The 44,218-nt window shown below is 51.8% G+C and carries 44 protein-coding genes; 16 read left to right on the top strand and 28 right to left on the bottom strand.

The features are described from left to right. Positions 1 to 297: 297 nt before the first annotated feature. A complete protein-coding gene (gmhB, locus tag R5268_RS12810; RefSeq protein WP_182106548.1) occupies positions 298 to 879 on the bottom strand; it encodes a D-glycero-beta-D-manno-heptose 1,7-bisphosphate 7-phosphatase in 582 nt (193 codons plus the stop codon). Positions 880 to 1,049: 170 nt separating this feature from the next. Here gmhB and metN point away from each other — a divergent pair, with 170 nt between their 5' ends. The 6 genes from metN (at position 1,050) to proS (ending at position 6,737) form a co-directional block, all read left to right on the top strand. Then, positions 1,050 to 2,084, top strand: a complete 1,035-nt coding sequence (metN, locus tag R5268_RS12805; RefSeq protein WP_046892800.1) for a methionine ABC transporter ATP-binding protein MetN — start codon at positions 1,050 to 1,052, stop codon at positions 2,082 to 2,084. Beyond that, a complete protein-coding gene (locus R5268_RS12800) occupies positions 2,077 to 2,730 on the top strand; it encodes a methionine ABC transporter permease MetI (RefSeq protein ID WP_025153737.1) in 654 nt (217 codons plus the stop codon). Before metN ends, R5268_RS12800 begins: the two co-directional genes overlap by 8 nt. Before the next feature lie 59 nt (positions 2,731 to 2,789). Continuing rightward, on the top strand, positions 2,790 to 3,605 hold the full coding sequence (locus R5268_RS12795) for a MetQ/NlpA family lipoprotein (RefSeq protein WP_046892799.1): 816 nt from the start codon (positions 2,790 to 2,792) through the stop codon (positions 3,603 to 3,605). A gap of 180 nt (positions 3,606 to 3,785) precedes the next feature. After that, positions 3,786 to 4,196, top strand: coding sequence for an Rcs stress response system protein RcsF (gene rcsF / locus R5268_RS12790; RefSeq protein WP_052926363.1), 411 nt, complete (start codon positions 3,786 to 3,788; stop codon positions 4,194 to 4,196). Continuing rightward, a complete protein-coding gene (gene tsaA / locus R5268_RS12785) occupies positions 4,189 to 4,896 on the top strand; it encodes a tRNA (N6-threonylcarbamoyladenosine(37)-N6)-methyltransferase TrmO (RefSeq protein WP_182106544.1) in 708 nt (235 codons plus the stop codon). The genes rcsF and tsaA overlap by 8 nt, the downstream gene beginning before the upstream one ends. Positions 4,897 to 5,015: 119 nt before the next feature. Next, positions 5,016 to 6,737, top strand: coding sequence for a proline--tRNA ligase (gene proS / locus R5268_RS12780; RefSeq protein ID WP_317419405.1), 1,722 nt, complete (start codon positions 5,016 to 5,018; stop codon positions 6,735 to 6,737). Between the two features lie 73 nt (positions 6,738 to 6,810). Here the strand turns inward: proS and nlpE are convergent, their stop codons facing one another. Continuing rightward, positions 6,811 to 7,470 (bottom strand): envelope stress response activation lipoprotein NlpE, encoded by a 660-nt coding sequence (nlpE, locus tag R5268_RS12775; protein WP_046892806.1) that lies wholly within the window; start codon positions 7,468 to 7,470, stop codon positions 6,811 to 6,813. A 268-nt stretch (positions 7,471 to 7,738) separates the two neighbouring features. Between nlpE and rof the strand changes: the two genes are divergently transcribed. Continuing rightward, positions 7,739 to 8,005, top strand: a complete 267-nt coding sequence (gene rof, locus R5268_RS12770; protein WP_046892795.1) for a Rho-binding antiterminator — start codon at positions 7,739 to 7,741, stop codon at positions 8,003 to 8,005. Here the strand turns inward: rof and tilS are convergent. The 19 genes from tilS to R5268_RS12675 all read right to left on the bottom strand — a co-directional run bounded on the left by tilS (position 7,983) and on the right by R5268_RS12675 (position 29,109). Continuing rightward, positions 7,983 to 9,368, bottom strand: a complete 1,386-nt coding sequence (gene tilS / locus R5268_RS12765; protein WP_317419406.1) for a tRNA lysidine(34) synthetase TilS — start codon at positions 9,366 to 9,368, stop codon at positions 7,983 to 7,985. The two genes, rof and tilS, sit on opposite strands and share 23 nt — an antisense overlap. Before the next feature lie 9 nt (positions 9,369 to 9,377). Next, positions 9,378 to 10,337 carry an acetyl-CoA carboxylase carboxyl transferase subunit alpha gene (accA, locus tag R5268_RS12760; RefSeq protein ID WP_182106541.1) on the bottom strand — a complete coding sequence of 320 codons (960 nt, stop codon included), beginning with the start codon at positions 10,335 to 10,337 and terminating at the stop codon, positions 9,378 to 9,380. A 12-nt stretch (positions 10,338 to 10,349) separates the two neighbouring features. Beyond that, positions 10,350 to 13,829: a DNA polymerase III subunit alpha gene (dnaE, locus tag R5268_RS12755; protein WP_182106540.1), complete on the bottom strand. Its 3,480-nt coding sequence runs from the start codon at positions 13,827 to 13,829 to the stop codon at positions 10,350 to 10,352. 10 nt (positions 13,830 to 13,839) lie between these two features. Continuing rightward, a complete protein-coding gene (gene rnhB / locus R5268_RS12750) occupies positions 13,840 to 14,436 on the bottom strand; it encodes a ribonuclease HII (protein WP_054425612.1) in 597 nt (198 codons plus the stop codon). Further along, positions 14,436 to 15,590 (bottom strand): lipid-A-disaccharide synthase, encoded by a 1,155-nt coding sequence (gene lpxB / locus R5268_RS12745; protein WP_317419407.1) that lies wholly within the window; start codon positions 15,588 to 15,590, stop codon positions 14,436 to 14,438. Before lpxB ends, rnhB begins: the two co-directional genes overlap by 1 nt. A 14-nt stretch (positions 15,591 to 15,604) precedes the next feature. After that, a complete protein-coding gene (gene lpxA, locus R5268_RS12740) occupies positions 15,605 to 16,396 on the bottom strand; it encodes an acyl-ACP--UDP-N-acetylglucosamine O-acyltransferase (protein ID WP_046892790.1) in 792 nt (263 codons plus the stop codon). 3 nt (positions 16,397 to 16,399) lie between these two features. Further along, complete coding sequence (fabZ, locus tag R5268_RS12735) at positions 16,400 to 16,852, bottom strand: 3-hydroxyacyl-ACP dehydratase FabZ (protein WP_004237234.1); 453 nt, start codon at positions 16,850 to 16,852, stop codon at positions 16,400 to 16,402. Between the two features lie 103 nt (positions 16,853 to 16,955). Further along, complete coding sequence (lpxD, locus tag R5268_RS12730; RefSeq protein WP_182106538.1) at positions 16,956 to 17,984, bottom strand: UDP-3-O-(3-hydroxymyristoyl)glucosamine N-acyltransferase; 1,029 nt, start codon at positions 17,982 to 17,984, stop codon at positions 16,956 to 16,958. 3 nt (positions 17,985 to 17,987) lie between these two features. Further along, positions 17,988 to 18,488 (bottom strand): OmpH family outer membrane protein, encoded by a 501-nt coding sequence (locus R5268_RS12725; protein ID WP_107680631.1) that lies wholly within the window; start codon positions 18,486 to 18,488, stop codon positions 17,988 to 17,990. A 110-nt stretch (positions 18,489 to 18,598) separates the two neighbouring features. Further along, positions 18,599 to 20,995 (bottom strand): outer membrane protein assembly factor BamA, encoded by a 2,397-nt coding sequence (bamA, locus tag R5268_RS12720; RefSeq protein WP_107680632.1) that lies wholly within the window; start codon positions 20,993 to 20,995, stop codon positions 18,599 to 18,601. A 41-nt stretch (positions 20,996 to 21,036) separates the two neighbouring features. Further along, the gene (gene rseP / locus R5268_RS12715) at positions 21,037 to 22,392 is read right to left on the bottom strand and encodes a sigma E protease regulator RseP (protein ID WP_080947971.1); all 1,356 of its coding nucleotides are present in this window, start codon (positions 22,390 to 22,392) and stop codon (positions 21,037 to 21,039) included. Between the two features lie 26 nt (positions 22,393 to 22,418). Further along, on the bottom strand, positions 22,419 to 23,276 hold the full coding sequence (gene cdsA, locus R5268_RS12710; protein WP_230061372.1) for a phosphatidate cytidylyltransferase: 858 nt from the start codon (positions 23,274 to 23,276) through the stop codon (positions 22,419 to 22,421). Beyond that, the gene (gene uppS / locus R5268_RS12705) at positions 23,269 to 23,982 is read right to left on the bottom strand and encodes a polyprenyl diphosphate synthase (protein ID WP_230061373.1); all 714 of its coding nucleotides are present in this window, start codon (positions 23,980 to 23,982) and stop codon (positions 23,269 to 23,271) included. Before uppS ends, cdsA begins: the two co-directional genes overlap by 8 nt. A 265-nt stretch (positions 23,983 to 24,247) precedes the next feature. After that, positions 24,248 to 25,444 (bottom strand): 1-deoxy-D-xylulose-5-phosphate reductoisomerase, encoded by a 1,197-nt coding sequence (ispC, locus tag R5268_RS12700; RefSeq protein WP_317419409.1) that lies wholly within the window; start codon positions 25,442 to 25,444, stop codon positions 24,248 to 24,250. A 155-nt stretch (positions 25,445 to 25,599) separates the two neighbouring features. Beyond that, complete coding sequence (gene frr, locus R5268_RS12695) at positions 25,600 to 26,157, bottom strand: ribosome recycling factor (protein WP_107680636.1); 558 nt, start codon at positions 26,155 to 26,157, stop codon at positions 25,600 to 25,602. 117 nt (positions 26,158 to 26,274) lie between these two features. After that, positions 26,275 to 27,003 (bottom strand): UMP kinase, encoded by a 729-nt coding sequence (gene pyrH, locus R5268_RS12690; RefSeq protein WP_107680637.1) that lies wholly within the window; start codon positions 27,001 to 27,003, stop codon positions 26,275 to 26,277. Positions 27,004 to 27,123: 120 nt separating this feature from the next. Continuing rightward, positions 27,124 to 27,975 carry a translation elongation factor Ts gene (gene tsf, locus R5268_RS12685; RefSeq protein WP_046892783.1) on the bottom strand — a complete coding sequence of 284 codons (852 nt, stop codon included), beginning with the start codon at positions 27,973 to 27,975 and terminating at the stop codon, positions 27,124 to 27,126. A gap of 140 nt (positions 27,976 to 28,115) precedes the next feature. Continuing rightward, positions 28,116 to 28,835 (bottom strand): 30S ribosomal protein S2, encoded by a 720-nt coding sequence (gene rpsB, locus R5268_RS12680; protein ID WP_107680638.1) that lies wholly within the window; start codon positions 28,833 to 28,835, stop codon positions 28,116 to 28,118. A gap of 133 nt (positions 28,836 to 28,968) precedes the next feature. Further along, entirely contained in the window at positions 28,969 to 29,109 is a 141-nt protein-coding gene (locus R5268_RS12675; protein WP_166707002.1) for a hypothetical protein, read from the bottom strand. An 88-nt stretch (positions 29,110 to 29,197) separates the two neighbouring features. Between R5268_RS12675 and map the strand changes: the two genes are divergently transcribed. The 5 genes from map to R5268_RS12650 all read left to right on the top strand — a co-directional run bounded on the left by map (position 29,198) and on the right by R5268_RS12650 (position 34,882). Next, positions 29,198 to 29,995: a type I methionyl aminopeptidase gene (gene map / locus R5268_RS12670; RefSeq protein ID WP_054425207.1), complete on the top strand. Its 798-nt coding sequence runs from the start codon at positions 29,198 to 29,200 to the stop codon at positions 29,993 to 29,995. A 76-nt stretch (positions 29,996 to 30,071) separates the two neighbouring features. Then, positions 30,072 to 30,788, top strand: a complete 717-nt coding sequence (locus R5268_RS12665; RefSeq protein WP_317419410.1) for a hypothetical protein — start codon at positions 30,072 to 30,074, stop codon at positions 30,786 to 30,788. Between the two features lie 84 nt (positions 30,789 to 30,872). Continuing rightward, the gene (glnD, locus tag R5268_RS12660; protein ID WP_317419411.1) at positions 30,873 to 33,527 is read left to right on the top strand and encodes a bifunctional uridylyltransferase/uridylyl-removing protein GlnD; all 2,655 of its coding nucleotides are present in this window, start codon (positions 30,873 to 30,875) and stop codon (positions 33,525 to 33,527) included. Between the two features lie 37 nt (positions 33,528 to 33,564). Then, on the top strand, positions 33,565 to 34,389 hold the full coding sequence (dapD, locus tag R5268_RS12655) for a 2,3,4,5-tetrahydropyridine-2,6-dicarboxylate N-succinyltransferase (RefSeq protein ID WP_004242209.1): 825 nt from the start codon (positions 33,565 to 33,567) through the stop codon (positions 34,387 to 34,389). A 106-nt stretch (positions 34,390 to 34,495) separates the two neighbouring features. After that, positions 34,496 to 34,882 carry a DUF3461 family protein gene (locus tag R5268_RS12650; RefSeq protein WP_004237217.1) on the top strand — a complete coding sequence of 129 codons (387 nt, stop codon included), beginning with the start codon at positions 34,496 to 34,498 and terminating at the stop codon, positions 34,880 to 34,882. A 55-nt stretch (positions 34,883 to 34,937) separates the two neighbouring features. Here the strand turns inward: R5268_RS12650 and R5268_RS12645 are convergent, their stop codons facing one another. From R5268_RS12645 to syd, 4 genes are all read right to left on the bottom strand, one after another. Next, positions 34,938 to 35,387, bottom strand: coding sequence for a flavodoxin (locus R5268_RS12645; RefSeq protein ID WP_046892779.1), 450 nt, complete (start codon positions 35,385 to 35,387; stop codon positions 34,938 to 34,940). 41 nt (positions 35,388 to 35,428) lie between these two features. After that, positions 35,429 to 36,202 (bottom strand): tRNA pseudouridine(65) synthase TruC, encoded by a 774-nt coding sequence (gene truC, locus R5268_RS12640; RefSeq protein WP_107680642.1) that lies wholly within the window; start codon positions 36,200 to 36,202, stop codon positions 35,429 to 35,431. Continuing rightward, positions 36,199 to 36,522 (bottom strand): YqcC family protein, encoded by a 324-nt coding sequence (locus tag R5268_RS12635; protein WP_107680643.1) that lies wholly within the window; start codon positions 36,520 to 36,522, stop codon positions 36,199 to 36,201. The genes truC and R5268_RS12635 overlap by 4 nt, the downstream gene beginning before the upstream one ends. 413 nt (positions 36,523 to 36,935) lie before the next feature. Further along, on the bottom strand, positions 36,936 to 37,487 hold the full coding sequence (gene syd / locus R5268_RS12630; RefSeq protein WP_317419412.1) for a SecY-interacting protein: 552 nt from the start codon (positions 37,485 to 37,487) through the stop codon (positions 36,936 to 36,938). A 108-nt stretch (positions 37,488 to 37,595) separates the two neighbouring features. Here syd and queF point away from each other — a divergent pair, with 108 nt between their 5' ends. From queF to R5268_RS12610, 4 genes are read left to right on the top strand one after another with little or no spacing between them, the layout of a single operon-like run. Beyond that, positions 37,596 to 38,447, top strand: coding sequence for an NADPH-dependent 7-cyano-7-deazaguanine reductase QueF (gene queF, locus R5268_RS12625; RefSeq protein ID WP_052926350.1), 852 nt, complete (start codon positions 37,596 to 37,598; stop codon positions 38,445 to 38,447). A gap of 60 nt (positions 38,448 to 38,507) precedes the next feature. Beyond that, on the top strand, positions 38,508 to 39,875 hold the full coding sequence (gene ppnN / locus R5268_RS12620; RefSeq protein WP_046894178.1) for a nucleotide 5'-monophosphate nucleosidase PpnN: 1,368 nt from the start codon (positions 38,508 to 38,510) through the stop codon (positions 39,873 to 39,875). A 56-nt stretch (positions 39,876 to 39,931) separates the two neighbouring features. After that, positions 39,932 to 40,696 (top strand): flap endonuclease Xni, encoded by a 765-nt coding sequence (gene xni / locus R5268_RS12615; RefSeq protein ID WP_218455023.1) that lies wholly within the window; start codon positions 39,932 to 39,934, stop codon positions 40,694 to 40,696. 20 nt (positions 40,697 to 40,716) lie between these two features. Further along, a complete protein-coding gene (locus R5268_RS12610) occupies positions 40,717 to 41,412 on the top strand; it encodes a DUF3592 domain-containing protein (RefSeq protein ID WP_218455022.1) in 696 nt (231 codons plus the stop codon). Between the two features lie 64 nt (positions 41,413 to 41,476). Here the strand turns inward: R5268_RS12610 and rlmM are convergent, their stop codons facing one another. Genes rlmM through R5268_RS12595 form a run of 3 tightly spaced genes read right to left on the bottom strand, consistent with a single transcriptional unit; the run spans position 41,477 to position 43,915 of the window. Further along, positions 41,477 to 42,574: a 23S rRNA (cytidine(2498)-2'-O)-methyltransferase RlmM gene (gene rlmM / locus R5268_RS12605; protein WP_107680647.1), complete on the bottom strand. Its 1,098-nt coding sequence runs from the start codon at positions 42,572 to 42,574 to the stop codon at positions 41,477 to 41,479. Next, the gene (locus tag R5268_RS12600) at positions 42,567 to 42,962 is read right to left on the bottom strand and encodes a DUF423 domain-containing protein (RefSeq protein ID WP_107680648.1); all 396 of its coding nucleotides are present in this window, start codon (positions 42,960 to 42,962) and stop codon (positions 42,567 to 42,569) included. Before R5268_RS12600 ends, rlmM begins: the two co-directional genes overlap by 8 nt. A 26-nt stretch (positions 42,963 to 42,988) precedes the next feature. Then, positions 42,989 to 43,915 (bottom strand): transcriptional regulator GcvA, encoded by a 927-nt coding sequence (locus tag R5268_RS12595; RefSeq protein WP_004242201.1) that lies wholly within the window; start codon positions 43,913 to 43,915, stop codon positions 42,989 to 42,991. Between the last annotated feature and the right edge of the window lie 303 nt (positions 43,916 to 44,218).

Here is a 44,218-nt window from a genome sequence, read left to right as displayed (position 1 = left end):
AAAAATATATTTTTTGTGATATGTCCTGCGAGTGCCCACACAGATTGTCTGATAAATTGTTAAAGAGCAGTTGCAACATTCGCTGCCGTTGCCGGTCTTCTGCGTTGTTGCGAGGCTGCGTATACTACGCTTTCCTCATTCGGTGTCAAGTATTTATTTCAGACTTTTCACCTTGTTATCTCAGCGGACTCAGCGTCCTGTGCCGTGACAACGGATGCGAATTATAGGGAGTTTTCATCTGACCGCAAGGGTTAATTTCAATTTTTTTTCCGTTCGCAGATAAAACACCCAATCAGGTTATTTTTTAGGTGATTTTGCGCTTTTTTGTACGGGTTTCAGCAGTGCAGGCAAATCCGCAATACTGTTAATCACAATATCTGCCGCCGCTTCAGCGTCTTCTGTTACCGGTTTGCCGGTGCGTACCAATACGGTTGTACCCACTTCAGCTGCACGTCCGGCCAGCATATCGTCAAGTTTATCTCCTACCATATAAGAGTTACCCATATCGATCTTCAGGTGTTTCTGCGCATCCAGCAGCATACCCGGTGCCGGTTTGCGGCAGTTACATACCTGACGAAACTCTTCAACAGTGCCTTCAGGATGATGAGGACAATAATAGATACCATCCAGATCAACGCCGCGATCTGCCAGAGACCAGTCCATCCACTCGGTCAGATGCATAAACTGATCTTCGGTAAACATACCGCGGGCGATACCTGACTGATTTGTGACTATGATTAAGGCATAGCCCATCTGTTTGATGGCCTGCATTGCTTCTATCGCGTTTTCGATAAACTGAAAATCATCAATCTCGTGGAGATAGCCGGTGTCTGCGTTAATAGTGCCGTCTCTGTCCAGAAATACTGCGGGGATACCCATGGTTACACTCTTAGTCCGTCATCAATAATGTATTTAGTATCGCTTATTTGATGAGGAATGAGAATGCGGCCTGATAACTAAATCCTGTTGACTTAGCCGTCCAGACATCTTAACATCCGAAAATCATCTGGTGAACAACCAGTTTCACGTAACAAGGTAATAATAATTACATGATAAAGCTGACGAATATAAATAAGGTTTTTCAGCAGGGTCATCGCGAAATACAGGCACTTTCTGATATTAACCTGCACGTCCCGCAAGGGCAGATTTACGGTGTGATCGGTGCTTCCGGCGCCGGAAAAAGTACACTTATCCGCTGTGTGAACATGCTGGAACGGCCGACATCCGGACAAGTACTCGTCGGCGACCGTGATCTCACTAAGATGAACGATAAAGAGTTAACCCGTGCCCGTCGCGGCATCGGTATGATTTTTCAGCATTTTAATCTGTTATCTTCCCGCACCGTGTTCGGGAATATCGCTCTGCCGCTGGAACTTGATCGCGTCCCGGCAGCAGAAATTGAAAAACGGGTTGTGAAACTGCTTGATCTGGTCGGCCTGACCGACAAGCGGGATGCTTACCCGGCGAATCTGTCCGGTGGTCAGAAGCAGCGTGTTGCCATCGCCCGTGCGCTGGCAAACGAACCTGAGGTTCTGTTGTGTGATGAAGCCACCAGCGCACTGGACCCGGCAACCACCCGTTCGATTCTGGAGCTGCTGAAAGATATCAACCGCCGGCTGGAGTTAACTATCCTGCTGATCACCCATGAAATGGATGTGGTAAAACGCATTTGTGACCAGGTGGCGGTTATCAGCGGCGGACAGCTGATTGAACAGAATACAGTGAGTGAAGTGTTCTCTCATCCGAAAACCCCGGTGGCGCAGGCATTTATTGAGTCTACCCTGCACCTGGATGTACCGGAAGATTACCTGGCACGGCTTAAACCGGAACCGGCGGAAGGACTGGGGCCACTGCTGAAACTGGAGTTTGGTGGTCAGTCCGTTGATGCGCCGCTGATCTCGATTGCATCACGCAAGTTCAATATTGATATCAGCATACTGAGCTCTCAGATGGATTATGCTGGCGGTGTGAAATTTGGTGTCATGCTGGCAGAGCTGGACGGCAACAGCCCGCAGGATGTTGAAGCGGCCATTGATTTTCTGAAAGAACACCACGTAAAAACAGAGGTTCTCGGTTATGTCTGAAGGAATGATTTTACTGTTAGTTAAAGGCATCTGGGAAACCCTGGTCATGACATTTGCATCCGGTTTCCTGGGATTTTTAATCGGCCTGCCGGTGGGGGTACTGTTATATATCACCCGTTCGGGTCAGATTGCAGATAATAAAAGCCTGTACCGGATACTGTCCGTACTGGTCAATATTTTCCGTGCGATCCCGTTCATTATCTTACTGGTATGGATGATTCCGTTTACCCGGTTAGTTGTCGGTACATCTATCGGGTTACAAGCGGCGATTGTTCCTCTGACTGTCGGTGCGGCACCGTTTATTGCCCGCATGGTGGAAAACGCCCTGCTGGAGATACCGTCAGGTCTGATCGAAGCATCCCGCTCAATGGGTGCCACACCACTGCAGATTGTCAGCAAGATCCTGCTGCCGGAAGCGTTACCGGGACTGATCAACGCGGCGACCATTACGCTGATCACACTCGTGGGTTACTCTGCGATGGGTGGTGCAGTTGGTGCCGGCGGGTTAGGTCAGATTGGTTATCAGTATGGTTATGTCGGATATAACGCTGTTGTTATGAATACGGTATTGGCATTGCTGGTTGTTTTGGTCTTTATTATTCAGGTATGTGGTGATCGCCTGGTTAAAGCGGTAACCCACAAGTAAAACACTCTCCGCGCCGCACTGACTGCGAACGCGTATTACACAGAACGAGGAAAGAAAAGATGGCTTTTAAATTAAAATCGCTTGTCGTTGCCGGGGCTTTGCTGGGTTCATTAGTACTGGCGGGTTGCGGACAGAATGAAAAAGATCCGAAAAGTGTCAAAGTCGGCGTGATTGTCGGTGCTGAACAGCAGGTGGCAGAAGTGGCGAAGAAAGTTGCCAAAGACAAATACGGCCTGAATGTCGAGCTGGTTACTTTCAATGACTACGTCATGCCGAATGAAGCGCTCAGCCGCGGTGATATCGACCTGAACGCATTCCAGCATAAGCCGTACCTGGATCAGCAGATTAAAGATCGTAACTATAAGTTAACCACTGTGGGTAATACCTTTGTTTATCCGATTGCCGGTTATTCAAAGAAAATCAAATCACTGGATGAATTACAGGACGGTGCACAAATCGCCCTGCCGAATGACCCGACCAACCTCGGCCGTTCACTGCTGTTATTACAGAAGCAGGGATTGATCAAACTGAAAGAAGGCACCGGCCTGCTGCCGACTGTTCTTGATGTGGTTGAAAACCCGAAAGGTCTGAAACTGATTGAGCTGGAAGCCCCGCAGCTGCCGCGTTCACTGGATGATAATAAGATCGACCTGGCCGTGATCAACACGACTTACGCCAGCCAGATCAATTTAACCCCGGCTAAAGACGGCTTATTTGTCGAGGATAAAGATTCACCTTACGTCAACATTATTGTCTCCCGTGAAGATAATAAAGACAGCGAAGCTGTGAAACAATTTGTTCAGGCGTATCAGTCAGATGAAGTCTTTAACGAAGCAGATAAAGTCTTCAACGGCGGTGCGGTGAAAGGCTGGTAAAAGACAGGGGATTCAGAATAACCTCTAAATCCTTTTCTCTTTAATCAAAGAATATTACACTGAGGGTGAACAATTGTTCACCCTTTTTGTTTTGCTATGAACATGAAATGCTCTCTTATAAATAATAATACTTCATCTTCTCTTACTTTTCTGTTTTGTACAGCCAGAGGATTTCTTTCCATGCGAGTGCTTATTATCAGCCTGCTTGCTCTTCTTATGGCGGGATGTTCTTTCCGTCAGAGTCATTCTGAGCAGGAACAAGCGCAATATGCCGATATGCGGCTGAAAAAACCGGCCGGTAAAAAAGCCAAATCAACATCCGCAGCATCACGCGTCAAACTCTATACCCGCCCGGAAGAACTGCTGGGTAAACCTTTCCGTGACCTTGGCGTGGTTTTGGGTCAGAATTGCCCGGAAGCGGCAAAATCTGCACAGTCCGGTATTCCGGCAGCCCGGAAGCAAATGCTGTACCGGGCCGGAAAACTGAAAGCAGATGCCGTGTTACTCCATCAGTGTGCCGTGACACCCGCACAGGGTTGTAAGCAACTGACGGTATGTGAAGGTACTGCGATTAAGGTTGATGATGTCTGAGTTTTCATTTTCCCCCGTGGGTTTTATCCGCTCACCGTGGCAGGAAAAATTTGCGATCCCGCGCCAGCCCGGGCTGGTTGAGGACGGAACAGGGGAGTTGCACTTTGTTGCCCCCTATAATCACGCCGATTGCGTGCGCGGACTGGAACAGTTCAGTCACGTGTGGGTTATCTTTGTCTTCCATGATATTCCGGCAGGCAGCTGGCGTCCGCTCGTACGTCCGCCGCGCCTTGGCGGTAATGCCAAAATGGGCGTATTTGCCACCCGCTCCACTTTCCGCCCGAATCCGGTCGGAATGTCGCTGGTTGAACTGAAAAAAATCTGTTACGACGGCGATACCGCCTACCTTTCTCTCGGTAGTCTGGATCTGCTTAACGGCACACCCGTGCTGGATATCAAACCCTATCTGCCTTATGCTGAATCCGTCCCCGGAGCACTGGCCGGTTTTGCTCAGGAAGAGCCCCCGGCGGATATGCCGGTCGTATTCAGTGCTGCCGCACAGCAATTCATAACGGCTCAGGCCGCACAATATCCTGATCTGGCCCGTTTTATCACTCAGGTACTGGCGCAGGACCCGCGCCCGGCGTATAAAAAACAACAGGCTGACGATAAAATCTATGCCGTCCACCTGCTGGATTTAAATGTCCGCTGGCATATCCGTGATGGCGTAACCGAAGTCATCAGTCTGGAAAAACGCTAAAACGCGATTCCCCTCTTTTGGGGCGCGGCAGTCACTGGTAAACTGTCAGGCTTAATTTCACTTCTGCGCAGAATACCTCTGCGATAAGACATGTTTGTCGTTCTAATGGAACCTAAATAATGCGTACTACCCAATATCTGCTCTCTACTCTGAAAGAGACCCCTGCTGACGCCGAAGTGGTCAGTCATCAGCTGATGCTGCGCGCCGGGATGATCCGTAAACTTGCCTCAGGTCTGTACAACTGGATGCCGACCGGTGTCCGCGTATTACGCAAAGTTGAGAAGATCGTGCGTGAAGAGATGGAAAATGCCGGTTCGCTGGAAATTTCCATGCCGGTCGTTCAGCCCGCAGATTTATGGCTGGAGAGCGGACGCTGGGAACAGTACGGTCCGGAGCTGCTCCGTATCACCGATCGCGGCGATCGCCAGTTTGTACTGGGTCCTACGCATGAAGAAGTGGTCACGGATATCATCCGTAACGAAGTGACATCTTATAAACAGCTGCCGCTGAATGTGTTCCAGATCCAGACTAAATTCCGTGATGAAGTTCGTCCGCGTTTTGGCGTGATGCGCTCCCGTGAATTTATCATGAAAGATGCATACTCTTTCCACCTGACTCAGGACTCACTCCAGGAAACGTACGATACGATGTATCAGGCGTACAGTAAGATCTTCAATCGTATCGGGCTGGATTTCCGTGCGGTAATGGCAGATACCGGCTCTATCGGCGGAAGCGCATCCCACGAATTCCAGGTACTGGCGCAGAGCGGCGAAGATGATGTTATTTTCTCCTCTGAGTCAGATTACGCAGCCAATATTGAGCTGGCAGAAGCGGTCTGCAATATCACTGAGCGCCCTGAGCCGCAGAAAGCGATGGAACTGGTTGATACACCAAACGCGAAAACTATCGCAGAGCTGGTTGAACAGTTTAATCTGCCGGTTGAGAAAACCGTCAAAACCCTGATCGTTCACGGCAGCAAAGAGAGCGGCCACAAACTGGTTGCACTGCTGGTGCGCGGCGATCACGAACTCAACGAAGTGAAAGCGGAAAAACACCCGCTGGTTGCCGCTCCGCTGGAATTTGCGACCGAAGAAGAGATCCGTGCAGCCCTGAATGCCGGTCCGGGTTCACTGGGACCGGTTAATCTGCCGCTGCCGGTGGTTGCTGACCGTACCGTTGCCATGATGAGTGATTTCGGTGCCGGTGCAAATATCGACGGCAAACACTATTTCGGTATCAACTGGGAGCGTGATGCCGCTCTGCCGGAAGTCGCTGATATCCGTAATGTGGTCGCCGGTGACCCGAGCCCGGACGGCAAAGGCACACTGATGATCAAACGCGGGATTGAAGTCGGTCATATCTTCCAGCTCGGTAAAAAATATTCCGAAGCACTGAAAGCGACTGTTCAGAATGAAGCCGGTCACAATGAAGTCGTCTTTATGGGTTGTTACGGCATCGGGGTGACCCGTATTGTCGCAGCAGCGATTGAGCAGAACTTCGATGATCGCGGTATTATCTGGCCGGATGCCATTGCTCCGTTCCAGGTTGCTCTGCTGCCGATGAATATGCACAAGTCTTACCGCGTGAAAGAAGTAGCGGAGAAACTCTACGCAGACCTGACCGCTCAGGGTATTGAAGTGATCTTTGATGACCGTAAAGAGCGTCCGGGTGTGATGTTTGCGGATATGGAACTGATGGGTATCCCGCATACTATCGTTATCGGCGATCGTAACCTCGACAGCGGTGTGGTGGAATACAAATACCGCCGCAGCGAAGATAAATCCCTGATCGCACTGGATAACATTGTCAGTGTGCTGAAAGAGAAAATCATTACTGCCTGATTATCAGCGCGGTGAATGCAAAAAGGCTGAACATTTGTTCAGCCTTTTTTATTTCTGCGGGATTCCGGAGAACTTACTGACAACTGCGTGATTTATCCAGTACAGATTTACCGGTCTGAATCAACGCCTGATCAAACTGACCGTCTTCCATGGACGGACGGATGGTGTAATACCCTTCCACTTCCAGATAGACCGGTTTGCCGCCTTCGACACCCAGCTTACCGTAACCCTGCTCTAAACCAATATTACCCGGCACCGAGTAAACCACGCCGGTCTGACAATCTTTAAAGGTTGCCGCATCGGCCATATAGCGGTATTCGCCTTTCAGCTGTAACGGTTTCACCATTTTCAGGGTGTAGTTCATGTCTGATTTCACCGGATTGCCGTCAATATCCAGCATCACCAGCGATTTATCCTGCGGATCATAATAGGCACGCTGCCCGGCGGTATCGGTCAGACGCAGTTTTTCGCCGTCTTTCGCCCAGGTCCCGGTTTCAAAGAAGGTCTGGTTGCCGTCACGGGTTTGCAGATAAGTGCGCTGCATAACATAAGTGCCGTCACCTTCCAGTAAAACGGTCACATCCATGCCGGAGCAATCCGCACACGGAACCACGCCGTTATACGCACGATCAAGAACATGGACTTCCGGTGCCGGTGGCACAACGACTGTCGAACTACAGGCCGTAATGCTGAAAATACCTGCTGCCAATAAGAGTTTTGTTAGATTTTTCATGTATTCCCCCTGAACATCTGATGAGGTAATGTTAGCAAAAGGATTGTCAGTTTTTGTATATTCATACGTTTTCAGACAATTACGCATTTTTATTTTTAAATTGGCAATGATTTTATCCAAAACAGTGATAAACAGTATGTTTTGCTGATAATAAAATGTAATCAGTAATAGCCAATATGATAACTATGATATAGTCTTCCCGGAGCGATGAGGCTATTTGAATAACCATCCGCGGATGATACCGCGAGCGAAAGTATGGTGAGGGAATATGTCTGCAGAAAATGAATATCAACCAATTAATTGTGATGACTATGACAACCTCGAACTGGCCTGCCAGCATCATATGGTACTGGAAGTGACCTTACAGGGGGGCGATGTTCTGACAGGAAAAGCGACCGATTTGGTACTCCGGAAGAAAGTGGAATACCTTGTTGTCACGATTGACAACGAATTGCGGGAGCTTCGTCTGGACGCCATTGTCAGCTTCAGTCATCCCGACCTGGGAACAGTTGTTATTGATCACTCACCGTCCTGAATAACTCTGCAACCCCGTTCGCGGACGGGGTTGTTTTTTCCTGCATAATCATCAGTTCTGCCTCATCCGCTTCCCCCTCTTTCGTCACAAAGACCCCGACCGCCGCAATCAGCGTATCGTTATACCAGAGCAGCGGTGTACGTTCGCGCAGCCAGGGGGCAACACCGGATTCCTGCCACAGCTTTTTGGCGGAGCGCCCGCGATCACGTCCGCTGATATGATAATGCCCCTGCAAACCGAACCGGACAGTCACCTGCTCATCCGGGCGCGGCGGGCGCACCACAGATACCACATCCTGCGGATTGAGCGTTTCCGTCACCCGCAAAATTCCGGCATCATCCGGCAATGGCAAAGCAGAATGAAGATCCCACGGCAGGCAATATGCGGATAACCCCGCAGTTTTCTCCGTCACATACAGTTTGTTCTGATAGCGGCGGATAGTGACCGGTTTCAGACAGTAACCCGGTTCAGCATCCGGCTTTGCCAGTGCCACTTCCTGCCAGAGCAGCGTCAGCTGGTGTTGTGACGGCATCTGCACACCACAGTGTTTCAGCCAGCGGCGCAGTACCGCGTTACGTTTTGCCGTTCCGGCACTGAGCAGCGGGATAAAAGACAGGCCATTATCAGAACCGGTTAACTGCGTGAGTTCCGGTTGCAGAAGCTCATCCAGCAGGGCTTCCTGTTCGCCGCAAAGCGCAGCACTGCGGGATACCACCTGCGCGAAATGCGGCCAGCGGGCATTCAGTTGCGGTAATACCTCATGACGCAGGAAATTGCGGTCATAGCGGATATCCTGATTGCTGTCATCTTCCACCCGGGAAAGGTGATGATACGCCGCATACTGTTCGAGCTGAGCGCGGCTGAAGGTGAGTAACGGGCGGATCAGCAGATTACGGCCAAATGGCATCTGTTCCGGCATGGCGGACAGACCGGCAGGGCCGCTGCCGCGTTTTAAGGCGAGAAAAAAGGTTTCGCTCTGATCGTCCAGATGCTGGGCTGTCACCAGCACCTCATCCGGGGCGATCACATCACGGAATGCCTGATAGCGGGCATCTCTGGCGGCGGCTTCAATCCCTTTTTTACGGGGGTCCACCTGCACGCGGCACACCTGAAACGGAACAGACAGTGTCCCGCAGAATGTCCGGCAGTGCTCCGCCCAGTCATCCGCCAGCGGGTTTAATCCGTGATGAATGTGGACTGCCCGCAGCCGCAGCGCCGGACGCTCAGCAACCTGCCACTGCCGCAGAGCATGCAGCAGGACAACAGAATCAAGCCCGCCGCTCAGCCCCGCCAGTATTGCCTGCTGAGAGGCAAACACACGGCGGAACACGGCAGACAGTGACTCACAAAAGGCAGTATCCACAACCGGTTATCAGCAGTAGCCGTAGCTCATCAGGCGCTCATAGCGGCGATTCACCAGCGACTCGCTGTCCAGTTTATCCAGCTCAGCCAGATCAGACAGGATCTGCGCTTTCAGGGATGCGGCAATCGCTTCATAATCACGGTGCGCGCCGCCCAGCGGCTCAGGGATCACATTGTCGATCAGTTTCAGTTCTTTCAGACGCGGAGCGGTGATCCCCATTGCTTCTGCCGCGATTGGCGCTTTATCCGCGCTTTTCCACAGAATAGAGGCACAGCCTTCCGGTGAAATCACAGAATATGTGCTGTATTGCAGCATATTCACTTTATCGCCGACCGCAATTGCCAGCGCGCCGCCGGAACCGCCTTCCCCGACAACGGTACAAATTGCCGGTACTTTCAGACGGGACATTTCACGCAGGTTACGGGCGATCGCTTCAGACTGACCGCGCTCTTCCGCACCCACGCCCGGATAAGCACCAGGGGTGTCGATAAAGGTGATCACCGGCAGATTAAAGCGTTCGGCCAGTTCCATCAGACGCAGCGCCTTGCGGTAACCTTCCGGTGCCGGCATGCCGAAGTTACGGCGGATCTTTTCTTTGGTTTCACGGCCTTTCTGATGGCCGATAATCATCACCGGACGACCGTCGAGACGGGCAATCCCGCCGACAATCGCTTTGTCATCCGCATATGCGCGGTCGCCTGCCAGTTCCTGAAAATCGGTAAAGATCAGTTTGACGTAATCCAGGGTATACGGGCGACGCGGATGGCGTGCCAGCTGAGCTATCTGCCATGCACCCAGGTCAGCGAAAATCTTACGTGTCAGTTCCAGACTCTTCGCCCGTAAGCGTTCAACTTCTTCGTCAAGATTGATATCGAGTGATTCATCCTGGCGGCTGACCGCGGTCAGCGAATCAATTTTCGCCTCTAACTCGGCAATCGGCTGTTCAAAATCCAGAAAATTAAGACTCATAATGTTCCTATTTTAGTCAAATTCTAATTCTACCTGCTCATTACCCAGCAGAGTCCGCAGATCTGTCAGAAGGGTATCGGTCGGAGTAACCCGCCAGGTGGCACCGAAACGCATCCGCGCTCTGGCATCGTCCTTCTGGTAATAAAGGTGAACCGGTATTGTCCCGGAGCGGTGCGGTTCAAGTGCACCGCGCAACCGGTGCAGCAGTTGTTCGTCAATTTGCCTGTCCGTAAGCGAGATAGCAAGTCCGCGTGCATATTTTTCGCGTGCTTCGCTGATATCCAGCAGTTCCCTGACCACCATTTTAAGCCCGCCGCTGAAATCATCAAAGCTGACCTGCCCGGAGGCAATCAGAATGCGATCCTGTTCAAGCAGGTGCTGATAACGTTCCAGTGCATCGGAAAATAGCATAATTTCCAGCCGGCCGGAACGATCATCGAGAGTGCAGACACCAATCCGGTTTCCCCGTTTGGTGGTAATCACCTTGGAAGCCAGCACCAGACCAACCACCGTGGTCATCTGACCGCGGGGCGTCGGGTTAACATCTTTCAGGCGCAAGCCATGAGTATAGCGCTCAATTTCTTTCAGATAACGGTTTATCGGGTGTCCGGTAAGATACAACCCGAGTGTTTCCCGCTCTCCTTCGAGGATAATTTCTTCCTGCCATTTCGGAATATTGGCATAAGAACGTTCCACCTGTTCCGGCGCCTCCGCCAGTACCCCGAACATATCCGCCTGACCGGTGGCTTCCGCTTTGGCATGCTGATCCGCTGCTTTCAGCGCATCCTCCAGCGAGGACATCAGCGCGGCACGATGCGGGCCCAGCCGGTCAAACGCGCCGGACATAATGAGTTTTTCCATTACGCGGCGGTTCAGTTTTTTGATGTCAGTGCGGGCACACAAATCAAAGATATCCTTGAAATGTCCGTCTTTACGGGCTTCCAGAATAGCTTCGATAGGCCCTTCGCCGACACCTTTAATCGCGCCGATACCATAGACTATCTCACCTTCATCATTGACATGGAAGTGATACAGTCCGCTGTTGATATCCGGCGGCAATACTTTCAGCCCCATCCGCCAGCATTCATCCACCAGCCCGACAACTTTTTCCGTATTATCCATATCCGCTGTCATTACAGCGGCCATAAATTCAGCCGGATAGTGCGCCTTGAGCCACAGTGTCTGATAGGAAACCAGCGCGTAAGCGGCGGAGTGAGATTTGTTAAACCCGTAACCGGCGAATTTTTCCACCAGGTCAAAGATTTTCATGGACAGCTCGGCATCCACGCCGTTTTTCACCGCGCCCTCTTCAAATACCGAGCGCTGTTTTGCCATCTCTTCCGGCTTTTTCTTACCCATCGCACGACGCAGCATATCCGCGCCGCCCAGCGTATAACCCGCCAGCACCTGGGCAATCTGCATCACCTGTTCCTGATACAGAATAATACCGTACGTCGGTTCCAGTACCGGTTGCAGGGACTCATGCTGCCATTCCACATCCGGGTAAGAGATAGCCTCGCGTCCGTGTTTACGGTCGATAAAGTTATCCACCATGCCCGATTGCAGCGGGCCGGGGCGGAACAGTGCCACCAGGGCTATCATATCTTCAAAGCTGTCCGGACGCAGACGTTTGATCAGATCTTTCATGCCGCGGGATTCAAGCTGGAAAACCGCGGTGGTTTCAGAGCGTTGCAGCATATCAAAGCTTTTCTGGTCATCGAGCGGGATAGCCGCGATATCCACCGGCGGCTTACCTTTTTTCTCGTTGCGCGGGTTAATCATCCCCAGCGCCCAGTCGATAATCGTCAGTGTACGCAGACCGAGGAAGTCGAATTTCACCAGACCGGCATATTCCACGTCGTTTTTATCAAACTGAGTGACCGGGTTATTCCCCTCCGGGTCGCAGTAAAGCGGCGCGAAATCCGTAATTTTTGTCGGCGCGATCACCACACCACCAGCGTGTTTACCGGCGTTACGCGTTACCCCTTCCAGGATACGCGCCATGTCGATCAATGCCCTGACTTCTTCATCGGCTTCATACACTTCGCCGAGCTGCGGCTCTGCCGCAAAAGCTTTTTCCAGTGTCATGCCCGGATCAGGCGGCACCAGTTTGGAAATTCTGTCGACAAACCCGTACGGATGCCCCAGTACACGACCGACATCGCGGATCACCGCTTTGGCGGCCATGGTACCGAAAGTAATAATCTGGGAAACCGCATCACGACCGTACATTTCTGCCACGTGATCGATCACGCGGTCACGTTTTTCCATACAGAAGTCGACGTCGAAGTCAGGCATGGAAACACGTTCCGGGTTCAGGAACCGTTCGAACAGGAGGTCGAACTCCAGCGGGTCCAGATCGGTGATTTTCAGGGAGTACGCCACCAGTGAACCGGCACCGGAACCACGTCCCGGGCCTACCGGCACATTGTTATCCTTCGACCACTGGATAAACTCCATCACGATCAGGAAGTAGCCGGGGAAGCCCATCTGGTTGATCACTTTCAGTTCAATATCCAGACGTTCGTCATATTCCGGGCGGCGCTGCGCGCGCACTTCCGGGTCCGGGAACAGGAACGCCAGGCGCTCCTCCAGCCCCTCTTTCGAGCGTTTGACCAGATAATCTTCCGTGCTCATATCCCCGGTCGGGAACTGCGGCAGGAAATACTCGCCGAGACGGATAGTAACGTTACAACGCTTAGCAATTTCGACGCTGTTCTGCAGTGCTTCCGGGATGTCAGCGAACAACTCGCACATCTCGTCCTCACTGCGCAGATATTGCTGAGGGCTGTAGAGCTTCGGGCGTTTCGGGTCCGCTAATGTATAACCGTCATGAATAGCAACGCGGATTTCATGGGCGTCAAAATCTTCACTGCTGATAAAACGGACATCATTGGTCGCCACCACCGGCAGGGATTTCTCTGTTGCCAATTGTACAGCGGCATGCAGATAGCTTTCCTCATCCTGGCGGCCGGTCCGGATAAGCTCCAGATAGAAGCTGTCCGGGAAATGGGTCTGCCAGAATTCCAGCGCCTGATCCACCAGCACGCTGTTACCGCGCAGCAGGAATTTACCGACATCCCCTTTACGTCCGCCGGAGAGAATAATCAGCCCTTCTTTGTGATTAACCAGCCAGTCGCGCTGAATAGTCGGCCCCTGTGCACCGTAGCCATTCTGGTAGGCTTCAGAGATAAGCAGGGTCAGGTTCTGATAACCGGTGTTATTGCGTGCCAGAATCGTAAGCGAAGCCAGTTCGTCACCCAGCAGTTCGCTTTCCATCAGGAAATCCGCGCCGACAATCGGTTTCACCCCGGCGCCGTGCGCACTGCCGTAAAATTTCACCAGCCCGCACAGGTTGGTAAAATCCGTAATCGCCATCGCCGGCATATTCATCGACGCCACTTTTTTGACCAGCGGCCCGGTTTTCGCCAGCCCGTCGATCATGGAATAGTCGCTGTGAATATTAAGATGAATAAAACGCGGTTCCGCCATTACGCCATCCTCACTGACTGATACCGGCCAGCGCACGGCGGACCGGGCCGAAACTGGTTCGGTGATGCTCTGTCACGCCATACTGCGCCAGCATCTCAAGATGCAGCGCCGTCGGGTAACCTTTGTGTTTTGCAAATCCGTACTGCGGAAATAGTTTATCCAGCTCCGCCATTTCGCGATCCCGCGTGACTTTTGCCAGTATCGATGCCGCGCTGATTTCCGGCACCAGTCCGTCACCTTTGATCACCGCCTGAGCAGGAACGCCGAAATCCGGCGCTTTATTACCATCCACCAGCACAAATCCCGGACGCACCGGTAATCCGGCCACCGCCCGCTGCATGGCCAGGAATGTGGCCTGCAGGATATTGATCTGATCAATTTCAGCAGCTTCCGCACGGCCGATACTCCAGTACAGTGCTTTTTCCTGAATTTCAGCAAACAGCCGCTCACGTTTCTTTTCGGTGAGTTTTTTGGAGTCCGCCAGACCTTCAACCGGGTTTTGCGGATCAAGAATAACGGCGGCGGTCACCACCGCGCCGACCAGCGGCCCGCGGCCGACTTCATCGACACCGGCAATCAGTGCCGCGTCAGGATAAACAAAATCCATTAATTACTCGCTATATCTGATACGGCTTGAGCGGCCTGATTATCCGCATCAAGACGGATTTTCTGATGTAATTCCAGGAAGGTTTCTCTGAGTTTATCCACTGCCTCTCCGCCCTGCAACAGCGGCAGCAGTGCATCTGCCAGCAGATCGCTGCGGCACTCATCCTGTAAAAGTTCCGGTACAATTTCGCGTCCGGCCAGCAGGTTAGGCAGCGACACATACGGAGTTTTGACCAGCCGTTTTGCCAGCCAGAACGTAAATGGCTTCATACGGTAGCCCACCACCATCGGGCATTTCGCCAGCATGCACTCCAGTGCCGCCGTACCTGATGCCAGCAGTGCGGCATCTGAGGCAATCATCGCGTCACGGGCACGGCCGTCAAGCAGATGCACATCCAGTTCCGGTGCAATGTCCTGTTTGATAGCTTCAAATTCGGCACGGCGTTTCGCATTCACCAGCGGCACCACAATCTGTAAATCCGGCAGTGATTGCCGCAGCAGTTGCGCGGTTTTCAGGAAATCACCGCTGAGCATCGAGACTTCCGCATGGCGGCTGCCCGGCAGCATTGCCAGACACGGCGCGGACTGATCCAGCCCCAGAGCATCACGGGCTGCGGCTTTATCCGGCTGTAACGGCAGTGCATCTGCCATGGTATGCCCGATAAAACGGCACGGCACATTGTATTTGTCGTAAAACGCTTTTTCGAACGGCAGGAAAGCCAGCACCAGATTGGTCGCTTTGGCAATCTTAAAGACCCGGTTTTGCCGCCACGCCCAGACAGACGGGCTGACATAGTGGATCGTTTTGATCCCGGAAGATTTTAACCGCCCTTCCAGGGTGATATTAAAATCCGGCGCATCAATGCCGACAAAGACATCCGGTTTGAGTTCACGGAAACGCCGGGTGAGATCACGGCGGATAGAGAGCAGGCGCGGCAGGCGGCCAAGCACCTCCACGATACCCATCACCGCCAGTTCTTCCATTTCATACCAGGTTTCACAGCCTTCCGCCTGCATCAGCGGACCGGCAACCCCTATGAAACGAACATCCGGATATTTTTCTTTCAGTGCACGCATTAACCCTGCACCGAGAATGTCACCGGAGGTTTCTCCGGCGACAATACCTATCGTGAGCGGACGAGGTGATACCGACATGGCAGCCCCCGCAATTACGGACGGATGATCCCGCGTTCAGCGGTATCCAGGAAGTCAGCGAACGCTTTTACGTGGACGTTTTCTTTCGCCAGTTCAGCTAACTGTACTTTGGCTTCTGCCAGCGTCAGATTACTGCGGTACAGAACCTTATACGCATTCTGTAACGCACTGATATCATCTTTATCAAAACCACGGCGTTTAAGGCCGATAGCATTGAGTCCGAAAGCGGTCACATGGTTACCCTGCGCGATTAAGAACGGCGGGATATCCTGTGCCACACCGGAACAGCCGCCGACCATTACGTGGGCACCGATACGGCAGAACTGATGAACAGCCGATAAACCACCCAGGATAACATAGTCATCCAGAGTGACATGACCCGCCAGGGTTCCGTTGTTGGCAATGATACAATGGTTGCCGATCACACAGTCGTGAGCAACATGCGCATTGATCATCAGCAGGTTGTCGTTACCGATACGGGTAACGCCGGTGTCCTGCGCGGTGCCGCGATGAATAGTCACACTTTCGCGGATACGGTTACGATCACCGATTTCGACGCGGGTCGGTTCACCATTGTATTTCAGATCCTGGTTTATCTCACCAATCGAGGCAAACTGGAAAATCTGGTTATCACGACCAATTTTGGTATGACCATTAATCACAACATGGGACTTAATTTCAGTCCCCTCACCGATCTCAACATCCGCACCAATACAGCAGAAAGGACCGATGGTGACATTGGCACCAATAACGGCACCGTCTTCGATAATGGAAGACGGGTGAATCCGGGCGGTTTTATCGATCATTTATTACCCCTCACGGCGGCGTGCACACATCATGGTAGCTTCGCAGGCAACTTCTCCGTCAACTTTCGCAACACCCGTGAAACGGGCAACGCCGCGGCGTTCCTTATGGAAAGTCACTTCGAGGATCATCTGGTCTCCCGGCAGTACCGGGCGTTTAAAGCGACAGTCATCGATGGCGGCAAAATAATACAGTTCACCCGGTTCTAATTTACCCAGGCTTTTGAACGCCAGAATGCCGGTGGCCTGAGCCATCGCTTCCAGAATCAGAACACCCGGAAAAATCGGTTTGCCCGGGAAGTGCCCCTGGAAAAACGGCTCGTTAAACGATACGTTTTTCACGGCACGTAAAAATTTACCTTCTTCAAAATCCAGCACGCGATCCACTAACAAAAACGGATACCGGTGCGGAAGAAGCTCTAAAATTTCATCAATTTTGAGAGTATGGTTGTCACTCATCAGAATACTCTTCCTGTCTCTTTGTCATATGTCTTATTAATAACACGGCCTGCTATACCCGTCACGCGGTTAGCAGGCCGCAAAAATACCGCAAAATGCGTTGTTATTTATCGTCGTTATCCAGCTGCCGCTCGACCGCCTTGAGGCGTTTATTCATTTCGCTGATATTCATCACCAGCGCGGCAGTTTTACGCCATGTTTTGTTTGGCTGTAACGGAATACCGGAGGAGTATACACCCGGTTCGGTGATAGGCCGCATTACCATGCCCATGCCTGTCACAACGACGCGATCGCAGATTTCCATATGACCATTAATGACGCTTGCTCCGCCAATCATACAGTTGCGGCCGATTTTCAGGCTCCCGGCCATAATCACGCCACCGGCTACTGCGGTGTTGTCGCCGATTATGACGTTATGGGCAATCTGGCACTGGTTATCAATGATAACACCGTTACCGATCACCGTGTTTTCTAATGCACCACGGTCGATAGTGGTACAGGAGCCGATTTCAACCCGGTCGCCGATAATGACGGAACCCAGCTGAGGGATTTTTACCCACTGACCGCGATCGTTGGCATATCCGAATCCGTCCGCACCGATAACGGTGTTGGAGTGAACCAGGCAGCCTTCACCCATCACAATCCCGTGGTATACAGTGACATTTGCCCAGATACGGGTTTTGGCACCGATTTTGGTATTCTTGCCGACAAACGAACCTGCGCCGATAATGACATCGTCACCCAGAACAACGCCGGATTCAATCACAGCATTCGCACCGACTGATACATTCACCCCGAGTGAGGCTGACGGATCAATCACCGCAGACGGATGGATACTGTCAGCCGGAGCCGGTGTGGTATCCATAATCTGCGCCATGTGCGCATACGCCAGGTACGGATCTTTGACCACAAGGGCCGCAACCTGACAAAACGGTAAATCGTCTTCACGCAATACCACAGCACCCGCCTGACAACCGGCCAGTTTTTCCCGGTAACGGGCATCAGACAGAAAGGTAATTTGCCCGCTGTTTGCTGAATGCATAGGCGCGATACCGGTGATGACGAGATCGCCATCACCGTGTAACGTTGCATTCAACTGCTGAGCGAGATCAGCTAATCGAATGGAAGACATTAATTATTTAACCTGTTTCAGAACATCAGCAGTGATATCAATGCCGGAAACAGAATATGCAACCGCGTTAGCATCGATCACAACATCATATCCGCCTTTTGAAGCAACAGATTTCACTGCATCTTCAACGCGCTTCATGACTTTGTTACGCTCTTCCATCTGACGACGCTGGAAGTCCTGATCAAATGACTGGGCTTTTTTCGCGAAGTCAGCACGTTTGGTATCGAATTCACCGGCCAGTTTCTGACGCTCGCTGTCTTTCATGGACGCGCCGTCTTTCTGGAGTTTCTGAGCACGGGTCTGCAGATCTTTTTCTAAGCTCTGCAGTTCAGTACCACGGCTTTTGAATTCGTTTTCCAGTTGTTTTGCTGCCGCTTCACGGCCCGGCATTTTCTGGACAACTTCACCGATATTGACAACCGCGATCTTGTCAGCAGCCTGAGCAGCACCGGCAGACATCGCTAATACCATACCTACGCTGGCAGCAGTTAATAACTTTTTCACAATAAAACCCCTTAAACACCATTTACTGGTTGGATATTAAACCCAATGGTAAAGATTCCCTTTGCACACTGAGCGTACTGGTTATTACGTATGGTAACCCTGTACCGCAATTACCAGGTCTTACCGATATTAAACTGGAACTGTTCTGTCCGGTCACCCTGGTAGTCTTTGATTGGCTTCGCATAAGAGAAGACCAATGGTCCGAGCGGAGAAATCCACTGGAACGCGACACCGGCGGAGACACGGATGTTCCCTGCTTTACTGTAATCAGGAATACCATACTTCTGCATGAGCTCAGTATTGTCCCAGTTGGTATCCCACACTGTACCGGCATCCATAAAGAGTGATGTGCGGACAGAATTCGTGTATTTTTCGTCGATAAACGGTGTCGGTGTGATCAGTTCCATACTGGCCACCGCCATTGCGTTACCCCCGATAGCATCACGGGACGGGCTGTCATTGCGTAACTTATCGGATGCTCCGTCATAATAGACCGCTTTCGGACCGATAGTATTGGAACGGAAGCCGCGGACAGTACCGGAACCACCTGCATAGAAGTTCTCATAGAACGGCAGTTCTTTGCCGCCGAGACCATCACCGAAGCCTAAACGACCGCGACCCATCACAACCCAGCTGCCGTTTTCATCAATCGGGTAATAACCGGTGGTATCTGCGATCAGTTTATAGTATTCGTTATCAGAGCCCGGAATCGTGACTTTCGCACTCACGGTGGATTTCACACCGGAGGTCGGGAAGTAACCGCGGTCAAGGTTGTTATAAACCCAGGCGGTTGTAAACGTGAAGTCATCGGCACGGAATTCTGCACGATCTTTATAGTTCGGCTCTTCACCCATTGAGTGCAGATAACGCCACATATTAACCTGCGGTTCCATACGTGACAGCGTGTTATGCACATAACCCAGACCTAAGCGGAAAGAGTTATTTTCGTTGATCGGGAAGCCGAGCGTACCATCCACACCATAGGTTTTGTTGGTGTAACCGGACAAGTCCGCATCATCAGCACGGAAGTCGTTATAGAAGATACGACCACCGAGACTCACACCATCTACGGTGAAGAACGGGTCAGTCAGTGACAGTTCCGCGTAAGTGGAGTAGTCGTTTTTACTGGCGTTAGCACCAACCTGATAACCGGTACCTAACCAGTTATCCTGGGTGACCCCCACCTGGAAGCTGACGCCGCTTTCAGTACCGAAGCCCACACCAAAGTTCAGGGAACCGGTGTTACGCTCTTTGACTTTATAGACAACGTCGACCTGATCCGGCACACCCGGCACACGCTGGGTTTCCACCTCAACGGTTTCAAAGTAACCGGTACGGTTCAGACGTTCTTTACCGGCCTCGACCAGATCGTTACCTAACCATGCCCCTTCCATCTGACGCATTTCACGGCGCAGAACGGAGTCTTTACTCACGTCGTTACCGGCGAAACGGATCTGGCGGACATAGAAACGGTTACCGGCATCCACATTCACATGCAGAACCACGGTTTTGTCGGCTTCATTAATTTCCGGCTGGGTCATGACGCGCGGATATGCGTAACCATAGCGGCCGAGCATATTTTTGACATCATTCTCCATTTTGGTGACCTGCGCACCGTTATAGAGTGAACCCGGCTCAATCGCAGTCAGCTCAGTAATTTCAGCGGAGTGACCTGCGGTTTCACCCGCAACCTGAACACCGGCAATCTGATACTGATCGCCTTCGGTCACGTTGATGGTGATATAGATACCTTTTTTATCCGGCGTCAGGCTGACCTGAGTCGAATCGATATTGAATTTCGCGTAACCGCGATCCAGATAGAAACTGCGCAGGGTTTCGAGATCACCGGCCAGTTTCTGTTTCTGGTATTTCTGGTCAGCCGCCAGGTTCCACCACGGCACATCATCGCGCAGCTGGAAACGGTTAACCAGTTCAGCGGTGGTAAACTGTGTGTTACCAACGATATTGATCTGCTGAATAGTTGCGGAAACCCCTTCCGCAAAGACGAATTTCACGTCAATACGGTTGCGCGGCAGTGGTGTGACAACAGCTTTTACTGTTGCGTTGTATTTACCGACGCTGTGATAGAAGTCTTCCAGTCCCTTTTCAATGTTTGACAGCATCGTCCGGTCAAGGGCTTCCCCGACGCGGATACGGGATGCTTCCAGGTTCTGTTTGAGCATGTCGTCCTTCACGGATTTATTACCCGAGAAGGTGATATTTGCAATGGTCGGACGTTCCTTCACCTGAACCAGCAGTACATTACCATCACGCAGGACGCGGACATCCTCAAAGTTACCGGTCGCGAACAGTGCGCGAATGGTACGTCCGATATCCTCATCGCTTGCCGTGTCACCGACACGGACAGGCATGTTCAGTAATGCAGCACCAACGGCGACGCGCTGAAGACCTTCAAACTGAATGTCCTGAACCACGAATCCGTCTGAACCGTATGCAGTGAAGCTGCCAAGCAGCAGCGACGCTATGAGCAACTTTTTCATCGCCATCGTTGTTATGCGTTTTCCTTACCGGTCCCGGTCTTCTTTAATCAGAAGCGGGAGAAATCATTGAAAAGTGCAAGCCCCATCAACAGTACCAGTGCCATTACACCAATACGATAACTGAAGTCTTGTACACGCTCGGACACCGGCCCGCCTTTTATCTTCTCGATAAGCAGGAATAACAGGTGTCCACCATCTAAAACTGGCAGCGGGAACAGATTAATGATCCCTAAATTGACGCTGATAAGCGCCAGAAACATCAGATAATACACTAAGCCGGAATCGGCGGAAATACCGGCACCTTTCGCAATCGATACCGGACCGCTGAGATTATTCAGTTTTACATCACCGGTCACCAGCTTACCGATCATCTTCACGGTCAGATTCATTAACTGCCAGGTTTTCCCGGTTGCCTCGGCAACCGCTTCCACCGGCCCGTACTGATGCTCAGTAATATATTGCGGGTCGAGCGGAATCACCTTTAATTCGACACCGGCAAAACCAATTTGTTTACTGCCGCCGCTGTTTTTTATCTCTGTCGTGAGAGGAACATGAATATGTTCTCCGCCCCGCTCTATCAGTAAATCGAGTGTTTTTCCGGGACTATTACGTACAAAAAGCGTAAACGGCTGCCAGACGGTCAGCGGTTCCCCGCCTACTTTAACGATCCTGTCCCCCGGTTGTAAACCGGCTTTTTCGGCAGGCCCTCCCGGCGTCAGGACATTAATCTCATTACTGACCTGTGCAGATACCGGCATGATACCCAGAGACAGAACAGCGTCCTGTTTTTCCGGATCAAATTTCCAGCGGGTAAGGTCCAGACGTTTTTCCGCAGGCGCTGAGCCCGGTTCCGGAATCACATTCAGAACCGTGAAATCGTCGCCGATTTTACTGATCATCGCCAGACGCACACTGCTCCAGTCAGGCGTTTCGATACCGTCAACGGCATTTAGTTCCATCCCGGGCAAAATATTTGCCTGTTCTGCGACCGATCCCGCGCGGATATCCGCCACCACCGGGCGAACGGCCGGAACCCCGATCATAAAGACAATCCAGTACGCCACGATGGCTAACAGGAAGTTAGCAATCGGCCCTGCACTGACCACCGCCGCCCGCTGGCCGACCGTTTTGTTATTAAACGCCTGATGACGACGCTCCGGTGCAACCGGCTCCACGCGCTCATCCAGCATTTTGACATAACCGCCGAGCGGAATTACCGCGATGACAAATTCTGTTCCGTGCCTGTCTGTGCGGCGCCAGAGCGCTTTGCCGAAACCGACGGAAAACCGTTCGACAAAAATACCGCAGCGCCGGGCCACCCAAAAGTGCCCGAACTCATGTACGGTAACCAAAATTCCCAGCGCAATAATAAAAGCGGCTGAGTTCCAGATAAAAGTCATCATGCGTTTTCTGTCTGCTCCCGGTGTGCTTAAAAGCCGGAGAATACTAACAGGATCAGACCGGCAAATACCGGTACTGCCGCGGTCAGGCTGTCAATGCGATCCATTACGCCGCCATGCCCCGGGATCAGCTGGCTGCTGTCCTTCACGCCGGACTGACGTTTAAACATACTTTCGGTCAGATCACCGAATACAGAAATCAGCACCACAATCACTGACACAATAATCAGATTTTCCGGCAGTGTCTGTAACGGCGAATAGTGACTGAATAACCAGGAAACCAGCCCGGCCGTGATCAGACCGCCTGCCAGACCTTCCAGGGTTTTGCCCGGTGAGACGCGCGGTGCCATTTTGTGTTTGCCCAGCAGACGACCGAAAGCATACGCACCGGAGTCCGCCGCCCAGACCAGCAGCATGACATACAGCAGCCACCAGGCGCCCTGATAAACATCACCGCCCGCATAGCCCTGAGTGCGCAGCACCATCATACCGCTGTAAAACGGAACAATGGTCACCACACCGAAGATAAGGCGGATAATCACGGAATCTTTCCACAACGCGGCTGATTTCGGAAAGCTGATCACCAGCAGCACCGCGCAGACCCACCAGACCAGTGACGCCCACAGACTGCCCTGTACCGCAGCATCAGCCATCAGGTTAGTCATATCCAGTGTCAGTTGCCACGCAGCCAGACCGGCTGCAAACACCACACCGGTGATAATACGCTGTCCGGCACCTTTCAGACCCGCAAATTGCGCCCATTCCCAGCCGGCCAGCCCGCATACGGCGATCACCACCCAGCCGAAATGTGCCGGCGCGAGCATAAACATCGCCAGCAGTACCAGCGGAATTAAAATAATGGCAGTAATAAGACGGTACTTAAGCAACATTTCCTCCCGGAGCCTGCTCAGACTGATCATCAGGTGTGGTTCCGCCGAAACGGCGCTCACGCTGTGTAAACGATGTTATTGCATTACTGAAAGCGTTTTCATCAAAGTCAGGCCACAGCACTTCTGTAAAATAAAATTCGGCATACGCAACCTGCCAGAGCAGGAAATTGCTGATGCGATGCTCGCCGCCGGTCCGGATCACGAGATCAATCGGCGGCTGATCATGAAGAGAGATATGACGGCTGATATCCTGTTCGCTGACATCTTCAGCAGATAATTCACCGCGCTGTACTTGTGCAATCACCTGTTTAACACTGTGGGTGATATCCCAGCGCCCGCCATAGTTGGCGGCGATATTCAGCTGTAAACCGGTGTTATTGGCAGTCAGCACCTGACCACGGCGGATACGCTCCTGCAGACGCGGGCTGAACCGGCTCACATCACCGATAACGGATAATCTGACATTATGTTTGTGCAGACTTTTGACTTCGTTATCCAGCGCAAAGACAAACAACTCCATCAGTGAGTGAACTTCCTGTTCAGGACGGTTCCAGTTCTCACTGCTGAAGGCATAAAGTGTCAGAGATTTTATCTGGTTTTTGATGGCAAAACTGACCGAACTGCGGACCGATTTGATCCCTGCGCGATGGCCGGAAACCCGCAATTTTCCGCGTTTTTTTGCCCAGCGGCCGTTGCCGTCCATAATAATGGCGACATGCTGAGGTCCCGGCTTTTCTGAGGCATTTTCACTGGATACTGTCACGCAAGTTAATCCTTTGAGGTATCGGTTAATACATGGCGTCAGACACAAAAACACCGTGCAGGTTCACGGTGTTGTCTCTGTTTGTCAGTGATAACGTCATAGTGTCGTTAACCGGTCATTAAAAATCTGATTTACAGAAATCGTAACGCTGAACTATATCACTTGCGCTATTCACCGACAAACGCAACCCGTTAATATAAATTAATTACTTCGCGATTTTTCCGATTGATTTACGGGTCAGTTCCCGCGTTTGTTTATCAATAATAAGGACATCGTCAATCGACTGAGGTTCCGTAAACCGGTGATTTTCCACTACCATCCGGTTTATTTGCGCGATATCTGTGAAACGGATTTTATTTTGCAGAAATGCCTGTACAGTTTCTTCATTGGCCGCGTTCATCGCGGTTGTGGCCGCCTGCCCGTCATCACAGGCTTCAATCGCCAGTTTCAGGCACGGGTAACGGTTATAATCCGGCTCTTCAAAGGTCAGGCCGCCCATACGGGTAAAATCAAGGCGTTCAGCCCCGGCAGTGATACGTCCGGGATAACTCATTGAATAGCTTATCGGTGTGCGCATATCCGGCGTCCCCAGCTGTGCAATAATGCTGCCGTCAGTATAGCGGACCATCGAATGAATCACCGACTGCGGGTGCACAATAACTTCCATTTGTTTTGCTGATGCATTAAAGAAATAACGTGCCTCAATATATTCAAGGCCCTTATTCATCATCGTGGCGGAATCCACGGAAATTTTGCGTCCCATTGACCAGTTCGGGTGTGCACAGGCCTGATCCGGTGTCATATTCACCAGTTCAGATAAGGGTGTTTCACGGAACGGACCGCCGGAGCCGGTCAGGATAACGGAATCAATGCCTGCGGCATTCAGGTCGGCGTGTCCCAGCGACAACTGCACGGCAGACGGCAGGGACTGAAAAATTGCGTTATGTTCGCTGTCGATAGGAAACAGTTCGGCGCGGCTTGTACTCATGGCAGCAAAAAACAGACGTCCGCTGGTGATCAGGGCTTCTTTGTTTGCCAGCAGAATACGTTTGTCCGCGCGGATCGCCGCAAGAGTCGGCAGCAGACCGGCCACACCGGTAATTGCCGCCATAACCTGGTCCACATCATCCAGCTGAACCAGTTCGCAAATAGCGGCACTGCCGCTGAGCACTTCTGTCGCACTGCCGTGGAGTTTCAGCTGAATCCGCAATTCACCGGCGGCCACTTCATCGGATAACACCGCATAGCGGGGTTTAAATTCCAGACACTGTTCAAACATCGTCTGAACATTTTTTCCGGCAGCCAGAACCACTGCACGGAATAAATCCGGATGCTGACGAATGACGGAAAGTGTATTTTTACCGATAGATCCCGTGGAACCGAGAATTGCCAAACCTTTCATGATAAATACTCAATATTACTTTATCGTTATTTCGAATCGCAAAAGTATAGCACTTTGGTGAACGGAGAGTGAGAAGTCATTTCCGCGACTGATAAGTAAAAAAATAGTGCCGTCAGGCACTATTTCTGTATGTTCTGTTCAGCACAGCATCCGGATCAGAATTCCATCAGCTCTTTTTCTTTTGCTGCCAGTGCATCGTCGATTTTTTTGATAAACAGGTCAGTCATTTTCTGAACGTCGTCCTGGGAACGATGGTCATCATCTTCACTGATTTCTTTGTCTTTCAGCAGTGCTTTGACTTTATCGTTCGCATCACGGCGGACGTTACGTACCGCAATACGGCCCTGCTCTGCATCACCACGGACCACTTTGATCAGGTCTTTACGACGCTCTTCGGTCAGCGCAGGAAGCGGAACACGGATAACTGTACCGGCAGATGACGGATTTAAACCAAGGTCAGAGGCCATAATCGCTTTTTCGATAGCCGGTGACATTGAACGGTCAAATACGGTGATAGCCAGGGTGCGTGAATCTTCCACAACCACGTTAGCTAACTGGCGCAGCGGAGTCGGTGTACCGTAATATTCAACAACGATACCGTCCAGCAGGCTCGGAGAAGCACGGCCTGTGCGCACTTTACTGATTTGGGATTTCAGCGACTCGACGCATTTTTCCATGCGTTCCTGCGCGTCTTTCTGGATTTCATTAATCACGTTATGAGTCCTTGGAAACGGGTAATTTTTCAGACCGTGCCTGTCGCGCGGCCCGCATATAATTTTGGCGAATCGATTTTTAAATGATACCGTCAAATTCCGCCGGTGTCCCGGCGTTTAGTCACGCGAAATCAAGGTACCTTCGTTCTCGCCCATCACGACGCGGCGTAATGCGCCGGGCTTATTCATGTTGAAAACACGGATTGGCAGGTTATGGTCACGGGCCAGGGTAAAGGCCGCCAGATCCATCACTTTCAGTTCGCGTTCCAGCACATCCTGATAGTTGAGTTTTTCATACAGCACTGCATCCGGATCTTTTGCCGGATCGGCTGAGTAAACGCCATCCACTTTTGTGGCTTTCAGAACCACATCCGCTTCAATTTCGATCCCGCGCAGACAGGCCGCAGAATCCGTGGTAAAGAATGGGTTGCCTGTTCCGGCAGAGAAAATAACCACACGGCCGTGACGTAACAGACTGATCCCTTCAGCCCAGCTGTAGTTATCACAAACACCGTTGAGCGGAATTGCAGACATCAGCCGTGCATTTACATAGGCGCGGTGAAGTGCATCACGCATTGCCAGGCCGTTCATCACGGTTGCCAGCATACCCATATGGTCACCGACAACACGGTTCATACCGGCTTCGGCCAGCCCTGCGCCGCGAAACAGATTGCCCCCGCCAATAACGACACCGACCTGAATCTGCAGTTCAACCAGTTCCTTAATTTCCTGCGCCATACGGTCAAGTACAGTCGCATCAATTCCGAAACCTTCATTCCCTTGTAAAGCTTCGCCACTGAGCTTCAGCAGAATACGTTGATAAACAGGTTTTGCATTGGTAGCCATGGTGTTCTGTCCTAAACAGATGAATTTATTGCCAGAGATACCCGGACGAAAGCCCGGATGATAAACAGGGGTACAACAGATAAAACAGAACCGCCTTCCGGCGGCTCTGATATGCAATGATTATTTGCTCATTGCCGCGACTTCTGCAGCGAAGTCAGCTTCAGCTTTCTCGATACCTTCACCCACTTCGAAACGGATGAATGCAGTCACGTCTGCTTTGTTTTCTTTCAGCAGGTCGCCGACAGATTTGCTTGGGTCCATAACGAACGGCTGACCGGTCAGAGAGATTTCGCCGGTGAATTTGTTCATACGGCCGGTAACCATTTTCTCTGCGATTTCCTGAGGTTTACCAGACTGCATTGCGATATCCAGCTGGATTTGTTTCTCGTGGGCAACAACATCAGCAGGAACATCTTCAGGTTTGGTATATTCAGGTTTGCTTGCAGCAACGTGCATAGCAATGTGTTTGATCAGTTCTTCGTTTGCACCGGTAGCAGCAACCAGAACACCGATACGTGCGCCGTGCATGTAAGAACCAACCATGTCGCCTTCTAAGATAGCAGCACGACGGAAGCTGATGTTTTCACCGATTTTAGCAACCAGAGTAACACGCTGTTCTTCGAATTTGGCAACGATAGCTTCTGCATCCGCAGTTTTCTCAGCCATAACGAAGTTCAGGATATCCTGTGCGAATGCCAGGAAACCGGTATCTTTTGCAACGAAGTCTGTTTCACAGTTAACTTCGATCAGTGCACCGAATTTAGCATCTGCGCTGATCGCAGATAAGATAACGCCTTCAGCAGCAACACGGCCTGCTTTTTTCGCTGCTTTTGCCTGGCCGGATTTACGCATGTTATCGATAGCTAATTCGATATCACCGTTTGCTTCAACCAGTGCTTTTTTACATTCCATCATACCTGCGCCGGTACGTTCACGCAGTTCTTTTACCAATGCAGCGGTAATTCCAGACATGTTATTTCCTCGATGAGCTCGCAGAAACTGTTTCTGCGGGGAGTTGTTCATATATCAGATGCGTATAGGGAGCCATGACGGCTCCCTAACCATTTGCAGCAATACCTGGTTAATAAGAGCGCTCAGAGAGCAGACTCAGATTATTCAGCGGCTAATTCTTCAGCCTGAACAGCCAGATCCTGTGAACGGCCTTCGCGGACAGAAGTCGCGACTGCGCCCAGGTACAGCTTAATTGCACGGATTGCATCGTCGTTACCAGGGATGATGAAATCAACACCGTCCGGATCAGAGTTAGTATCAACGATAGCAAATACAGGGATACCCAGGTTGTTTGCTTCTTTGATTGCAATGTGTTCGTGCTCAGCATCGATAACAAACAGAGCGTCAGGTAAACCGCCCATGTCTTTGATACCACCCAGGCTATTTTCTAACTTACCAAGTTCACGGGTACGCATCAGCGCTTCTTTCTTGGTCAGTTTGTCAAAAGTACCGTCCTGAGACTGTGCTTCCAAATCTTTCAGGCGTTTGATTGACTGACGAACTGTTTTCCAGTTAGTCAGCATACCGCCTAACCAGCGGTGGTTCACGAAGAACTGGTCACAGCTGATTGCAGCTTCCTGTACCGCTTCGCTTGCAGCACGTTTAGTACCTACGAGCAGGATTTTACCTTTACGTGAAGCGATTTTGTTCAGTTCAGCTAACGCGTCGTTGAACATCGGAACAGTTTTTTCCAGGTTGATGATATGCACTTTGTTACGGGCACCAAAGATGAATGGTTTCATTTTCGGGTTCCAGTAACGAGTCTGGTGACCGAAGTGAACGCCCGCCTGGAGCATATCGCGCATGGAAACAGTAGCCATTTTAAACCTCTGTAAATAATAAGTTGGGGTTATGCCTCCACGAATCCCATGCTTCCGACTCCCTGTCAGCGTAAAGCTTCGGAGCACCCCGGCGCATGTGCCGATTCGTGTGTGTTATAACAGTTGAGTTAATTTAAGTTTCCGGCAACCGGGCAAAATACACGGAATGCCGGCGCGCTTTATACCATAAAAGCAGCAGCGATACCACATTTTCTTCAGTTTTCATGCCGGCGGCGGCCTGCCGTCCGCCGGGTTTCCGCGCAATGATTGGCATCCTTTTCTCCGGCTGATAACATACCGCGACTCAGTACCAGTTTCCTAAGTAAAGCAACGGGGTATTCCCGGTTCGGATATCAATAATTATGGCAATCACAATCAAAACAGAAGACGACATCGCGAAGATGCGTGTCGCCGGTCGTCTTGCGGCCGAAGTGCTCGAAATTATCGCCCCGCATGTTGTGCCGGGTGTCAGTACCGGTGAACTCGACCGCATCTGCCACGAGCATATTACCGAAAAACAACAGGCGATTTCCGCCTGTCTCGGTTACCACGGCTTCCCGAAATCTGTCTGTATCTCCGTCAATGATGTGGTCTGCCACGGCATTCCGAGCGAAGATAAAATCTTAAAAAACGGCGATATCGTGAATATCGATGTCACCGTTATCAAAGACGGTTTCCACGGTGACACCTCCGCAATGTTTATCGCCGGGAAACCGACGATTCAGGGCGAACGTCTGTGCCGCGTGACGCAGGAAAGCCTCTATCTGGCCCTGCGTATGGTAAAACCGGGTATCCGTCTGCGGACTCTCGGTGCAGCCATCCAGAAATTTGCGGAAGGCCATGATTACTCTGTCGTCCGTGATTACTGCGGCCACGGTATCGGTGAAGGTTTCCATGAAGAACCTCAGGTACTGCACTATGACGGCGACGACGGCGGTGTGGTGCTGAAAAAAGGCATGGCATTTACCATCGAACCGATGCTGAATACCGGGGATTACCGGATCCGCACCATGAAAGACGGCTGGACCGTCAAAACCAAAGATCGCGGTTTATCCGCACAATATGAGCACACGCTGGTTGTCACCGATGACGGCTGTGAGATTATGACACTGCGCAAGGATGAAGAAGGCGCACTTTCCCGCATTCTCGTTGCACAGTAACAGCCCTGTTTCATGTCCGGCACACAGGCCGGGCATGATACCTCCCCGCCCGCCGGGACGCTGAGGAACGAACGGAATGACAACATCCCCCCGGAAATCTGCCGGTATCATTATCGCTGTTACCGCACTGATTCTGCTTATCATGCTGCTGCCGCTCTATTTCCTGACCAAATCATCCGGCTGGTGGCAGAAAGAATTTGTCGCGCGCGGGTATGCTGTCGGTGTGCTGATCCACCAGAATGTTTATGAACTGAATCTGTTTGATCTGGCCTTTACCAAACCGGCGTTTGATCACCAGTCCGTGTATGTTCCGGCCGGCAGTCTCAGTTCCTACTTCACACTGGTTACCTTGTCTCAGCAGGTATTTCCGAACGCGAAAGACATTCTGCTGCCGACAGAAAATCCTTATTTCAGCGGACGGATCAGTATCTCTGCCCTGAATATTGATACTGCCGCACTGGCGACCGGGAGCAGACAATACCTGAATGCTGGAGCAAGCTACCGCATCACCCGTCTTACCGCACCGCCTGACCGGTCACTGTTCAGCTTCAGTACCGATGATAACGCACCGGAAATATTGCACGCCTCCCCGTATCTGAAAGATATCGTCAATCAGGGCATGTGCCGCACGGACGGACAGAGTAACGGCTGCGGGATTGCTGAAGATACTTATATTAATCTGAGTGATGTCCTTCATAATTACTTCCGCAGTAATCTGATCTACCGTGTGGATGATGAAAACAAACGCATTATTTTACAGTTTGTTCCGATCCCCGGCCCGGTACTGATATAACCCCGCCGGCCCGGCAAAAAACTGGTTATTTCCCCGCTGACGCAGTACCCTTGCAGCAGAACGCCTCTGCCACAAGGACTCCGTATGGACAATGCCCGGAATACCGCATCAGCCCTGAAACCCGCCTCACCGTTATCCTTTACCGATGATGATTTGCAGCTGCCGGTGCTGCGGGAACACCTGGAGCATTACCGCCGCTGGCAGGCCGGCGCCTTTCGTGAAGGTCAGCCGGTTCATACCCTGCTGCTGACCCGCAGCGATTATATCGATCAGTTGCTGATCCGCCTGTGGCAGTTTTTCAGTTTTGATGATGTTCCTGATTTTGCCCTCGTCGCCGTCGGCGGTTACGGGCGCCGTGAACTGCATCCGCTGTCAGATATCGATATTCTGCTGCTGAGCAGAACACCGCTGCCGGAGGCACTCACGCCGAAAATCGGTGAGTTTATTGCCGTGCTGTGGGATCTGAAACTGACCGTCGGACACAGTGTCCGCACCCTGGATGACTGTATCCGTGAAGGGCTGGGTGATCTGACCGTCGCGACCAATCTGATTGAATCCCGCCTTATCTGCGGCACATTACCCCTGTTTCTGCAATTACAGCGGCAGATCTTTGATGACAGCTTCTGGCCGTCACCGCGCTTTTTTGCCGCCAAACTGGCGGAACAGAAAGAGCGCCACGACCGCTATCACAGCACCAGTTATAATCTGGAGCCGGATATCAAAAGCAGTCCGGGCGGGTTGCGCGATATTCACACACTGCTCTGGGTGGCACGCCGCCATTTCGGCGCGACCTCCCTGTATGAAATGGCCGGTTCCGGTTTCCTGACCGATGCCGAACGGGAAGAACTGAATGAGTGTCTGGATATGCTCTGGCGTATCCGTTTTGCCCTGCATCTGTCCCTGAGCCGTTATGATAACCGCCTGCTGTTTGACCGTCAGCTCAGTGTGGCGGAACAGCTCGGCTATGACGGTGAACGCAATCAGCCGGTCGAACGGATGATGAAAGCGTATTATCGTGTCACCCGCCGGGTATCCGAGCTCAATGAGATGCTGCTGCAACTGTTCGACGAAGCGATTTTACATGCCGGACACCACGACACACCCAAACCCCTTGATACGGATTTTCAGCTGTACGGCCACCGCATCGGGCTTATCCGCGATTCGCTGTTCAGTGAGGATCCCGCCGCCATTATGCGGATGTTTTACCGGATGGCCTGCGATGACACCATCACCGGTATTCATTCCGGCACATTGCGCCGGCTGCGCCTCGCCCGCCGTCACCTCAGCCGCCCGCTGATGGAGTACCCGGAAGCCCGGGAGCTGTTTATTGCGATTCTCCGCCATCCGCGCGGAGTGAGTGCCGCTTTTGTCCCGATGCACCGTCATGGTGTGCTGGGGGCGTATATGCCGCTGTGGGGCAATATCGTCGGGCAGATGCAGTTTGATCTGTTCCATGCCTATACCGTGGATGAGCATACGCTGCGGGTGCTGGGAAAAATCGATACATTCGGGCGGGAATCCGAGCGGGTGAATCATCCGGTGTGTGTGGATGTTTATCCGGAACTTCCGCAGCCGGAACTGCTGCGCCTGGCGGCACTGTTCCACGATATTGCCAAGGGCAGACAGGGCGACCACGCTGTTCTTGGTGCCGCAGATGCACGGGAGTTTTGTGAATATCACGGCCTGAATGAAAAAGATACCGATCTGGTCAGCTGGCTGGTGGAAAAACATCTGCTGATGTCTGTGACCGCACAGCGCCGCGATATTCAGGACCCGGAGGTTATCCGCACGTTTGCCGCTGAAGTGCAGAGTACAGAGCGGCTCCGTTACCTTATCTGCCTGACCGTAGCCGATATATGGGCAACCAATGCCTCGCTGTGGAACGGCTGGCGGCGCAGTCTGCTGCGGGAACTGTTTATCAGCACAGAAAACCAGTTACTGCGTGGTGTGCACAATAAACCCAATCTGCGCCAGCGTATCCGCCACCACCGTGACCGTGCGCTTGCCCTGCTGCGCCAGGACGGGGCTGATGAGCAAAAACTGAATCAGTTCTGGTCGCGCTGTCATGCGGACTATTTTCTGCGTCATACCCCGGAACAGCTTGCCTGGCATGCCGGCGCACTGCTGAAAAATGATATGGGATCCCCGCTGATCCTGATCAGTAATCAGCGCAGTCACGGCGGCAGTGAAATTTTTATCTGGTGTGACGACCGCCCGTCCCTGTTTGCCTCTGTGGTCAGCGAGCTGGATCGCCGCAATCTCAGTGTCCAGAATGCGCAGATTTTTACCAACCGCGATAATATGGCGATGGATTCCTTTGTCGTACTGGAGCCGGACGGCAAACCGCTCGCTGCCGATCGCCATAATACTATCCGTAAATCGCTGGCCGGGGCGGTCACCACGGATTATGTGCCGAATCACCGTACCCGGACCGCACCGGCCAAACTGCGCCATTTTGATGTGCCGACACGGGTAAAATTTATCCACAATAAACGCGGTCTGCGCAGTTACATGGAATTATATGCTTTGGATAAACCCGGTCTGCTGGCGCAGGTCGGTCAGATTTTTGCCGGACTCGGGCTTCAGCTGCACGGTGCACGCATCACCACAACCGGCGAAAAAGTCGAAGATATTTTTATTCTGACGGATAAGGATAATAAAGCGCTGGATAAAAATATTCAGGAAGAACTGACTGAACGGTTGACAAAAGCCCTCAATTCAAAGGATAAAACAGAGTAAATTCATCAAAGCACCAGATAAAAGGAAACAAACACCGATGCAGCAATTACAGGCTATTATTGAATCCGCCTTTGAAGATCGCGCCGCCGTTACACCGGCAACCGCAACACCGGCACTGCGTGATGCAGTTAATCAGGTGATTGAGTTACTGGACAGCGGAAAACTGCGGGTCGCTGAAAAAATCGGCGGCACCTGGGTGACACATCAGTGGCTGAAAAAAGCGGTGCTGCTCTCTTTCCGTATCAGTGACAATCAGGTGATGGACGGGGCTGAGTCCCGTTACTTTGATAAAGTCCCGATGAAATTCGCGGATTACGACCAGGCACGTTTCGAGCGCGAAGGGTTTCGTGTGGTACCGCCTGCGGCAGCCCGCCGGGGTGCATTTATCGCCCGCAATACCGTGCTGATGCCGTCTTATGTCAATATCGGTGCCTATGTGGATGAGGGTACGATGGTTGATACCTGGGCGACAGTCGGCTCCTGTGCGCAGATCGGGAAAAATGTGCATCTCTCCGGCGGTGTCGGCATCGGCGGGGTGTTAGAGCCGTTACAGGCCAATCCGACCATTATTGAGGACAACTGCTTTATCGGCGCGCGCTCCGAAGTGGTGGAAGGGGTGATTGTGGAAACCGGCTCCGTGATTTCCATGGGCGTGTATATCGGTCAGAGCACCAAAATCTATGATCGCGAAACCGGTGAAATTCACTACGGCCGCGTCCCGGCAGGCTCCGTTGTTGTCTCCGGCAATCTGCCGTCAAAAGATGGCCGTTACAGCCTCTATTGTGCGGTGATCGTCAAGAAAGTGGATGAAAAAACGCGCGGCAAGGTCGGAATTAATGAATTGTTACGCACCATAGACTAATCTCAGAAATAGCGGATAATAACTCCGCTATTTTTTTATCCGTGCATCTTATCTTCCGTCATTTCCGGCGGAAACAGGACAGAATAACAATCAATAGGTGGCGCACATGTATGACAATTTAAAAAGTCTGGGAATTACGCATCCTGAAGATATTGATCGCTACACACTTCGTCAGGAAGCGAACAATGACATTCTGAAAATCTATTTCCGCAAGGATAAAGGTGAATTTTTTGCCAAAAGCGTGAAGTTCAAGTATCCGCGTCAGCGTAAAACGATTCAGGATGCACAGGGTTTCAAAGAGATTAACGAGATCAACAGTAACCTGCGTTATGTCATCGAAGAGCTGGATACCATTTGCCAGCAGACCGAAAGCGCAATGCCGGAAATCGATCTGAAGCGTAAGATCCTGGACGATCTCCGCCATCTGGAGCACGTGGTGTCCAATAAGATCGCTGAAATTGAAAGTGATCTGGAAAAACTGACCCGCAAGTAACCGGATGAAACAATGCCGCAGTGCTGTCAGGCTGCTGCGGCGTTATTTTCCGTCATCAGCTGACCAGCGCCGCCCAGGCCGTCAGCCACGGCTGAGCGAACTCTTCCGGTGCGTCAACCTCCGTGCCGTCAATCACCAGCATCTCCCCGATGCGCTGTGCCTGCTGCTCCTGCAATAACTCATCGAACTGACGGCCGCCGCCGGCAAAATGATCATAACTGCTGTCGCCCAGCGCGATAATGCCGTAGCGCAGTGACGGCTGATAACCGATGTCATCCCGCAGACCGGCAAACAGTTCGCGGATATTATCCGGCAGATCGCCCTGCCCGGTGGTGGAGGTGATCACCAGCGCCACATCCGTGAGATAATCTTTCCACTGCGACAGTTCCGGTTCATCAAATAACACCACTTCATGACCGGCCTGCTCCAGAATAGCCTGTGCTTCTTCACCCACAGCCAGCGAGTTGCCGTAAACTGTGCCGATAAAAATACCGATACGAGCCATTATCCGTCCTTTTTAATCAGTAAAATCAAATTATTAGCAAATCAGGGTAATGTCCAGCCCAGCTGTTCCGCCACCTGCTGCCAGGCGTCATCAAATCCCGCACGCAGCACCAGTGGTTCTCCGCTGACCGGATGTGTCAGCGCCAGCTCCGATGCGTGCAGCATCAGCCTGCGGCTGCCGAAATGTTCCGTGAATCCCCGGTTCTGACGCAGATCGCCGTGGGCGGTATCACCGATAATCGGATGCCGCAGATGCCGCATATGGCGGCGCAGCTGATGTTTACGTCCGGTTTCCGGTTTCAGTTCCGTCAGGGTAAAACGGGATGTGGGATAACGTCCGATAGCCACCGGACACTCCACTTTTGCCAGCGGGCGGTAGTGTGTCACCGCCGGTTGCGCCGGTTTCTCCGCCGCAAATTTATCGGCGATTTTATCCAGTTCCTCAACCAGCGGATAATCCAGCGTGGCCGCTTCTTCGATCCACCCGCGCACCACCGCATGGTAAGTTTTCTGCATTTCATGCCGCTCAAGCTGTTGTGACAGCAGCCGCGCCACATCAGATGACAGCCCCATCAGTAAGACACCGGAAGTCGGTCTGTCCAGACGGTGAACCGGAAAAACATGCTGGCCGATCTGGTCGCGCAGTGTCTGCATCACAAACACCGTTTCATGACGGTCAAGCCAGCTGCGGTGTACCAGCCATCCGGCGGGTTTATTCACCGCAATGATATGTTCATCCTGATAACAGATTTCCAGTAATGGTTTTTCCGGTAGTGATTTTTCCGGTAATGGCGTGTCCTGCAATGATCGTGTCACGCGAAAAGCCCGTCCAGTGCCCGTAAATGGTTAAGCAGCACCAGATAGCGTGCAGCCTGGTCATCTCCCCGGTATTGTTCTTCAAAATACGGGGCTATCTGAAAGGCAGACGGCAGTGCAGCGCCCTGCTCAATCATGGCGTACAGACGCGGAATAAGTATCCACTGTAACCACTCGTGGGCGCTCATTGTATCCACTGCAAACGGCAGTTCACTCTCAAATGCGTCTGCTGCCGGAGGCTGCCCCTGCCACAGATCGACGGCGCGCATCTCGTTCTCGATGTCCGTCAGGATCGCAGTAATCTGCTGATGTTTTGTCATAACTGAAACCTGTTTACGCTGTAAAATTCATTTTCCGCAGCCAATGCCGCTGATATCTGTAGCGTAACATTGAGGTCAGATAAGTAAAAATCAATTCCTGTCCGGAAGACATAAAAAGGCATAACGGGGATTTGCGGGGGGATTAAAAACGAGGGGGAGAAATCCCCCTCGTTTCTAATAAAATAACATCCTGTCTCTGCTGAAAATACTTCCGTGTATTTTCGTCCGCTTCCTTACGAACGCAGACAGCATGCCGCAGCCGGCAGTGACAGGCAATAATACCGGCGGTAAATCACGATGATAACGAAGAGTTAATTATCTGAATTTACTTATCATTTTCAGTAATCCGGGATTTTCCGGTAAACCGTATTACAGTCATTACCGGTAAAATCCCACACCGCTGTCAGTGATATTTATGCCGGGCATACCGCTGTCAGCCGTGACAGAAACGATGCGGTGTCCGCTGCCAGCACCCGCCGCTTTGTGGTACCAAACGTTTCGAGGATCACTTCACCGCTCAGATTACAGACTGAAATCATATCGAATTCCGATTCCAGCGTGGCGATAAACTGTGTCGGCGGCAGTTTCAGACGGCGCTGCGTGACCAGATGGCCAATCAGGTTTTCCTGTAAGCGGATAAAATCGTCCTCACTCCAGACCTGTACCAGACTGAGCTGCATATCCTCAAAAACGGCCTGCATATCCCCGGCAAACTGCTGCGTATAAAATTCACTGATATCCGGGTGCAGCTGAATATCCAGCGCTTTTTCAACCGGCTGCAACTGTTTGTCTGCGGTGAATTCCGCCGGTTCCCAGTACACACACTCATCACCGGTGCGGATAATACACGGGGAAGGAATACCATAAAGATCATGACTGATCGGCGGTAAACCTGTTTTTTCCTGCCATAAACCGACATAATGCCGGGTAAACTGATGTAACGCCTGAGAAACTGTGCGGGTCATATCGCAAAACCTGTTAAACATAAAAGTATCATGCCGCTATAGTAACGTATGACAGACTGTATTGGCGACAGGCGGTACTATTTTTCACCTGAGGTAAAAGGGTTATTTATGTCTCTGTATGAAGGAAAGGCGGAACTGGCGTCACTGACGCTCGGTAAAAAAACCGGTTATGAGCAGCATTACAATCCCGCCCTGTTACAGGGTGTGCCGCGCAGCCTCAACCGGGATGCACTGCATCTGCATGCGGATAATCTGCCTTTTCGCGGTGCGGACCTGTGGACACTCTATGAGCTCTCCTGGTTACAGCCGAACGGCGTGCCCTGCATTGCACTCGGCTATGTCTCCCTGGATGCCGCCGGTCTGAATCTGATCGAATCCAAGAGCTTCAAACTCTATCTCAACAGCTTTAACCAGACTGTTTTTGCTTCTGCGGATGATGTCCGCCGTACCCTGGAACAGGATTTAAGCGCCTGTGCACAAGGGAACGTCACGGTGCAGCTGCTGCGTCCTGATCAGTTCGCGGAACAAAAAATCATTGATTTTACCGGTGAGTGTATCGATTATCAGGATATTACGATTACGGATTATCAGTTCAGCAGTGATTATCTTATTGATGCCGTCAATGAAAATGACGATGTCGTTGAGGAAACGTTAGTCAGCCACCTGCTAAAATCAAACTGCCTGATTACACAGCAGCCTGACTGGGGCTCGGTTGCCATACAGTATCGCGGCCCTAAAATTGACCGTGAGAAACTGCTGCGGTATCTGGTGTCATTCCGCAATCATAACGAGTTTCATGAGCAGTGCGTTGAACGGATCTTTACCGATCTGAACACACATTGCCGCCCGGTTGCCCTGACTGTCTATGCCCGTTATACACGGCGCGGCGGGCTGGATATCAATCCGTGGCGCACCAATACGGACTTTACTCCGTCTGCGGATCGTCTCGCCCGCCAGTAAGGCAGACAGCGCGCAACCTGTACGACTACAATTTATCCACGGGATAACAAGGAGTTTTACTTGATCACACATATCAGCCCGTTAGGCTCTATGGATCTGCTTTCCCAGCTTGAAGTTGATGTTCTGAAACGGACAGCAAGCAGTCACCTGTATCGTCTGTACCGCAACTGCTCACTGGCGGTACTGAATTCCGGCAGTAAGATGGATAACAGTCATGAGTTACTGTCCCGTTTTCCGGATTTTGACATTAACGTGCTGCGCCGTGAGCGCGGAGTAAAACTCGAACTGGTAAACCCGCCGCAGAATGCATTTGTTGACGGTAAAATTATCCGCTCACTCCAGGCTAACCTGTTTGCCGTGCTGCGCGATATCCTGTTCGTACAGACTCAAATTACTGATGCGGAACGCTGCCGCGGCCTGAATCTGGATAACAGCGCGCATATCACCAACCTGATTTTCTTTATCCTGCGTAATGCCCGCGCCCTGCATATTGATGAAGATCCGAATATGATCGTCTGCTGGGGCGGCCACTCCATCAATGAAACCGAATACCTCTACGGACGTAAAGTCGGTAACGAGCTGGGGCTGCGTGAACTGAATATCTGTACCGGCTGCGGGCCGGGTGCGATGGAAGCGCCGATGAAAGGTGCTGCTGTCGGCCATGCCCAGCAGGGGTATAAAAACAGCCGTTTTATCGGTCTGACCGAACCGTCTATTATTGCTGCCGAGCCGCCTAACCCGCTGGTGAACGAGCTTATCATCATGCCGGATATCGAAAAACGGCTGGAGAGCTTTGTCCGCCTGGCACACGGGATCATCATCTTCCCGGGCGGGGTCGGTACAGCCGAAGAGCTGCTCTATCTGCTGGGGATTCTGATGCATCCGGATAACAAGGACCAGGTCCTGCCGCTGGTGCTGACCGGGCCGAAAGAGAGCGCCGATTATTTCCGCGTGCTCAATGATTTCGTGATCAACACCCTGGGTGAGGAAGCCACCCGCCATTATCAGATAATTATTGATGATCCGGTGGAAGTTGCCCGCGTGATGAAGCGCGCCATGCCTGAAGTGAAAGATAACCGCCGCAGCACCGGTGATGCCTACAGCTTCAACTGGTCGATTAAAATCGCCGGTGATTTGCAGCATCCGTTTGAGCCGACCCATGAAAATATGGCCGCGCTGAACCTGTACCGCAATCAGGAGCCGGAAAAACTGGCGGCAGATCTGCGCCGCGCCTTCTCCGGCATCGTCGCCGGTAACGTGAAAGAAAACGGTATGCAGGCCATCGCACAACACGGTCCGTTTAAAATCCACGGCGAAGAAGCCATTATGCAGCGGATGGATGTGATGCTGCGCGGGTTTGTTGAGCAGCACCGGATGAAGTTACCGGGTGGCACCGCTTACGAGCCATGCTACGAAATCATCCGCTGATACTTTTTCTCTGAACTGTTTCCCCGCCGCCGGCGGGGAAATTATATATAGCGACTATGATCCATTTACTGATTATCGATGCAATGAATCTGATCCGCCGGATCTACGCCGTGCAGAGCCAGTCCGGTCTGCTGGTCTGTGAACAGGCGCTGATGCAGATCCTGAATCATGCACAACCCACACATGCCGTCACGGTCTTTGATGAAGACGACCGCAGCCACAGCTGGCGTCATCAGCTGCTGCCGGGTTACAAAGCCGGACGCAGTGAAATGCCGGAAGTTGTCCGGCAGGAATTGCCGCTGCTGCGGGAGATGTTTGCCCGTCACGGTATCCGGGCATGGCATTCCGAGGGGGATGAAGCGGATGATCTCGCGGCCACCCTGGCGCACAAAGTCGGTCAGGCGGGACACAGGGTAACTATTGTCTCCACCGACAAAGGTTACTGCCAGCTGCTCTCCCCGCAGATTCAGATCCGCGACTATTTCCAGAAACGCTGGCTCGACATGCCGTTTATTGCGGCGGAATTTGGCGTTACCGCACAGCAATTGCCGGATTTCTGGGGCTTATGCGGCATCAGCAGCAGCAAAATTCCGGGGATAACCGGTATCGGCCCGAAAACTGCGGCCACACTGCTCGGCACCTTTGCTGATCTGGACTCACTCTACCGCAATATTGACCAGGTGCCGGAAAAATGGCGTCAGAAACTGATCGACGGAAAAGCAATGGCTTACAGCTGCCGTGATGTCGCCACCCTGAAACGGGACTTACACTTACAGGGGAATCTCAGCCAGTTGCGGCTGCCGGCAGGTAATATCGCTTAAACCAGACAAACGGAGTGCCTGTGTTTACGAAAGTGCGCATTATTTTCGGGATTTTTGCTGTTACCGGGCTGCTGTTGCTGACGGGCGGCAGTTACTTATACCTTTCCGGTTATTCGCAGGAAAAAAGCGGGATCGTAACCAGCGGAGAAATCATCGATCTGTCGGTGCACCGGTCGGATAACGGCATCTCATACTGCCCGGTGGTGAAATACACCGACGGACAGGAAGCGTATGTCATGGAGTCCTCCTATTGCAGCAGCGGCTACCGCAATGCATCAGGTGACAACATTGAGGTTATTTATCCGCCCGGCATCCCGGCTGACGCGGTTATCCGTTCCTTCGGCGGCCTGTACGGCGGCGCCGTGATCCTTCTCGGGATGGGAGTGATATTTGCACTGGTTGGCACGCTGCCGCTGATTATCATGTATCGGCGGGGGAAATCAGCTCAGCGCCTGCTGCGCGAGGGCATACCGGTTAAAGCCGGAATCACCGGCACAGACATGAACACGACGATCAGTATCAACGGCCGCAGCCCGTACCGGATTGTGGCGCAGGTGTACAACAGTGCCGAAAACACCGTAAAACGGTATTACAGCCGCAATATTGAGTTTGATCCTGCACCGTTTATTCATCAGGAATTTGTCACGGTTTATGTGGACACGAAAAATCCTGATAACTATTTCATGGATATCTCGTTCCTGCCGGCAGTAAAGTGATAAAAAAATCCCGGCAATCTGATCCGCCGGGATTTTAACGATATTTATCGCTGACAAACGTAAATCAGAATACCCGATCCGGGTTATAAGCTCCCCACACGCGCTGAACATGTACCGTAATTTCCTCACGGTCATGATACAGATGCTTCGCATGGATCAGCGCATTTACGCCCTGCTCTTTCATTTCAGCTGCCATTTTTTCGAGGATATGCGATACCTCTTCATAGCGTTTTTTCATCGGCAGTTTGAGGTTGAAAATCATCTCACGGCACCAGCCGTTAACCATCCAGGTGGTCATCAGCGCAGCCACTTTTGCCGGTTTTTCTACCATATCGCAGACCAGCCAGGTAATATTTTTGGAGGTCGGCACAAACCTGAAACCATCCTCGCGGAGATGACGTACCTGCCCGGTATCCATCAGGCTTTCTGCCATCGGGCCGTTATCCACGGCCTGAACACGCATACTGTGCTTCACCAGCTGATACGTCCAGCCGCCCGGGCATGCGCCCAGATCCACCGCCTGTAATCCGCCTTCCAGACGCTCTTCCCACTCGTCATACGGAATAAACATGTGGAACGCTTCTTCCAGCTTAAGCGTGGAGCGGCTCGGTGCATCTGACGGGAATTTCAGACGCGGGATGCCCATGTAGAACATCGAGTTATTATTTGAATACGAATAACCGACATAGCAGCAACCGGGAGCGATAAAGAAGACATGGATAACCGGACGTCCCCGGTTCTCTTTCGCCAGCAGCAGTTTTTCCTGACGCAATGCCGAGCGCAGCGGCACCGTAAATTTACGGCAGAACTTCATCAGCTCTTTGGCTTCGTTGGTATCAGGTACTTCGACGCGCAAATCACCGGCACGCTCAACCACACCGGTCAGCATCCCCATGATCGGTGTGATCCTGTCGTTTTCAGGTAAATTTTTCAGCAGTTCGCCGATAACGATCATCTGGCGGGCAAAAATCAGTTCTTTAAACGGGATCTCTTTTGCAATGCGATCGGCATCATCCGGCTGATAACATTCAAAAATGACATAACCGCTGTTCTCTTTAACCCGCGGGAAACCAAAAATCTCAAGACGACCGGCTTTATCCGTAATCTCTGCCGCACACTCTTTTTCAAAACCCGGGCGGCAATATAATGCTATTTTATTCATGGCCGGAAGCCACTTTCCTTAGACGCAACGCGCCAATCAATACACAAAACCAGCCTAACAGGAAACTTACCCCGCCAACCGGCGTAAAATAGGCAAAATATTTCATCTGTAACAGCGCCATACAATACAGGCTGCCGGAGAACAGCAAAATGCCGATCCCGAAAAACAGTCCGCTCCAGTAAAACCACAAGACCACTTTGCGCATCAGCACAGCGGCAAGACCGATCAAAGCGAGTGTGTGTGAGATCTGGTACTGGAGACCCAGATTAATCCAGTCCATCTGGTGCTTTGCCAGTAACGGCGTTAAAAGGTGCGATCCGATTGCGCCGAATGCAACATAAAAAAAGCCGCTGAAACCGGCAAAAATTAACATCAACCGACTATTCATTTGCCATACCTTATGTGATGTTCAGGTTAATCCTGCTCACTTGTCATCCAACCTAGTTTTTCCTGTTCACTCGCCGCCTGCGCCATAATCCACTGACGGAATGCTGCGATTTTACCGGAATCAGCCTGACTGTCCTGACACACCAGATAAAACGCATTTTTACTGACCAGAATATCTTTAAACGGGCACACCAGGCGACCGGCATCCAGTTCATTTTTTGCCATAACATTATTGACCAGTGCCACGCCCTGTCCGTGTACTGCGGCCTGAATCACCATCGCACTGTGGCTGAAAATCGGCCCGTGCTGCACATTGACCTGCTGCTGTAAATCCGCCTGGCGGATATACGCCTGCCAGTCACGGCGGGATGAATCATGCAGAAGTGTATGATACGACAAATCGGTCAGCGTTTTGAGCGGTCGTTCACCGGTCATCAGTGACGGCGCGCACACCGGTATAAGATATTCCGCATACAGCCGGTCTGTCCGCAGACCCGGCCAGTTACCTCTGCCGTAAAAAATCGCCACATCCACATCATCAGCCAGTTTATCTTCTTCGCGGTCGACCGCCTGGATGCGCACATCAATCCCCGGATAGGCCTGATGGAAACCGGAAAGACGCGGCACCAGCCACTGGATAGCGAAACTCGGTGACAGGCTGACGGTCAGCGCTCCTTTGGCACTGCGTGCCTGAAGTTTGCGCGTGGCATCATTTATCGCTGAGAAGATCTCCTTAATATCGAGATAATAACTCTGCCCCTCTTCCGTCAGCAACAACGAACGGTTCCGGCGGCGGAATAATTTCAGCCCGAGGAAATCTTCCAGGCTTTTCATCTGATGGCTCACTGCGGCCTGAGTCACAAAAAGTTCTTCCGCTGCCTTAGTAAAACTTAAATGGCGGGCGGCAGCATCGAAGACACGCAAAGCATTGAGCGGAGGCAATCGTTTGGACATTTTCTGGTTTTTCTGTCTGATCAGGATACCGGTAACGTAAGTTTAGCCGGGATTAGTTTTTATAATCCGAAGCATTATAAATTGTCCCTTGATGATACACCAGCAAATACCTATAGTATGCCCACTTCCTAAGCCGGAACGAAAAGTTGAACGGTAGCGATACTGCAAAACTTTTGGCTATGTGGTTGTGATGTTGTGTTTGCAAGTTGTCCGGGAGTTCCGGACATAGTAGCTTAAGCTACTGTTTTTTTCACTTCCTGTACATTTACCCTGTCTGTCCATAGTGATTTTTTGAATGCACCG

It is taken from the genome of Morganella sp. BCCO 40_0007 (assembly GCF_032989665.1).
GTDB lineage: Bacteria > Pseudomonadota > Gammaproteobacteria > Enterobacterales > Enterobacteriaceae > Morganella > Morganella sibonii.
Note: the sequence above shows the minus strand (reverse complement) of the source record. Positions and strands in the feature narration are given on the sequence as shown.

Excerpts from the sequence above, each read along its gene's own strand:
- R5268_RS12675 (WP_166707002.1), bottom strand. The coding sequence starts at position 29,109 with ATGCCAATCATTGCGCGGAAACCCGGCGGACGGCAGGCCGCCGCCGGC.
- syd (WP_317419412.1), bottom strand. The coding sequence starts at position 37,487 with ATGACCCGCACAGTTTCTCAGGCGTTACATCAGTTTACCCGGCATTAT.
- rseP (WP_080947971.1), bottom strand. The coding sequence starts at position 22,392 with ATGATGACTTTTATCTGGAACTCAGCCGCTTTTATTATTGCGCTGGGA.
- lpxD (WP_182106538.1), bottom strand. The coding sequence starts at position 17,984 with ATGTCTTCCATTCGATTAGCTGATCTCGCTCAGCAGTTGAATGCAACG.
- R5268_RS12800 (WP_025153737.1), top strand. The coding sequence starts at position 2,077 with ATGTCTGAAGGAATGATTTTACTGTTAGTTAAAGGCATCTGGGAAACC.
- R5268_RS12795 (WP_046892799.1), top strand. The coding sequence starts at position 2,790 with ATGGCTTTTAAATTAAAATCGCTTGTCGTTGCCGGGGCTTTGCTGGGT.
- rlmM (WP_107680647.1), bottom strand. The coding sequence starts at position 42,574 with ATGAATAAAATAGCATTATATTGCCGCCCGGGTTTTGAAAAAGAGTGT.
- ispC (WP_317419409.1), bottom strand. The coding sequence starts at position 25,444 with ATGAAAGGTTTGGCAATTCTCGGTTCCACGGGATCTATCGGTAAAAAT.
- queF (WP_052926350.1), top strand. The coding sequence starts at position 37,596 with ATGTCTCTGTATGAAGGAAAGGCGGAACTGGCGTCACTGACGCTCGGT.
- fabZ (WP_004237234.1), bottom strand. The coding sequence starts at position 16,852 with ATGAGTGACAACCATACTCTCAAAATTGATGAAATTTTAGAGCTTCTT.
- glnD (WP_317419411.1), top strand. The coding sequence starts at position 30,873 with ATGGACAATGCCCGGAATACCGCATCAGCCCTGAAACCCGCCTCACCG.
- R5268_RS12650 (WP_004237217.1), top strand. The coding sequence starts at position 34,496 with ATGTATGACAATTTAAAAAGTCTGGGAATTACGCATCCTGAAGATATT.
- R5268_RS12665 (WP_317419410.1), top strand. The coding sequence starts at position 30,072 with ATGACAACATCCCCCCGGAAATCTGCCGGTATCATTATCGCTGTTACC.
- R5268_RS12635 (WP_107680643.1), bottom strand. The coding sequence starts at position 36,522 with ATGACAAAACATCAGCAGATTACTGCGATCCTGACGGACATCGAGAAC.
- pyrH (WP_107680637.1), bottom strand. The coding sequence starts at position 27,003 with ATGGCTACCAATGCAAAACCTGTTTATCAACGTATTCTGCTGAAGCTC.
- rnhB (WP_054425612.1), bottom strand. The coding sequence starts at position 14,436 with ATGGATTTTGTTTATCCTGACGCGGCACTGATTGCCGGTGTCGATGAA.
- metN (WP_046892800.1), top strand. The coding sequence starts at position 1,050 with ATGATAAAGCTGACGAATATAAATAAGGTTTTTCAGCAGGGTCATCGC.
- map (WP_054425207.1), top strand. The coding sequence starts at position 29,198 with ATGGCAATCACAATCAAAACAGAAGACGACATCGCGAAGATGCGTGTC.
- uppS (WP_230061373.1), bottom strand. The coding sequence starts at position 23,982 with ATGGACGGCAACGGCCGCTGGGCAAAAAAACGCGGAAAATTGCGGGTT.
- xni (WP_218455023.1), top strand. The coding sequence starts at position 39,932 with ATGATCCATTTACTGATTATCGATGCAATGAATCTGATCCGCCGGATC.
- rpsB (WP_107680638.1), bottom strand. The coding sequence starts at position 28,835 with ATGGCTACTGTTTCCATGCGCGATATGCTCCAGGCGGGCGTTCACTTC.
- R5268_RS12600 (WP_107680648.1), bottom strand. The coding sequence starts at position 42,962 with ATGAATAGTCGGTTGATGTTAATTTTTGCCGGTTTCAGCGGCTTTTTT.
- rof (WP_046892795.1), top strand. The coding sequence starts at position 7,739 with ATGTCTGCAGAAAATGAATATCAACCAATTAATTGTGATGACTATGAC.
- lpxB (WP_317419407.1), bottom strand. The coding sequence starts at position 15,590 with ATGTCGGTATCACCTCGTCCGCTCACGATAGGTATTGTCGCCGGAGAA.
- R5268_RS12645 (WP_046892779.1), bottom strand. The coding sequence starts at position 35,387 with ATGGCTCGTATCGGTATTTTTATCGGCACAGTTTACGGCAACTCGCTG.
- lpxA (WP_046892790.1), bottom strand. The coding sequence starts at position 16,396 with ATGATCGATAAAACCGCCCGGATTCACCCGTCTTCCATTATCGAAGAC.
- tsf (WP_046892783.1), bottom strand. The coding sequence starts at position 27,975 with ATGTCTGGAATTACCGCTGCATTGGTAAAAGAACTGCGTGAACGTACC.
- gmhB (WP_182106548.1), bottom strand. The coding sequence starts at position 879 with ATGGGTATCCCCGCAGTATTTCTGGACAGAGACGGCACTATTAACGCA.
- accA (WP_182106541.1), bottom strand. The coding sequence starts at position 10,337 with ATGAGTCTTAATTTTCTGGATTTTGAACAGCCGATTGCCGAGTTAGAG.
- tsaA (WP_182106544.1), top strand. The coding sequence starts at position 4,189 with ATGTCTGAGTTTTCATTTTCCCCCGTGGGTTTTATCCGCTCACCGTGG.
- dapD (WP_004242209.1), top strand. The coding sequence starts at position 33,565 with ATGCAGCAATTACAGGCTATTATTGAATCCGCCTTTGAAGATCGCGCC.
- bamA (WP_107680632.1), bottom strand. The coding sequence starts at position 20,995 with ATGGCGATGAAAAAGTTGCTCATAGCGTCGCTGCTGCTTGGCAGCTTC.
- proS (WP_317419405.1), top strand. The coding sequence starts at position 5,016 with ATGCGTACTACCCAATATCTGCTCTCTACTCTGAAAGAGACCCCTGCT.
- rcsF (WP_052926363.1), top strand. The coding sequence starts at position 3,786 with ATGCGAGTGCTTATTATCAGCCTGCTTGCTCTTCTTATGGCGGGATGT.
- nlpE (WP_046892806.1), bottom strand. The coding sequence starts at position 7,470 with ATGAAAAATCTAACAAAACTCTTATTGGCAGCAGGTATTTTCAGCATT.
- dnaE (WP_182106540.1), bottom strand. The coding sequence starts at position 13,829 with ATGGCGGAACCGCGTTTTATTCATCTTAATATTCACAGCGACTATTCC.
- R5268_RS12595 (WP_004242201.1), bottom strand. The coding sequence starts at position 43,915 with ATGTCCAAACGATTGCCTCCGCTCAATGCTTTGCGTGTCTTCGATGCT.